A 57,671-nucleotide genomic window follows, 5' to 3' on the forward strand; every position below is an offset into this window, starting at 1 on the left:
GACTTAATGGTTGAATTGCCTTAACAACAATTTAAACCTTTAACCATCTAACAATCTCGCTTAAAGCACTTATGCGGTTTGCTATTCTTATTTCCTTCTATTCAAAGAACTTTCTTAAACCAATCGTATCCTATATCCCTATAAAATCCCAACTCGCTTAATCTGTCATTACCGGCTGTAATGATGTGTGTGTGTATTGCTCGCTATTAGCAATTACTTGCCTGTTGCTTGCTTGCACTTAAATCAGATAACCTGATTTTTTAACCTCCGAAACCAACCTTTTGTTGGCTTTTATCAGCTACTCTTTAGCTTCTTTCCGTTTGGGAGTGCAAAGGTAAGAACTATTTTCTTCTTTACAAAAAAATATTAAAGATTATTTTAAGTTTTTTCTCTGGAAATGCCTTAGTGAATATTTACTAAGCAAACAGCTTTCAACCCTGCTTCTTCCTTGCTACACTTTACTCCAAAAGCCTGCTGCTTTTCTTTTTTTGCGAGTGCAAAGGTAAGATTTTATTCTTAAACTTTGCAAACCTGCAACCAAAATTATTTTATTTTTATTACCGGTAACTTCCGGTTAAAAACACCAAGGAGATAAACTTGCGTCTGCTTCTTTTGGCTCAACATTATTACTCCTTTCTCCAACACTCTTCCATCTTGAACCGGCTGTCCGTTTTGGAGGTGCAAAAATAGAAAATACTTTTCATTTTGCAATACTTAGAAAGAAATAGTTTAAAATTTTTAATAAAAGTAAGCTTTTAGTAGCTATCTAATTAATTTTCTTATGCTCTTAATTACTTAACAACGCTAAAATCACTCTATTTTATAACTAGTTATAAGCTTTTAATAAATAATCTCTTTTATTTATTAAATATTGCTTTATGCTCCCTTCTGTTGGAAATGCTACAATAGTTAGGCTATATAAAAAGAATAACCCTGGATTTTTATCCAGGGTTATTTTACATTTAATTTTGTACAATATTATAAGTACTATTCAGAAGCTTCATCGCCAGATTTACCAGCATTGGCCTCATTGCTCATCATTCTATCTTTAAGAGCAGAAAGAGCATCTAAATCGCCAAGGGTAGAACGTTCAGAATCTTTAGCTTTCTTCGGATCAACTGGTTTGCCAGATTTTGGAGCCTCTCCCGGTTTCTTCTTCGTGAACTTATCAGCTTTGGCAGCTTCTTCTTTCGGATCAGAATAAACGTTGGTATGAGACAAAACAATCTTGCGATCATCTTTCGAGAACTCCATTACTTTAAAGTCTAAGCTTTCGCCCGCTTCTGCATTAGCGCCATCTTCTTTTACCAGGTTTTTCGGATAAGCGAAACCTTCAATACCATACGGTAACTCCAGAACAGCACCTTTATCTGATTTCTCCAGGATAGTAGCTTTGTGAATAGAACCTACACTAAATAAAGTTGCAAAAGTATCCCATGGATTTTCTTCCAGTTGCTTATGCCCTAAAGCTAAGCGACGATTAGGAGCATCCAGTTCCAGAACAACTACATCCAGGTTCTCACCTACTTTTACAAACTCCGAAGGATGTTTAATCTTCTTAGTCCAAGAAAGGTCAGATACGTGTACTAAACCATCAACACCTTCTTCCAGCTCGATGAACAAGCCAAAGTTAGTTAAGTTACGCACCACACCAGAGTGACGAGTTCCTACAGCATATTTGGTTAAAACATCTTGCTTAGTCCAAGGATCTTCGGTCAGTTGCTTAATGCCTAAAGACATTTTGCGCTCATCGCGATCCAGGGTCAATACAACTGCTTCAATTTCGTCGCCTTGTTTAATGAAATCTTGTGGGTTACGCAAGTGCTGCGACCAAGACATTTCAGAAACGTGAATTAAACCTTCAACACCTGGTAAAATTTCTAAGAAAGCACCATAATCGGCAACATTCACAATTTTACCTTTAACGCGAGAACCAACTGTGATTTCAGCAGAAAGTGCATCCCAAGGATGAGGCGTTAATTGCTTCATACCTAAAGAAATACGCTTCTTGTCCTCATCAAAGTCAAGAACTACTACGTTAACTTTCTGGTCTAATTGTAATACTTCCTGCGGATGGTTGATACGTCCCCAAGAAATATCGGTAATGTGTAACAAGCCATCTACACCACCCAGGTCAATAAATACCCCAAAGTTGGTCATGTTCTTGATAACACCTTCCAGAACCTGGCCTTTCTCGAGGTTATTCAAAATAGCAAAACGCTGTTGCTCCAGATCTTTCTCGATCAGTACTTTGTGCGAAACAACTACGTTATCGAAAGCAGCGTTAATCTTAACTACTTTCACTTCCATTTTCTTACCTACAAACACATCGAAGTCCCGGATTGGCTTCACATCAATTTGCGAACCTGGTAAGAAAGCTTCTACCCCATTCAGATCGATGATTAAACCACCTTTAGTCCGACGTCTAACCATACCTTCCAGTATTGTATCGTTTTCTAAGGCTTTATAAATATTATCCCAGGCTTTAACAATTTTCGCTTTCTTACGAGATAAAATTAATTGGCCATTTGGATCTTCCTGGTCTTCAATGAAAACTTCTACTTCATCACCGATTTTCAGGTCGGGCTGATCGCGGAATTCAGAAATAGGCACCAACCCATCTGATTTGAAGCCGATGTTCAGGATAACATCGCGATCGGTAATACCTACAACTGTTCCTTTGATTACTTCTTCTTCCTGAACAGTGTTTAATGTATCACCATACATTTTTTCTAATTCGGCACGCTCAGACTTAGAGTAATTGCCACCGAATTTCTGAGATTCAAATTCATCCCAGTTAAAATCATCATTTGCACTCATGCGTTATTTTGCTCTGGTAAAGAAACCGGAAGTCGAGCTTACCGCCGGCCGGTTTGGTTATACATACCTTTGCGCAAGCAAAGCCCATTCATTTTGAATGAACGGCAAAGATAGCTGATTATCAGGAATAATCCAAGAATTTAGTTAAGCAGCAATTGCAACGAAGTAGTTTTAAGCTAATAGCACAACTTGTAAACTATAAGCCAAATAAATATTTGCTTCTGGAGAAAGGAAAATACATTTAAATAATTGATTGATAATTTAATTACCAGTCGTTATTCTTCGCGGAGTTTATCTTTCACCCGCAAATAAACTTCCCAATTCTGATCGAAATTGCCGGCATGGGCTGCCAGAAAAGCGGTGAGAGAAGGTTTCCGGGGCTTCTGTTTCAGGGTTAAACCGGCTTCTTCGGGGGTACGATCGCCTTTTTTGGTATTACAGCGCATACAAGCCGTAGCCAGGTTGGTCCAGCTAGAATTGCCGCCTCTGGATTTAGGCACTAAATGATCGAGGGTTAAATTTTTAGTGGACCCACAATACAAACATTGGTATTGGTCGCGCTTCATTACGTTGTGCCGGCTTAAAGAAATACCTTTGTACGGCACGTGCACATAACGCTGCAAGCGAATAATTGAAGGGGCCGGATATATTTTGCTGATGGTGCGCAAAATGGCTGATTCAGATTTATGCACCAATTCGGCCTTTTCCAAATACAATAAAACAAATGCTTTTTGTATACTACAAAGAGCCAGTGCCGTGAAATCCTGATTTAAAATAAGTACCTTCTGATCCATAACCACTTAAACTCTTCCAACTTACAAAAAGAATCTAAAACGAACAAGCAAGGAAGGCTGGTGAATAAAAATAAATTTATAGGCCTTAACGCTATCAGCCAAGTAGATAGGTGGCATCTACCCTAAGGATAACTTTAGCGCGAGTTTACAGCAGAATAAATATTATTATTCAGTAAAAAGCTTTTTATTAATTATAAGTTAGGAAAGATGCGTTTGATGATGCGCAATTGGTGGGTATACCGCTTCCGGTCGGCATTAAAAATGCCCTGGTGGTCCAGTGTATCAATACGCACTTCGCCGTGCGCATGAATAATCTGGTTGCCGTCGAGCATTAAACCTACGTGCACAATGCGTCCTTCGGCATTATCGAAAAAAGCCAGGTCGCCGGGTTTAGTTTGAGAAGCAAAATGTACTTCCTGGCCATGCGCAGCTTGTTGCCAGGCATCGCGGGGCAACTGATAATGGCATAAGCTGTAAACCTGCTGCACAAAACCAGAGCAGTCTAAACCAAAAACAGTACGACCACCCCAAACGTACGGCGCTTTTAAAAATAAGCGGGCAATATTTTGAAGGAAATGTGCTTCTGGCGCAATATTTAAATCGGAAACCTGGCCAGCAAAAGAATATTCCTCCTCCCCTAACCTAACGCTATTACCAACAAAAAAAGGCAAGGTACTACCCAATAATAAAGGAATACGATTTTGGTTGTTGTAAATAAAATCTACCAGATTTAAAGTACGGGGGTGCTGTTGTACCTGCCACTCCGAAAAATAAGCTTCACTAACCGGAAAATGTTGCTTAAAATCAATCCAGCCTTCGTAGCCATCGGCGGCATTTTGCACCAAAAACCAATTCCCTTCCTGATTTAATATTGTATAACATTCACCAAAAAGAAGTTCGGTAATTAATTCACTTTTGTCGCTTGGCTCTTTTCTTACTGGCACATGGCTTAAAGCACAAATTCCGTAATCCACTTTTTTAAGTTATTAGGTATTAGCTGTTAATAATTAGCTATTCAACTTTATTTATCTAACGAAGTTCATAAATTGCTAAAAACGCTCGCGCTGCATCTCGCGTTTTACATCGCGTTCTTTAATATCTTCCCGCTTATCAAACAGTTTTTTGCCTTTGGCTAAAGCAATATCTACTTTGGCAAAGCCCCGGTCGTTAATAAATAGCCGCGTAGGAATAATGGTTACGCCCTGCTCTTCCGATTTTTTACGCAGTTGGTTCAATTCTTTTTTATTTAAAAGCAGTTTGCGGGTGCGGGTTGGTTCGTGGTTGTTATAAGTACCTTCAGTAAATTTGGCAATATGCACCTGGCTCAACCACAATTCACCGTTCTGAAAAGAACAGAAGCCATCGGTTAAGTTAACGTTGCCTTCGCGCACCGATTTTATCTCGGTACCGGTAAGCATAATACCCGCCGTATATTTATTTAAAAAGTGGTATTCGTAAGAAGCCCGGCGGTTCTGAATATTTACCGTCTTCTTTATTCTTTCTTTATTTGTTGCCATTTATGCCCGCTTTGGGTTCAAAAGTTTAGCTATTTTTTCTTTTTTTCAAAATTTTCTGTCGGGTTTCACAGTCGGCTATTAACCTGGCACAAACTTATGCCACTACCCCACACACCAATTCATTGGCATTTATTTCCTGTATAGTAGCTGTTAGGGTAAGGATCTTGCCGGGAAACGCCGGGTATTTATGCCTGATTAATAAGCCAGTACCCATGCTTTCTTCATCTTCCTCTTTCATTTCCAGCACCAATAACCGCGATGCCCATTCCAGAACTTGCGCCAAGGCAAACGTAGAACATACGGCATGAACTAGTTCCCCATTAAACCTGGCTAAATCTGCTTCTGTTACGAGTTTCTGAAAAATCCTGGTGGCACCTACCTGAAGATTATACTTCATAAACGCTAAGATTAATATTTTAGCCAATACAGGATGAATAATAAATATTAACTAAATATCACTCCTATAAATAAACAGCAATATTTACCAGCATAATTATTTACGGCCTAAAGTTGCTGTTGAATCTATTACAAAGATATTTTTAAACGTGGGTCCGGGCTGGCGTACTGATTGGTAAATTCGCCAGCCAAATATTTAAAATGAGCCGTCATGGCAATCATGGCAGCGTTATCGGTGCAATACTGGAAAGCCGGAATATAGGTTTGCCACTGGTATTTTTTTGCGTAATCCTGAACTGTTTGCCGCAAACCCGAATTAGCTGATACCCCGCCGGCAATAGCTATCTCCTTAATATTAGTTTCTTTGGCGGCCGAAACCAGTTTTTTCATTAAAGTCTGAATCAAAGCTTGCTGAATACTGGCGCAAATATCGGGTAAATGCTCCTGAATAAAATTTGGATTGGCTTGCGTGTTGTTTTTAATAAAATTTAAAATAGAAGTTTTAATGCCGCTGAACGAAAAATCGTAATTAGGCATATTCACTATTGGGAAAGTATAGGCATTGGGGTTACCGGTTTGCGCCAGTCTATCCAGCATGGGTCCGCCGGGGTAAGGCAAACCCAGCAACTTAGCCGATTTATCGAAAGCTTCTCCTACAGCATCATCGGTGGTCTGGCCCAAAACCTGCATCTCTAAATAATTTTTTACCAAAACAATTTGGGTGTGGCCGCCACTTACGGTTAAGCACAAAAAAGGGAAATTGGGCTTTGGTTCATCAATAAAATGCGCCAGAATATGCGCCTGCATGTGGTTTACCTCAATTACTGGAATATTTAAACCCAGCGCAAACGATTTGGCAAAAGAACAACCCACCAGCAAGGCACCTAACAAACCCGGACCGCGGGTAAAGGCCACCGCGTTTAATTCACTTTTTGTTATATTTGCCGTAAGCAAAGCCTGAGATACAACGGGAATAATATTTTGTTCGTGGGCCCGCGAGGCAAGCTCGGGCACTACCCCGCCGTATTTTTCGTGAACCGCCTGCGTTGCCACAATATTGGCTAGTATTTTGCCGTCTTTAATTACAGCGGCCGAAGTATCGTCGCAGGAAGATTCAATTGCTAAAATAGTAGGACTCATATTTACTTGGAAAACCAGAATAACAGGCTGCAGGCAGTAGGAAAATTTTTTCTGAAATTTATTTTCGGACTAATCCTGTTTTTACTGCTGTTAGCCGGTATTATTTTAATTGCTATTCGTATTCCGGCTGTGCAAACCGCCGCCGTACACAAAGCTTCCGGCATATTATCGGAAAAGCTGCAGCACGAGGTAAGCATCGACCGGGTAGATATAGCGTTTTTTAACCGGGTAATTTTAGACAAAGTTAAGGTACTCGATTATAAGAACGAAGTATTATTTTACGTGGGCCGATTGCACGCGGACATCAGCTTCTTCGATATTTTCCACCCGAATCAGTTACATATCTCGGATTTAACCCTGGAAAAACCGCAGGCGAATCTGGTACGCTACAAAAACACCGATTCTTTTAACCTGAGTTCTTTTTTAAAAGCCCTCCAGAATTTAACCGTTAAAAAAGACACCACTACTACCAAAAAGCCTTTCGATTTTAAGATAGATGCCATTACGATCAAAAACGGCCGCTTTACTTACTACGATCAAAACAAAACCTTTGCCCCCGACAGCAATGCCGTTGATTACAAATATTTAATAGCCGATAGCATTTCGGGGCGCTTTTCCGAAATTGAACTTGGCGATACCCTGCGAGTTAAAATAGATAAATTGCAGACTACCGAAACCCGCAGTAAAACCCGGTTACACGAGTTAAGCACCCGCATGGTCTTTGCGCCTACTTTCTGGGAGTTTAATGATGTATTATTAAGTCTGGGCCAAAGCAACCTCCGGGAATATATCCGGTTTGATTACAAGCGCTTTGGCAATTTTACCCAATTCAACGACAGCGTAACGGTAACGGCCAATTTAAAAAAGGCCAAAGTATATACCAAAGACATAGCCCGGTTTGCGCCACAATTTAAAGACTTAAACGATAGCATATTAATTATCGGCGAACTGGCCGGAAAGCTTAAAAGGTTTAGGGCGAATAAATTAGATGTTTTTTATGGCCGGAACACGCATATTGTGGGTAACCTGAGTGCAAGCGGTTTGCCTAACATCCGGGAAGCTTTTATTGAAATGCAACTTAAGCCTTCGGTGGTAAATGCCCGGGACTTGCAAAAATATATACCTAAAAAATCTTTTGCGATAGCCCAAAGACTCGGCACCGTAAAATTAACCGGTAATTTCCTGGGCTTTTACAACGACTTTGTAGCCAACGGTTCTTTCCAGACGGCTTTAGGAAATGTGGTATCGGATATTAACTTAAAAATTAATCCTAAAACCCAGAATTCTTCTTACAGCGGCTATTTGCGTACTGCTAATTTTAACGTAGGCAAGCTAATCGGCAACAGTAAAATAATTTCAAATATTTCTTTAGATGGCCGGGTAAAAGGGGTTGGTTTTGATATAAATACAGCCCGGGTGCAGCTTGATGCCAATATTAATGCCGTTAACTTATACGGCTATAATTACCGAAATATTAAAACCAACGCCACGCTAAGCCGCCAACAATTCTCCGGGGATTTTACCATCCGCGACCCCAATATTAATTTAACCGCTACCGGCGATGTAAACCTGAACCAGCAAAGTCCGTCCTTTGATCTAGTAGCCGATATTCAGCACCTGGACTTTAAAGCTTTAAAACTAACCAACGAAAACATAAGTCTGCAAACCAAAGCTACTGTAGATTTTAGCGGCTTACAGCTAGATAACATAACCGGGCGGGCTTACTTTGCCAATACCATCTTAAAGCTTAATAATTATGTGGTGCCTACCGATTCGGTGGTATTTATTTCGGCTTTAGAAAACAACCAGCGCAGCCTGCAAATATTATCGGATGTGGCCAATGTAAATGCTACCGGCACCTGGGATTATACCGTTTTGCTGCGCGATTTGCGCACCTTGGTACACGAATATCGCCTTAACTTCGAAAGCAACCCGCCGGTTACAGCGGCTTATTACCGTAATAAAAAGCGTACTACCCTGCCTGAGTACGACATTAATTACAAGCTAAACCTGAAAGATTTTAACGGCATTATTAAAGCTTTTGTACCTAATCTGGGCATTTCTGATAATTCAATTATAGAGGGAAGTTTTCGCCAGGGTTCTAATGCCATATTTGGCGTTTATGCCCACACCGATACGTTGTACTACGGTAAAAACCAGTTCTTGCTGAACGACCTGGAACTGAATACCTCGAAGCTGCCCTACTCGCCCGATGTACTGGCAAACGTAATTGTCAATTCCCAAAAGCAAATATTAAAACCGGGCGGCAACACCGAAAACCTTTATTTAGAAGGCGTTTGGAGCGAAAGAGCTATTCAGTTTACCACCAATATTGCTCAGGTAAACTCCACCAATCAGGCCAATATTAGCGGTAACTTAACCTTCTTAAATAATAAATTACAAATTGTTTTTAATACCTCTAACGTAAATGTGTTGGGCAAAGCCTGGCATATTACCCCCAATAACACCATCGAAATATCGGGTTTAGGTAAAGAAATTAATTTTGAGGATGTGGTAATTTCTCATGAGAACCAGCGCATTAGCGTGGCGGGTATGCTTTCCCAGAATCCGGAAAAATCTTTAGAAGTTAAGATTGATAACTTTAGGCTGGAGAACCTGAACCCTTTATTTACCAGTAAGTTTAAAGGCATCTTAAATGCCCAGCTTTCGGCGCGCGATGTATACCGGCAAGCCATTATTACGAGCCAGTTAACCGCTGACTCGGTTTACATGAATGAATATTTTGTGGGCCGGGTGGCCGGCACCTCTAACTGGGATAATCCGGAAAAACGGTTGGCCGTGGATTTAGGCATTACCCGCGACAATTTAAAAGTGCTGAACGTAACCGGCTACTATAACCCCAGCGACGAAAATAACCAGATAGATTTATTGGCTATAATGGACGATGCGCCGGTAAAATTGGTAGAACCGTTATTAAATACCTTATTTTCGAACCTTTCGGGTACCATGGATGGCCGTTTACAAATGACTGGTCAACTAACCGCGCCTAACCTGTCGGGCTCTGCTTTGGTTTCAAACGGCCGATTTACCTTTAATTACCTGAACACCACTTATACTTTCTCAGACCGGATTTACTTTACCCAAAACGATATTACTTTTCGGGATGTAAAACTCTACGACCCGCTAAACAATGTGGGTACGGTAAGTGGCAGTATTATTCACCAGGGTTTTAAAAATATGATCCTGGATTTACGCGGCGAATTCCGGCGCTTTATGGTGTTAAATACCACCCGCGAACAAAACCAATTATATTATGGCACCGCTATTGCTACCGGTTCGGCTACGGTTTTAGGCGCGCCCTCTAACCTGCAAATGAATATTGATGCTCGCAGCGAAGCCGGCACCCGCCTTTCTATTCCGCTCGATAACAGCAGCACTGTTACCCGGCAAAATTTTATCCGGTTCGTAAATCGCAATATTCCGGATTCGACACTAGCTGTTCCTATCTCGGTTTCCAACCAGGCAGATTTATCGGGCATTAACATGAATTTTAATTTGCAGATTACCCCCGATGCTTACATGGAAATTATTCTGGACCAGACTTCCGGCGATATGGTAAGGGGCTCAGGCAATGGCCGAATTAGGATGAATATTGATACCCGCGGCGAATTTACCATGGACGGACAAGTAGAAATTACCCGCGGCGCTTACAACTTTACGCTTTATAATATTATAAACAAAGAATTTACCATCAGGCCCGGCGGCACCATTACCTGGAACGGCGACCCGTATGCCGGTATCATGAATATTACGGCCACCTATACCCAAAACGTAACCATACCCCAAAGCTTGGCTAACAACGACGAAACATTATCTAATGTGCGCATTCCGGTAACCGCTGTTATGAACCTAGCTGGCAATTTATTAACCCCGGAAATAAGACTGGATTTAGAGTTTCAGAATGCCCCTAACGATGTAGAAACCCAGCTGGCCCGCGTACTCGCCGACCTACGAAACGACCAGGACGAACTGAACCGGCAGGTTTTTAGCTTACTAATATTAAAACGGTTATCCGATAGAAATAATTTTGGCAGCACCGCTCTGGAAGCCGGCATTACGGGTAGCTTAAGTGAGCTGGTAACCAACCAATTAGGCAACTTTTTATCGCAGGTAGATTCTAACCTGGAAGTAGATATTGGCATTAATTCTTCTGACCCGAACGCCAGCGCCTTAGACCAGGTAGCTTTACGTAATTTACAAGTGCGGTTAAGTTACAGCTTGCTCGAAGGCCGGTTGCGGGTAACCCGCGAAGGTGGCTTAAACAATAGTAATTACAACAACGAAACTTCCTCTGATTTTTACGGTACTACCAATACCCTGGCCGGCGATTGGCGGGTAGAATATTATTTGGGTCAAAACGGAAAGTTGCGCCTCCGCTTAGAATATATTACCTCGCAACGTCGTTTTGCCAGTACCACCAATACCGCCACCACCAACGTAAGCGTGCTGCACACCGAACAATTTAACCGGTTTAGCGAATTATTTGCCCGCAAACGGGTGCGCAGGCGCTATTTACAACAAGAGCGGGAAAGGGTTATTCTGGACTCCGATGTGCGTTACGACGATATTAAATAATAGCAAAGAATTACAAAGCGGTTTTGGTTGTGGTATTTATTCTTAATTTTGCACCACCGCGGAAAGTATGGCAAGAGATCACTTAAAACCCACACGTAAAAAAAAGTTAGGCAGTTACCCGTATGCGATGGTAATATTCAGCATAACCCTGGCTTTGTTTGTAATTGGGTTATTTGGCATTCTGCTTATTCATGCGGGCAAGCTCTCTAATATTGTAAAGCAAAGCATTGAGGTGCAGGTTTACCTGGAGCGCAACTTAACCGAAACCCAATTGGTGGCCGTTCAGAACCGCTTGGCCAAGAAAGAATTTATTGCTTACGAAGGTAATAAAGCCCAAATCCGGTTTTTTTCGAAAGAAGAAGGCGCCAAAGAATTTATTAAAGAAACCGGCGAAGACTTCCTGAACTTTCTGGGTGAAAACCCATTACGCGATGCGTATATTTTAAATATTGGCGCCGATTATGCCAATTCTGCTAACCTTAAAAAAATTAAAACCGAGTTAGAAAATATTCCGGGCGTGTACGAAGTACAATACGTCGAAAGCCTCATTGATTCCATCAACAGCAATATTCAGAAACTAAGCATTATTTTACTCAGCTTTGCGGCCATTCTGGTGCTGGCGGTAATTATTCTAATAAATAATACCTTAAAATTAGCTTTGTTTTCGCAACGGTTTTTAATCCGGAGCATGCAATTGGTGGGTGCTACGCCATCTTTTATTCAGCGGCCTTTCCTGAACCGGGCTACCTGGCAAGGTTTGGTTAGTGGCTTACTGGCCTCTGTTATGCTGCTAGGTTTGTTGCAATATGCCTATTACCAGATTAACGAATTGTACGTACTCCGCGACGAAATGCAGATTGGTATTTTGCTGTTGTTTCTGGTTATATTGGGCAGCATTCTGGGTTTTATCAGCTCGTACCGGGCCATCAAAAAATACCTGGGCATGTCACTCGATGAACTGTACTAAATTAAGGTTGTTTGGAGTTCAATTGTTCGGGACTAGAAAATGAATTTAATATTTTAAATAATTCTTACCGAAATATTTATAAGACTTTTGTATTCGAACATCTAATAAGCTAATATCGAATATCTATTAAAAATAATGGAAGATAAAAACAATTTTGCTTTCGGTAGAAAGAACTATTTATTAATGTTTCTGGGTCTGGCTTTTTTGGCTGTTGGTTTTTTTACCATGTCTTTAGATTCAGAGCCGTACGGTTTGGGCTTTCTTGGGCTTACGTTGGGTCCTATTCTGGTATTTATTGGCTTTATCATCGAGTTTTTTGCCATTATGGTAAAAGATCGCAAAGACGTTTAAATGACCTGGTGGCATGCTTTTGTGTTGGCCGTAGTAGAGGGCTTAACCGAATTTTTACCTGTTTCCTCTACCGGACATATGATTATTGCTTCCAGCCTGATGGGAATAAGCAAGTTTGAGTTTACGAAAATGTTTACCGTAAATATTCAATTTGGCGCTATTCTGTCGGTTTTGGTTCTTTATTGGAAGCGTTTTTTTCAATCCATTAACTTTTACAAAAAACTGCTTATTGCGTGTTTGCCGGCCTTATTAATTGGCTTTGTCTTAAGCAGCGTTATCGACCAGTTACTCGAAAGCGTTTTAACCGTTGCCATTTCGCTGGTAGTGGGCGGTGTTATTTTGCTTTTTATTGATGATTGGTTTAAAAACGATCCTACGCACACTACGCCTTCTACAAAACAAGCATTTATAATTGGCTTAGCCCAATGTATAGCCATGATTCCGGGTGTTTCGCGCTCAGCTGCTTCTATGATTGGCGGTTTAGCGCAGGGCATTTCGCGCAAAGCTTCGGCCGAATTTTCTTTCTTTCTGGCCATTCCTACCATGCTGGCCGCGGCTACTTATAAATTTATTACCGATTTTCTGCACCTGGATATTAAAGACGACCTGTTGCTGTTTAACCAGCCCAGAATAGAAGCTGCTTTAAACCGGCTCACAATCGAAGATTTAAAAATATTGTTATTTGGGAATGCCGTTGCTTTTGTGGTAGCCATGCTGGCTATTAAATTTTTTATTGGTTTTTTAACCAAATACGGGTTTAAAGTTTTTGGCTATTACCGGATTATTGTGGGCGTTTTAATATTGGTGCTGCTGGCAATGGGCGTGAAACTGGAGGTTGTTTAATGAATATTGATTACGAAAACGGGCAAATACTGCTGGTAAATAAACCCCTTACCTGGACTTCTTTTGATGTGGTGAAGAAGGTGCGGAATATGCTGCGGATAAAGAAAATTGGTCACGCCGGCACTTTAGACCCGCTGGCCGAAGGTTTACTAATTCTCTGCACCGGTAAATTCACCAAGAAAATAGAAGAAATTCAGGCGCAGGAAAAAGAATATACCGGTCATTTTACCTTAGGCCAAACCACGCCCTCCTTCGACCTGGAAACCGAAGTAGACCAAACGCGCGATACAAGCCACATTACCAAAGAAGAAATATTAGCAGCTGCCCGCAGTTTTGAAGGAATAATTGAGCAAACACCGCCTATTTATTCGGCGGTAAAAGTAAACGGCGAGCGGGCTTATACGCTGGCGCGCCGGGGCGATAACGCTGAAATAAAATCAAAACAAATTGAGATAAAATCTTTTGAAATAATAGGCGTTGAACTGCCGTTGGTTTCGTTTCGGGTAATTTGTTCTAAAGGCACGTACATTCGCAGCCTGGCCCGCGACTTTGGCGAAAAATTGGGTTGCGGCGCGCATTTGTCTAAACTGGTCCGGACCCGGATTGGCCCATATGAACTAAGCGAGGCGCTTACCATCGACGATATTTTTCAGCTTCGGAAAAAGCAATTAGAAGATGAAAGTCATTCGTGATTTAGCCGATTTTCCGGTGCTGCCGCACGCGGTGGTTACCAGCGGTACTTTTGATGGCGTGCACCTGGGCCACCAGAAAATAATTGAACGCCTCCTGGAAATAACCCGCGCCACCAACGGTCAAAGCGTGGTAGTTACGTACTGGCCGCATCCCCGGCTGGTACTGCAGGCACAGGACCAATCTTCGCTGCAGTTGCTTTCTACCATTGATGAGCGAATAGAACAACTGGCTACTTTCCCCATCGATTATTTATTAATTATTCCTTTTACCCAAGAATTTGCCGGCTTAACCTCCGAAGCCTATATCCGAAAAATATTGCTGGCTACCATCCAGACCAAAGTATTTGTAATTGGCTACGACCACCGTTTCGGGAAAGGCCGCGAAGGCAGCTTTGCTTATTTGCAGCAACACGCGCCTGCTTTCGGCTTTCAGGTAGAAGAAATTCCGGCCCGCGATATTGATCATGTCGCCGTTAGTTCCACTAAAATCCGGAAGGCCTTGGAAAGCGGCAATATTGCTACTGCCAACGCGTATTTGGAGCGGCCTTACAGTTTATCGGGTACAGTGGTGCGGGGGCGCCAATTAGGCCGTACCATTGGCTACCCCACCGCCAATATTGTAGTTAGTGATCTGCACAAACTTATTCCGGGTCAGGGTATTTACGCCGTACAGGTTAAAGTAAATAATCAGGTTTATGGCGGTATGCTGAGTATTGGCACCAACCCAACCGTAGGCGGCACCGAACAAACCATTGAAGTGAATATTTTCAGTTTTAACCAGGATATTTACGAACAGGAAATTACCATTTATTTTATTGCGTATATTCGGGAAGAAAGAAATTTACCGGGTCTGGAAGCGCTAAAAGAACAATTGCATCAGGATCAGGATTCAGCGTTAGCCTTGCTTAACCAAACCAAATAAGTTATATTACTTTTTTAATCTTCTTAAGCATGATTAATAAAGTAGTTCCCTCCGCCCAGGCGGCCTTGCACGATATTTTTGATGGCGCCACTTTAATGTTAGGTGGTTTTGGCTTATGTGGTATTCCGGAAAATGCCATTGCCGAATTAATCCGGTTAGAAGTTAAAAACCTCACCTGCATTTCCAACAACGCTGGCGTAGACGATTTTGGCTTGGGCTTACTCCTGCAAAAACGGCAAGTTAAAAAAATGATTGCCTCTTATGTTGGCGAAAATGCCGAGTTTGAGCGCCAATTATTATCTGGTGAACTGGAAGTAGATTTAATTCCGCAGGGTACTTTGGCCGAGCGTATCCGGGCCGGTGGCGCCGGTATTCCCGCTTTTTTTACGTCAGCCGGTTACGGTACCGAAGTAGGCGAAGGCAAAGAAGCCCGGGAATTTAACGGCAAAATGTATTTATTGGAATCCTGGCTAAAAGCCGATTTTGCCTTGGTAAAAGCCTGGAAAGGCGACACGGCCGGTAACCTAGTTTACAAAGGCACTGCCCGCAACTTTAATCCCCTGATGGCCACGGCCGGAAAAATTACCATTGCCGAAGTAGAAGAACTCCTGCCCGCCGGTGCCCTCGACCCCAACCAAATCCATACCCCTGGCATATTTGTCCAACGCATCTTCCAAGGCCAGCACTACGAAAAACGCATCGAACAACGTACGGTCAGCTCCGCTTAATGTGTTAATTTTTTAATGTGCTGATGTGCTAATTGGGTTATATGTTGAGATTTCAACAAAAAGGAAAATATATTTATAATAAATGGTTCTTTAAAGCTAAATATCTGATTTTATATGTTACAAATTGGGGTTTAAGGAACTCACTTGTGTCATTCAGGACTATTTGGCTACTTGCAAAATAGTCCTGAATGACAAGTGTGGGTTACTTGAACGCTACCTTAATAATTTACTTTAACATTAAACAGGTTTTTTTGATAATCAGCTCATTTAGAAATTAGCACACTAGCACATTTTCTAATTACCACATTAAAAAATTAGCACTTTAAAAAACATGGCTCTTGATAAACACGGCATTGCAAGGCGCATAGCGCAGGAACTGCAGGACGGTTACTATGTAAACCTGGGAATTGGCATTCCGACCTTGGTAGCTAATTATATTCCGGCGGGCATGAACGTGGTGTTGCAATCGGAAAATGGCTTGCTGGGCATGGGTCCTTTTCCAACCGACGATGCCGTAGACGCAGATTTAATAAATGCCGGTAAGCAAACGGTAACAACTTTACCCGGTTCTTCTTTGTTCAACTCCGCCGAAAGTTTTGCCATGATACGAGGCGAGCATATTGATTTAACCATTCTGGGAGCCATGGAAGTATCGGAGAAGGGAGATATTGCTAACTGGAAAATACCCGGCAAAATGGTGAAAGGCATGGGTGGTGCCATGGATTTGGTAGCTTCGGCGCGCAATATTATTGTGGCCATGCAACATACATCTAAAGACGGACAAAGCAAATTATTACCCGAATGCACCTTGCCTATTACGGGCCTGCGTTGCGTAAAAAAAATTATAACCGATTTAGCGGTACTGGAAATTACGCCCCAAGGATTTAAACTTCTGGAAAGAGCTCCTGGTGTTTCAGTAGCAGAAATACAAAAAGCGACGGCCGGCCAATTAATAATTGAAGGAGCTATTCCGGAGATTACAGTTTAAATATTAACCTTATTAAAAAGCTTTTCCGTTAAAAGCCAAACGCTATTCTGGCCCTAAGAACTTTATTTGCCTAATCTGCTGTTACGGTATAATCAAAATCCTAATTTTGTAAAAAATTCCATCCCTCTAAAATGGCTGATAAGATAAAAGATACTGAACATAAATTAACCCTCCGCCAACTCCGCCTCGCTGATTTTAAAGCTGTTAAATCTATCATGGATACAGTTTACTCAAATTTGGGCGGTTCCTGGACAAAGAAAGAATTTGAAAATCTACTCAACGCTTTTCCGGAAGGACAAATTTGTATTACCGATAAAGGCAAAGTAGTAGCCGGTGCATTAAGTATTATTGTAAAATATTCCGACTACGGCGATAAACATACCTACGACGAAATTGTGGGGAAAGGCGAATTTAACACCCACAACCCAGATGGCGATACGCTTTACGGCGTAGACGTATTTGTGCACCCCGATTACCGCAACCTGCGTTTGGGCCGGCGTTTGTACGATGCCCGGAAAGAAATCTGCGAAAACCTGAACCTACGCGCCATTATTGCCGGCGGCCGCATTCCGGGTTACCAGGAAAACGCCGAAAAAATGTCGCCGAAGAAATACATTGAATTGGTGCGGAATAAGGAAATTTACGATCCTATTCTAACCTTTCAGTTGAGTAACGATTTCCACGTTCGTAAAATATTAAAAGGCTATATGCCCAGCGACCAGGAATCGAAAGCTTACGCGACGCTGCTGGAATGGATAAATGTATATTACGAACCCAGCGAAGATATTATTGGCGTTCAGAAAAAAGTAGTGCGCATAGGCATTGTGCAGTGGCAAATGCGTAGCCTCACCTCTATCGAGGATTTACTGCAACAAATCGAATTCTACGTAGATACGGTTAGTAGTTACAAAGCCGATATTATTATGTTTCCGGAGTTCTTTAATGCGCCGTTAATGGCCTTATCGAACGATCCTTCGCCATCTGCTGCCATCCGTACCCTGGCCGATTATACTGATGAAGTACGCGAGAAAGTCATTCACATGGCACTCTCCTATAACATTAATATTATTGCCGGCAGCATGCCCGAATACAATAATAAGCAGTTGCACAATGTGAGCTATCTCTGCCGGCGCGATGGTACCTGGGACAAGCAATACAAACTGCACGTTACGCCCGACGAAGCGCATTATTGGGGTTTACGCGGTGGCAATAAATTACAGGTTTTCGATACCGACATTGGGAAAATTGGTATTCTGATTTGCTATGACGTGGAATTCCCAGAACTGGCCCGGATGCTGTCGGATATGGACATGAAAGTATTGTTTGTGCCCTACTGGACCGATACCAAAAATGCTTACCTCCGGGTACGGCGCTGCGCCCAGGCTCGCGCCATTGAAAACGAATGTTACGTAGCCATTACCGGCAGCGTAGGTAACTTACCGCGCGTCGAAAACATGGATATTCAGTACTCGCAATCAGCGGTGTTTTCGCCATCGGATTTTGCTTTCCCGCACGATGCCGTGGTAGCTGAAGCTACGCCCAACACCGAAATGACCTTAATTGCCGATTTGGACCTGGACTTACTTAAAGATTTGAATACCGGCGGCAGCGTCCGGAACCTGCGCGACCGCCGGAAAGACCTTTACAGCCTAAGCTGGTTGCTGAAAAAGGAAATTACCGATACTGTTTTTTAATTCTTAATTCCGAAACAACATTTAAGATAAAAGCACCGGGCAGAACCTGGTGCTTTTTTATTGCACTACTGATTTATATAAACAAGTATAATACATTTATAATCAATACAATATTCAACTTTACTGTTTAAAGTAATCTCTTTTATGCTTTTTTTTGAACTGCTCTATTATATTTTTACACCTTAACAAAAATCTAAAAACTAAAGACTTATACTTAACTTTATGGCCAATTTAGGCTAACCATGAGTAAAGATAAACCCGCTATTCCGAAAGGAACCCGTGATTTTAATCCGCAGGTGGTGGTAAAACGAAATTATATTTTTTCGACCATCCGGAAGACCTTTGAAAAATTTGGCTACCAGCCGCTGGAAACACCCGCTATGGAAAATTTATCGGTATTAACCGGTAAATACGGCGAAGAAGGCGACCAGCTTATTTTTAAAATATTAAACTCCGGCGATTACTTAGCTAAAACCGCTGTTACTGATTTTGAGCAAGGCAGCAAAAGTATGCTGCGTAAAATTTCAGAAAAAGCACTTCGCTACGATTTAACGGTGCCGTTTGCCCGCTTTGTGGTGATGAACCGGAACGAAATTACTTTTCCGTTTAAGCGTTATCAAATTCAGCCGGTTTGGCGCGCCGACCGTCCGCAACGCGGCCGTTACCGTGAGTTTTACCAGTGCGATGCCGATGTGGTAGGTACCAAATCGTTGCTCTGCGAAGCCGAAATTGTGCTGATGATTGATGAAGTACTGAGTAACTTAGGCATTACCGATTTTTCTATAAAAATAAACCACCGGGGCATTCTGGCCGGCATTGCCGAAGCAATCGGGCAAAAAGGCCGGGAAGTTGAAATTTGCGTAGCCATAGATAAGCTCGACAAAATTGGCCAGGAAGGCGTAAATAAAGAATTATCTGAACGGGGTGTTAGTGATGATTCAATTGCCGCGCTGCAACCTATTCTTAACCTTAAAGGTGATAGTAACACCTTAATCAGCAGCTTAGATAATATTTTAGAAAATTCCGCTGAAGGTAAACGAGGCTTGGATGAGATAAAAGAGGTATTCAAATATTTATCTAGTTTCCAGGTAAAAAATGCTGCGCTCAATTTAGATATTGCATTAGCTAGAGGCCTCTCCTATTATACTGGTTGTATTTTTGAGGTTAAGGTAAATAACGCAACCATGGGCAGCATTAGCGGCGGTGGCCGTTACGACAACTTAACCGGCATGTTTGGCTTACCAGATGTATCGGGCGTAGGATTTTCGTTTGGTGTGGATCGGATTTACGATGTGATGGAAGAATTAAACTTGTTCCAGGCTTCCAACCAAACCATTACGCAATTATTAATCAGTAACTTCGATAAAGCATCGGAAGAATATTCGCTGCCGCTGTTGCAGCAGTTCCGGAATGCCGGTATTGCCACCGAATTATACCCCGAGGCAGCCAAACTTAAAAAACAAATGACCTACGCCGACCAGAAGAAAATTCCTTTTGTGTTGCTGGTAGGCTCCGAAGAAATGCAAACCGGCTTGCTGCAACTGAAAAATATGCAGACCGGCGAGCAAATGGCAGTTGTTGCCGAAGGTGTAATTGCCAAACTCCTGGAGATTTAAATATGGCCTACAATCTGACTGCCGAACCCCTTGCATTGGAGGACCTGGAGAATATTTATCGCGAAAAATCTTTAATACAGATTTCGCCGGACCTTCTGGAAAAACTAAACAATATCAACACCCCAATAAATAAAACCAACAGCGCTACTGCCGAAGCATTTTTAGCGGCGCATGGTCTAAGCTTCGGACCGGCCGTACCGGAGGAAGTAATCAGGCTGGCTTTGGTGCTGCAATTAAGTACGCTCCTGTTGCCGGCAAATCTTCCGGTGCAATCCGAAACCATACAAAGGCTCTTAGCTTTTTACAACCGCGAAGTGTGGCCGGTAGTGCACGAACAAGGTTTACCGGCTAGTCAGTTAACGCAATTAGGTTTGCCGTTGCTGGGTTTGGGCAAAGTTAGTTTCCAGGGTTACGAGCTGAACGCCGCCGATGTAATGGATATTTTTAGCTGGCAACCGCTTTCGTTGTCTGCCTCCGAAATAAGCAACTTCACCAGCCAAAACACTTTTACTTACGCTTACCTGCTGAACAATTTATTTCGCCTGGCGCCCGTATTAAACTGGCTGGAATATTTAATTGGGGTATTCGACGGAATATCTTCGGACCAACCCGCCTCTTTACCCGCCGATTCGAAAATATTAGATGATAATTTCGAAAATACGCGCACAATAATTCAGCAGAACTACGCCCTCCCTCCTGATAAACAAGATTTACACCAGGTGCGTGATGCCGTTATAGATTTATTACAAAAGCTCATTACCGTAACCACGGCGCTTACCGATTTAACTGCCGAAACTTACGACAACCTGGTTGCTACCTCCGAACCACCAGCTACTTCTAGTTTTGCTTTGGCTTCGGATTTGGTACAATCGCTGCAAAAACAACTTAAACTTACCGGCATTAATCCTACGGATACCATTATTTTAACCAAGGACATGCGGATGCTGCACCAGGCATTATCTGAAGCCATCAACCTAACCGAGCAAATTATTGCCCTTGCTTTCTGGTCGGTAAGCCAAGTTGGTAAAGTTTTTAGTTTAACCCCCGGAAATTTAACTTTAAGCGCATATTACCATTCGGCTTTCTTCGTTCCTAAAGAGGCGGTATCAAACCAGCTACATAAAATAATCGATTTTACCCGGTTAACAACCCCAGCTCCTGTAACTTGAAAAAGTTAGCTTTTTTGGTATTTCTGCTCAGTTGGTCCCCTTTATTATGGGCGCAGGTTAGTTCCTGTCCCGATCAGTTTAAGGCATATAATGCAAGCGGCCAGGAAGTAACCCAGTTTTGCGTCGGTCAGCCCATCCGGTTTAAATCGTGTTTGCCCAATACCCAACCCGACAAAGAATATTACGATTTCGATAAAGGCAATGGGGTTTCTTTTTCTACGGATACCACTAAAATATTTACTTATAACCAACCCGGCACTTACACTGTAACTCAGTTAATTAACACCGGGCAAATTAGTCAGAAAGAAAGAACTTTTGTGGTGGTAAATACGCCGCCGCCGGTATTTACCGTAATCGCCTGTGCCCAAAACCAAGTGCGGGTTAAAATTACCGATACCAACTACAATAATTTTCTGGTTGATTTTGGCGATGGCACCAAGCAGAATCTGAACCGCGGCGCTTCTGCTACCCATCAATACAGCGCGGGTGCGCCGTTAAAAGTAATTGTAACGGCTTCTTATACCGGCGCTACCTGTTCCCGCCAGACCGAAACAACGGTGCAGCCCCTGCCCGCACCTACCGCCCCGGTGCTGGATAATATCCGGATTACTACCCCAGGCACCGCCGGCACATTGGTTTTAAGCATCAAAAACCTGCAACCCGCATATTACTACATTCTGGAACGGGTAGTTGGCGCCAGCACTACCTTAATTGATACCTTGAAAAATCCGGCCAACGCTACTCAAAGCTACAACATCAACAATATTAATACAGCCACTCCAGCTTGTTTCCGGTTACGCACCACGGATAAATGTGGCAGTAATTTAAACGTTACGCTGGCCAATATTTGTAGTCAGCCTTTAACCGCAACGCCAGGCAATAACCAGGTAGTATTAACGTGGCCTTTTTACCGCGAAGCCGGTAACCTGGAGAATTATTTATTATACCGGAACGGCACGCTGTTGCAAACCCTACCCGCCAATATTACTACTTACACCGATAACAATGTGGTTTGCGGCACAAATTACTGCTACCAACTTACGGCAGCCTTAAAAAATAATTATAGTTCGGTTTCCAACGAAGCTTGTGCGGCCGTAACCACCACCAATGCGTTGCAACCGGGCACCTTAAGCAGCACGTTTACCCCCAACAACCAGGTAGCATTAACCTTTAAACCCGGCAACAGCAATCAACCTAAAATTATTACTTACCAAAAAAGCCAGCAAAATTCGCCGTTTACCACCTTCGCTACTTCGGATAAAACTATTTTAACCGATGCAAATGCCGGCACCAATAGTGGCCAGCTTTGTTACCAGGCTTTTTTTGAAGATAACTGCGGCAAAACTTCTGCGGCCAGCAATACCACCTGCCCCGCTATTTTAGCAGCAACCTTAAACCCTAACGGTACCTTAAACCTGAACTGGACCAATTATTTGGGTATGCCCGGTGCGCCGCAGTACGTGTTGGAACGGGTAGCTGCCAACGGCACGGTACTAAGCAGCACACCCGTTACCGGCAATACTTTCAGCCAGAAGATAAATACCGCCGAGCAACAGCAATATTTCCGGATAAAAGCAACCATTGGCAACCAAGCCGAAATATCCTTCTCGAATACTGTGCTTGTGCAGCTGGAAAGTAAATTTTCATTGCCAACCGCTTTTTCGCCGAACGGCGATAACTTAAACGACCGTTTTGAAGTGAAAGGCCAAGTTTACGGTAACTTCCGGCTGCAAATATTAAACCGCTGGGGTCAGATTATTTTCGATAGCTCGAATCAGCAAAATGGCTGGGACGGCAAAATTAAAGGACAAGATGCACCCGTAGGCGTTTACGTTTATTCTTTATCGGCTACCGATAGCACGGGCAAAAATATTACCCAAACCGGTACCCTTACGTTAGTACGGTAAGCAAGCGCCTGTTTTTATTTTTGGTGAATAAGATGCCTTGCTTAATTTTGTATTTTATAATTTAAAGAAGAGCTTTATGTTTGATATGTTTAGCATGATGGGCAAGCTGAAAGAAGTGCAGTCCAAGATGAAGGAAGCCCAGGATAACTTGCAGTTTATAACGGTTACCGCCGAATCGGGCGCCGGCTTGGTAAAAGCCAAAGTAAATGGCCAGCGCAAGCTCATCAGCCTGGAAATAGATGATTCCCTTCTAAATAAAGATGATAAAGAAATGATTTCGGATTTGGTGGTGGCTGCTGTAAACAAAGCTATGGACGAAGCCGGCGAAAAAGCCAAAGACGAAATGAAACGCCAAACTGAAGGTTTGCTGCCAAATATTCCGGGGTTAGACTTAAATAATCTTGGTTTCTGATTCGGCCTCGCGTGTTGCTATTGTTATTTTAAACTGGAACGGCCAGAAATTTCTCCAGCAGTTTCTACCGGTAGTTATTGCGCATTCGCCGGGTTGCCAGGTGGTAGTAGCCGATAATGCCTCTTCCGATAATTCTATTTTATTTTTGCAGAAAGAATTTCCGGAGGTACGGTTAATATTAAATTCGGAAAACCTAGGCTTTTGCGAAGGCTATAACCGGGCTATGCGGCAAGTAAAAGCCCAATATTATGTGCTGCTAAATTCAGATGTTGAGGTAACGCCCAACTGGCTGCAGCCCATAATTACCTTAATGGATGCAGATACCAATATTGCCGCCTGTCAGCCCAAAATAAAATCGTACGCTAAACGCCAATATTTTGAATATGCCGGAGCCGCCGGTGGCTTAATAGATTACCTGGGTTACCCTTTTTGCCGGGGCCGCATTTTCGAAAGCATTGAAGAAGACCACGGCCAGTACAACGATACCAGGCCAATATTTTGGGCAACCGGGGCTTGTTTGTTTATAAGAGCGGAAGCTTACTGGCAAGCCCAGGGTCTGGAACCGGCTTTTTTTGCCCACATGGAAGAAATAGATTTGTGCTGGCGGCTACAATTAATGGGCTACAAAATAATGTATTGCGGCCATAGCGAAATATTCCACGTAGGCGGCGGTACCTTACCCAAAAACAGTCCGCGCAAAACATATTTAAATTTCCGGAACGGGTTGGCTTTGTTGTACAAAAATATTGGGCCGGATAATTTGTACAAAATATTACTTACCCGAATTGTGCTGGACTGGGTAGCTGCTATTAAGTTTTTTCTGACGGGATATCGCCAGGATGCAGCAGCCGTTTTCCGGGCGCACTGGCACTTGTGGCAAAACCGCAAATATTGGCAAAAAAGACGCGCGCAAACTTCCCACGAGCATAAGATTTGCCCGGAACTGATATACCCCAGAAGTTTGGTTGGCGAATATTTTATTAATAACCGAAGAGTTTATCCGCAGTTAAACATCCCAAACCGTGCTGCGTTGCCGGCGTAGGCATTTGCGAATATTCATCCAGAAAGCCAGCATTAAATAAATAATTACCGGCGAACCAAATGTTAGAAAAGACAGGTAAATAAAAGAAAAACGGATACTGCTGGTAGCAAAACCTAGTTTTTCACCGATTTTTGTGCAGACGCCAAAAGCTTGGGACTCCAGGAAGTATTGTAAACGTTCCATACGGTGTAAAAATAATAGTTAATAAAATACAAATGCCAATTAAAAACCGGTATAACTTTAAAATGCCAATTGGTAATTTAATTAATTAAACCAGAACCTGTGCCCCGTATACGATATTTTTTTAAACTGGATATGAAATTACGCTTAGTATATTTTTCTTCTTTGTCGCTTATTTGCAGTGTTTTATTATCGGGTTGTACGCTTTCGCGCCTGGTTAAATTAAGCAAAAAACAACAGGTAACCGTTATTCCGCACCAACTGGAGGTAAGCGGCGATAATATTTTGTTTGAGGTGAAAGCCCAGGTGCCGCTAAAAATGGTGCAGAAAAAAGCTGTTTACGGCCTGGAACTTACTTATAAATACGGCGAGGCGCAGGAAGATGCGGTTGGCCGAATTGCTTTTACGCCCGGCGAATTTGTATACGAAAACGATCGGCCAACGATTACGCGGCAGTTTTCCATCCCGTATACTCCCGAGAAAAACCCCGGCCAGTTACTGATGCAAGGCGTAGCTTCAAATAAAAAGCGGCACGAAAAGCGGACTTCTAAGCAGGAATTAGCCAAAGGCCTGATTACAACTTCTAAATTGGTGGCCCGCAACAACGAAGTAACTTATGAGTTAGATAACTTCGAACCCGAAAAAGAAAGCTTCAACACCTTAACTTTCTACTTCGATAAAGGCCAAACGGCGCTTCGGGATTTTTTAGGAACGAACGTAAGCGTGCTGAACGATTTTATTGAAGCAAATTATAAAACAGAATCCATAGAAATAATTGCGGGCACCTCACCCGAAAAAGAAGAATTGCAAAAGCCCCGATTGGCGGCGCAACGGGTGCAGGTATTACAAAGATTCTACAAGCATAAACTGGATGTAAGCGATTATGTAAATAATACCAAAGCCATTACGTTTAAACCTACTCCGCTCCGGCAAAGCTGGGATTCTTTTATTAAAAAGGTAAAATCTTCGGCCCTCCCGAAAGAAGAAGTAGATAAAATATTGGCCATTGTAAACGGCGAAGGTAGTTTTTTGGAGAAAGAAGAAAAACTGCAACAACTGGAATCGTACGAATACCTGGAACTTTATGTGTACCCTGTTCTGCGGTTTGCCGAAGTAAAAATTGCCTACAGCCCAGTTCTAAAAAAGAATTACGAAATATACCTGCTCTCTAAAAAAATAGTAGAAAAAGCAGCCGATAAAAGTGTACTTACCGACCAAGAACTTCGGTATGCCGCTACCCTCACCCCTTTACTAGCCGAGAAACAAAAAATATACGAAGCGGCTATCCGCACCACCGACCATTGGCAAGCCTACCATAATTTAGGAGTAGTATATTTATTAATGGCGAAGCAGGAGCACCGGCCGCAACTTAAAAATGAGTTGTTAAAAAAATCGGCGCAAAACTTAATATATGCAAGCCACCGCAATCCGGCTGCCCGTACTTTTTACCACGCGGCTTCTGCGCATCATTTGCGAGGTAATGCCTTGGAAGCGTTACAGGCCTACGATTATGCCATTAAATTAGGCGGCAATAAAGAAATCCTGGAAAAAGTTTTTGCTGATAAAGCTGCGCTGGAAATAGAAATCGGGCAAATAGACGATGCCCTCACTAGCCTTCGTTTTGCCGGCACCACCTACCAAAACTACATTAACAAAGGACTCTGCTACATGCTGAAAGAAAATTACGACGATTCGCCGAAGTTTTACGAAGAAGCTTTAAAGTTAAAGCCCAACGATGCCCTGGCTTATTATAGTTTGGCCATTATTGCTGCCCGGGTTAAAGACGAGAACTTAATGGCGGCTCACCTGAAACGGGCCGTACAAGCCGATAAATCTTTTGTGCAACGCGCCATTAATGATCTGGAGTTTCGCCCTTACCTAAAAAAAGATTATTTTCAGGCAGCATTAAAAAGATAAGTTTTATAAACAAGCTTAAGAAAAAGTATTACTTAAACTTTCAGCGGAATTTCTAAGGAAAAAGGCTATTTATTTACATTTTTCATTTTAACTTTGAACACAAATGAAAAATGAGCTAGCCTATTAAGCTGCAAATATTTATTCGTTAACACATAAACATGCGAACTATACAATTTAGAGAAGCCCTGCGCGAAGCCATGTCGGAAGAAATGCGTCGGGATCAGCGGGTATTCCTGATGGGTGAAGAAGTGGCCGAATATAATGGTGCCTACAAAGTAAGCCAGGGTATGCTGGATGAATTTGGTGCCGAACGGATAATTGATACGCCCATTGCCGAGTTAGGCTTTGCGGGTATTGGGGTTGGTGCCGCCATGAACGGCCTGCGCCCTATTATCGAGTTCATGACTTTTAACTTCTCGCTGGTAGCAATTGACCAGGTTATCAACTCTGCGGCAAAAATAATGTCCATGTCTGGTGGCCAGTACATGGCACCCATGGTATTCCGGGGTCCAACTGGTAGCGCCGGTATGTTATCGTCGCAGCACTCGCAAAACTTCGAGAATTGGTATGCGAATTGCCCTGGTTTAAAAGTGATAGTTCCCAGCAATCCGTACGATGCAAAAGGTTTATTAAAATCAGCTATTCGCGATGAAGATCCGGTTATTTTTATGGAATCGGAGCAAATGTACGGCGATAAAGGCGAAGTGCCGGAAGAAGAATATACGATTCCGATTGGCGTGGCCGATGTAAAACGCCCCGGTAAAGATGTTACCATTGTTTCTTTTGGTAAAATCATGAAAGTGGTGCTGGCTGCCGCCGAACAACTCGAAAAAGAAAATATTTCGTGCGAAGTAATCGACTTGCGCACCGTTCGTCCGATTGACTACAAAACCGTTTTGGAATCGGTAAAGAAAACCAATCGCCTGGTGGTAGTAGAAGAAGCCTGGCCTTTAGCCTCTATTTCTTCTGAGATTGCCTTTAACGTACAGCATAATGCCTTCGATTACCTGGATGCGCCGGTAAAACGCGTTACCTGCCGCGATGTACCTTTGCCTTACGCACCTACCTTAATTGAAGCTTCGTTGCCTAATGTAGAGAGAACGGTAAATGCTGTAAAAGCAGTAATGTATAAAAAGTAGAATATTATTATCTGATTATTTTCTCTTATAACATAAAAGGCTTCTGAAATTCAGAAGCCTTTTATGTTATCGGCTGTTGTAGATTTTTAGATTACTAACCGGCGTTTTCCTCCCCCTGAAAAATATTATAAATAGTCAGGAAAATGATTTTAATATCCAGTAAAAAGGACCAGTTTTCGAGGTAGAAAATATCAATTTTTACCCTACCTTTCATTTTCCGGCTGTCAGTGGTATCGCCGCGGTAACCCATTACCTGCGATAAACCAGTTATGCCCGGTTTTATAAAATGCCGGACCATAAATTTATCAATCATCTGCGAATATTCTTCGGTGTGTTTCACCATGTGCGGGCGCGGCCCCACCACCGACATATTACCAATTAAGACATTAAAAAACTGGGGCAGCTCGTCTAAACTGGTTTTTCTCAGAAAGGCCCCGATGCGGGTAATACGGGAATCATTCTTTGTAGCTTGCCGGGTATCCGACTCGTTATTTACGTACATGCTCCGCAGTTTCCAGCACCAGAAACTATCGTTATTGATGCCAGACCGTTGCTGTTTAAAGAAAACCGGCCCCTTAGAATCGAGCTTAATTAAAATGGCAAGCAATGGAATAAGCCACGACAGCAGGCCCACAATAATGATTAAGGAAAAAACAATATCGAAACTTCTTTTAACTATTTTATTAAAAACATCATCCAGAGGAATAGTACGCAAAATAATTACCGGTAGCAAATCATAAAAATCTACTTTAAACTTTTTGTAATCGAAACCACTGGTATCTGGCAAAAATTTTAACCGGATTAAATTATTATCAGCAAAATCAATTAATTGAATTACCTGCTCGCGGCTTAACTCATAAGGTGAGCAATATATTTCGTCTACATTGTTTTCATAGACAAACGAGCGAATATCAGCTATTTTGCCAATTACTTTGTCGCCATGCTCCGCATTATCATCAAAATAGCCCAGGAAGCGATAACCGTGTTCCGGGTGGGTCTGAAAAAAGGACTGCAAGTTTAGGCTGGAACGGCTATAACCTGCAATAATAACTTGCCGGTAGTTATAACCCTTCCGGCGATATAGTTTTAGTAAATGAATTAGCCCCACCCGCCAGGCTACCATAAAAAATGCCAGCAGAATATAAGAAGTAGTTAATAATGACCGGGAAAAGAAATAAGATTCTGTAATATTCAGGGTAGCCTCAATAAGCAAAATATACAGAATAATTTGCTTTAATACACTAGAGGTAATGTTAGTAATGCGGGTAACCCGGTGTATGTTATATACATTTAAGATGGAGGAAGTAGCTAACCAAGCTAGGTTAGAAAAAAGCAATAGGCTAAGATACCGGGAATCTATAAAATTCGAAAAAGACCTGAATTGCAAATAATAGCCCAGAATCGCTGAAATATTTATAAAAAATAAATCGCCAAGAGAATAAATTAATTTAATGTACCTCGAATACTGTCCTGACATTAACGTCTAAAAAATTATGCGCAAAACTAAGTAATTTTCGGGTAGTAAATAAATATTTGGCTTACTCCTGCCTGAATTGGGTATATTTAGAATCTACGAAATTTTTAAACTTTTCCATAAATACCAGGCGGCTAAAACGGACAGCATTTTGACGGATAACCAGCGGGCTTAGTTTCAATTTTTCAAACTCCGAAACGGCGGCTATAATGCTTGCTGTTTTTTGTTTCTGAAAAAAAACGCCTGTTTCCAAATTAATAACAGTTTCTTTTACGCCACCCCGGTTATAGGCAATTACGGGTGTGCCGCAGGCTTGGGCCTCTACGGGTATGATGCCAAAATCTTCTTCAGCGGCAAATACAAAGGCTTTGGCTCGCTGCATATAACTTTTTAACACCTCAAAGGGCTGATACCCCAGCAACTCAATATTAGCAGAGGCCTTCGCCTTAATTTTATTAAAATCTGGTCCATCGCCAATTACTACCAGTTTTTTATCCGGCATCTGTGCGAAAGCCTCTACAATTAAATCAATTTTTTTGTAAGGCACCATCCGGGAGGCGGTTACATAGAACTCTTCCTTTTGCTTGCATAGCTCAAATTTGTCTACATCAACCGGCGGATAAATAACGGTGGCTTCGCGACGGTATAATTTTTTAATGCGCTTGGCGATGTATTCTGAGTTTGCAATAAAATAATCTACCCGGTTAACCGAAGCAATATCCCAGTTGCGTAAGTAATGCAAAATAGTTTTGGCCACCATGCCTTTTATTCCCCGCTGCAGATTGGCTTCTTCCAGATACTGATGATATAAATCCCAAGCGTATCTGACCGGCGAATGGCAATAACAAATATGCAGTTGATTGGCATTGGTTATTACACCTTTAGCCACCGCGTAAGACGATGAAATAATTACTTCGTGCTGCCTTAAATCAAATTGCTCGATGGCATACGGGAATAAAGCCAGGTAATTGCGGTATTTATTTTTGGCAAAAGGTAATTTCTGAATAAAAGAACTAGTAATGGGTTTACCTTCGAAGTAAGAATTCCGAAGATTTTCCGGATGCTGAATTAAAGTATAAATCGGCCCGCCGTATAATTGATGAATCGCTTCTAATACTTTTTCGGCTCCTCCTATTAAAGGGAGCCAATCGTGCACCAGCGCAAATTGGTTTAATTTGTCCATTAAGTCTTCTTTCGAAAGCAAAGATAAACAAGCTTAACGCAATAAAACAGATTACTTAAAACCTCTTTTAGAAAAACCTTGCAGAGATAATAATTAAGTATTACTTAAGGCTACTTGAGAATCTGGCAGGTGTGATTTTAGGTACGTTTTCAAAAATGGGTAATATCGAGGAGAAAAAGCAAAATAATATAATGCCGTGTTGCCGGCTCAATAGCGATTCGGTTATACAACACAAACCAAATAATATTACAAAAGCCAGCAAGAGAATATTTTGGGTAGACAGAGCTTCGGCGATGAGCGTAAAAAAAATTAATAACAATGCTATAAAGCCAATTGCCCCTAAGCCAATAGCAGTTTGTAAATATTGATTGTGCGCATTGTAAGTATGCGTTAGGCCCTCTTCAAAACCAATTTTCTGATAAGCCGCACGCAAGTTGTCTTTTATATCGCCGGTACCAACCCCAAACAAGATGTTTTCTTTTACAATAGAATTCCCGGCTTGCCAGATGTAGCTGCGGGTAGAAACGCCACTCCGGTTTTCTATTTTTTTCTTTAAATAAGGGAAGTTAGAATAAAAAGCGAATAAGATTAGTAAAAGAGTAGCGCCAATGCCGATTAAATAGCGGGTGTACCCCCTCCTAATCAGATAAATACTTACCCAAATACCCAAGGTAAATAAGGTGGCAAAAATGGCAGTCCGGGAAGACAATACGGCTAAAAATAATAAGAAATAAACCAATAAGGCCAACCACCCAAATTTTTGATGCCAGGAATACGACCGGAAATTATTTAATAACTGACGGCAAATAAATAGTAAGGCTACTCCAATATAAAGGCTAAAATAAGGTGCATGGACATTAACCGCTTCGGGCATGATGAAGGCAAAGTAAGCCCAATCATAACCTAGCACATCTTTAAAATCAAGTAACCCGCCGTTAAAAATTTTATAATACGTTTTTAAAAAACTTACCACCGACAGAATAAGAATATTAAAGATAAAGGCATTCAAAATAAGTTTCTGGCGGCTTGGAGTCCAGCGAAAAGCGGCCATACTAACTGGTAAAAGAAGAAAAGGTAATTTTAAAACAACATCTTTTGTTGCCGCTGCCAGATTGCTGCTGTTTAAAACAGATAAAACATGCAGTAAAAAGAAGAATACAAAAGCCAGTATTCTTTTATTTCTAAAACAAAAACTAAAATGCTGTCTTAAAGGCGTTTTGAATAAAAATATTACTACAACCAATCCTAAAAAAACAGAATTGATATTGCTTTTATAAGGCATGCTGATTACCAGCAGCAGCACTGCTCCCAAATGGATTGCCCGCCAGGTTGCTACCCTTGTTAATCTGGTTAGCATAGAATTTAATCTTTAGAAATAAAGTTAATTTTCGTAAACGCTTTCCAGTTTGGCAATCATAGCTTCTATCCTGAATTTTTTTTGAAAAATACGGTAGGCAGCCTCCGACATAGCCGCATAAGTATCTTTATCTGCTACTAATAATTTTAAGTACGCAACTGCTTCTTCCGGCGAATTAAGATTAAATAAAAAACCATTATTATTGGGCTCTACTATTTCGTTATTTCCTACCACATCCGAAGCTACAATCGGAATGCCTACACTGGCAGCTTCAATTAATGCATAGGGTAACCCCTCCCACCGGGAGGTAGATAAATATATATCGGTCAAACTTAAATAGCCGGCTATGTTATCACAAAAGCCGGTAAAGTAAATGTTTTGCAGCTTTTCCCGCTGGGCTAGCGCAGCCAATTTTGGCTTATCGCTGCCATCGCCAATCCATAAAAAAGCTACATCGGGTTGATTTTTAAAAACTTTAGCTATTTCGTAAGCTAATTCCATATTCTTTTGAAAATCAAACCGCGAAATGGTAGTAATTACTGTTTTATTAGCCAGTTTTGGTAATATGGGAATTGCTTTATTTTCTAGCGGAGCTATGGCATTGTAAATGACTACGGAGTGATTAGGTTTAAAAAGCTTGAAATCTATACATTGTTTTTTCTCCCCTTCCGATACATTGATAAAGGTTTTGGTAAGTGGCGCCAGGGCTTTTTCGTACAAAAAATATAACTGCTTCTGTAGCTGGCCATATTCCCCAATATGAAAACCATGCAACGTATGAATTACTTTGAGCGAAGGCAGCATTATTTTTAAAAGCCGCGCATAAACTCCCGCCCCTTTGCCGTGCGAATGAACCACCCCGATTTGATTTTGCCGGCAATAAGCAGCTAGGCTGGTCAATTTCGAAGTATTAAATTTCCGGTGTGGTAATTGAAATACACTTTTTACTTTCGGATTGTTCTGCCAAAGTTCAAAATAAGGTTTATCCGGAGGACAGGCCACGTAAAGTTCAAAATTATTTGAAATATTATTGATTAATAAATCAACGTGTTTAGGTCCGCCTCCGAAATCAGCCCTTACTGTAATAAGTAAAATTTTCTTCCTGTACATACCACTTGTTTAGAAACAGGTAAAACAAAGAAAACTGAGCCAGCAATAAATCCGACATCAAAGATCCACCTGTGTTATTACTAATAAAAATGCCGATTGTAAAGTATAAAAACAGCTCGTGTAAAGCCGAAAACTTTTTTAGTTTAAGTAACCGGTTAAACAACTGAAAAAAGAAAGCCAGCAACAACAGCAGGCTAAACAAACCTCCGTAGGCTAGCATCAAAAAAAACAAACTTTCGGGTACAGAGGCATAATGCTTATACAAATCGTAATAATTATTGGTAGAAGCAATTGCATCCACAAAATTAAGCTGATTGTAGCCGTACCCGACCAGTAAAGAGAAAGGATATAAACTATAAGATAAAAGAATGAGCATCCAGACCCGAAACCGAAGATTAATATTCTGCTCCCCGCCCGATTCCTGATAAGATTGAATGGTGTGTTTAATTTTACTAATCAGGCCAAAATCAATGTCTTTTATTAATACATAGTTAATGAATAATACTAATATGACTAAGAGGTAGAGATAATGTTTTTTTAAACGGAAAGAGATAATATCCTTTATAAAAAAGAATAAATTAACAATTAGGAAGATAAGTAATGACTCCCGCGAGGTAAGTAATACCAAGTTAATAACAACTAACCCTATTAAAATGTAATTTAATTTTGTAACCTCTTCCCGTTTTTTCAGCAGCAGGTATAAATTTACCAGATAAACCAATACCAAATAAGATCCATAGATACCGTGATTGCCAGCCGAACGGGAAAATGAAAAATTGAAAATACTAAAATTAAGATTAGACAAGCCCGAAGGAACATAGTTCACATCCCAGGTAGTCAGGTGCAAATAGGCACTGGTACCACCGCCAAAGGTAAGCCAGTTATAAACGTATAATAAAAGGGTGACTAATAGAGCCGACAGCGCGACTTTATTAAAGGTTTTTAGATATCCCCTAAAATCATAGCCGGCTAAAAACAGAATACAGGTTAGGTACACAAAGTATTTAAAAGCCTTAAAAAGGCCGGCTATGTCTATGTATTTAAAAAAAGATAAGACTGTAGAGAGCAGAATAAAGAAAAGAGCAAATAAAAAATAAATATAGGGTTTAAGAAACTGAGGGAGATAAGTAATTTTCCGGCCAAAGAAAATTATAAAGAAAATTAAAATTAGCAGCGGTTCTTGCGGATAAAGAAAAACACCCGGTAATACTTCTATTTTAAAAGTAACAGGCAAGGTTATAAGCAACAGAAAAACTAATCTTTTTAAAGAAAGCAGCATTATAAAAATTTAAGAATTTTGTTTAAGTGCTTCCGTAAATAAACCTTCGTACTTCTGAATAATATAAGCGAGCGAATACTTTTGTTCTGCTAACTGCACCAATGCGGCAGGTGCGGGCTTTGGTAAAAGAGCCACCTCCCTTATTTTTTGGGTCAAGGCAAGAATATTATCATCTTGTATTAACCAGCCGTTGCGGTTCTCATCAATTATCTCAGAAATTCCGCCGGGGCTATTCATGGCAATTACTGGCGTACCGCAGGCATTTGCTTCTATTACCACATTTGGAAAGCCTTCGTAGTGAGAAGTTATAATTAACGCGTGCGCATGAAACATATAATTATATGGATTTTTAATAAATCTGGCCAGGCAAACCTTGTTTTCTAATCCGCGCTCTGCAATACGTTTAACTAAAAGGTCATAATCATCCCCCTCGCCTATTATAGTTAGTTTAATATTCTGCTCCGGTACGGCCGCAAAGGCATCAATCAGCCGGTTGTAACCTTTCTCGACTGATAACCGGCCCACGGCCACAAAATTTACAAACCCCGGTTCATAAGGCGACTGTTGCACATTTATGTGGCTGTTGATCAGCTTAAAATCTATGGGGTTATTTATTACAAAGGTTTTAGACAGCGGAATGTTGTAATTTTCTATTAAATCCTGCTGCATGTACCTCGATTGGCAAACAATTTTATAGAAAGATTTATAAACCGTTTTAAATAGCAGATTAAATATAATCGGGAACCGCTCATTTTTATTATGCAAACTTACCATGCTCGATTCACGGGCAATGAACCGGGTTTTCGCAGGCATTAAAAACCGCAGGGTAGCAATTATCAGATTTAGATGGCCTAACGTAGAAAATACAATATCTGGCTTGTGTTGCCAGATAAGTTTAACCAATTTAACTGGTATATACCGGGTCTGAGACGAATTTAAAACTATAATAGGCACTTGCTCCGGAATGGCACTTAAAAAAACGCCTTCCTTCTTAACCAGCACCAGGGTTATACTAAATAAATCCGGGTTCAGGTTTCTGATCAGATGCGTAATAACTCTTTCGGAACCTCCCCCGTGCAAAGAAGGTATAATAAAAAAAATAGATGGTTTTGGCTGCATTAATTAAAAAATAACCGCTAATTCTTTACTTCCGTTTAGCTAAATTATTGGCTATCTTTTTCTTTAATGTTTTAAAATCTTTTATTTTTCTAAGCTTATACAGGGTTCGGTCGAAGGCGCCTTTATACAATTTAAACTTATACTGTAATTTCTGGTCCGAAGCTAAAGAATTAACTTTCAGGTTCAATAAAGAATTTAAACCATCTTTATACTTACCCTGGGCAGCACCATTCAGGGGTAAGCCCTTTTCCTTTTTAATTAAATAATGCCAAATTTCCAGGTGTTTTAAAGCATAATCTCTCCAGTTCCAGGAGGCGATAGAATTAAGCAGGGCCTGGCGTTCAGCGGCTATTTTATTAAATATACTTATTAATTCATCTATCGTAACAAAGGCATGGGTAATACCGCAGTCGGCATCCAAGTGGTAGCCCTGAGGTGTAACGATTGTTTTTACACCGGCCGCTAAAGCATCCATAAACCCCATAGAGCCCTCATCCATACCCAGGTATAAATAATAATCAAGGACGGGAATTAAGTCCAGGTAAATTTTATAATTAAACTCCGGGTAATAGGTTACGGAAAAACCCTTGGCTTTAATTTTATCGAGGATTGGCTCCCAACCAAAGCCCATGATCACGAATTCAAAATTAGCTGGCGAAATATATTCCGACAACTCCAATAGCATGGTTTCTCTTTTGCAACCGTCGGGCTGAACTTTACTTGTTATGCCAATTTTAATTTTGCGGGGCTGCATTACCTCATCGTGAGCCGGATTAATAAAAGCTAATTTTTCGCGCGGTATACCACTATTAGCCAGTTCTATCATGGTGCCTTCCGACATACAAATGCCAACCTGTGCAGTTTGGAGTTGCCTTTTCACCAGGTTAAGTTTCCGGATATCATCTATATGGGTAATCATCAGGGTTTCTACTGGGCTGGTCCTTCCTTCATATTCCAGGTAGATAATATGATGGTTGATGTCAGCCGATGGGTCCGGCACCTTAGCAATATCAGCCTCAATTTGTAAACTTACCAGTTGTTCATGCAGTCTTCTGGCAAATTTTCCCAGAATCCAAGCATCAACGTCCTCATAACAAACAATCCGAACTCTCATACAGGCAAGCCTTTCTTTATTTTTTATTTTTCCGGGCCACAATACTGATGTTCCAGTCGGCATCAGTAATATTTTCCTGTAGTTTCAGGAACGGGCATTTATGTTCTATTGTAAATCCACACTGCGTCAGCAGGTTTTCTATCTCGGGTAAGTAATAATAATGCAGGTGGTGGGTTTCGGTAAACTCCAGGGATTTCAGATTATTTTCGAACAGGAAACACGTAAACTTCACCCAAACATCTTGATTTAAGGTATTAATCTTGGTTTCGGATATCCGCATTATTTCCTGATCACCATTGCTTTTTCTTAAAACTTTAACCGGCGAATATTCTTTCACTACCGTATTGCCGTTCCAGAAATCGAATATAAAAACGCCATCATCGGCCAATAAATTATAAATATTGGTAAAGGCTTTTACCTGATCGCGGTAATTGGTCAAGTAATCAACCGCCGAAAACATAGAAATAACACAATCATAATTTCCTTCTATTTTATCGGCCTCCTGAAAAGAATGGTTATAAAAAGAAATTTCAAAATTGTTAAGTAAGGCTTTCTCTCGGGCTACTTCTATCATTTGGGTTGAAATATCGCTGCCCGTAACTTGGTAACCTTGCTGATAAAGTTCGAAAATATGTTTGCCGGTACCGCAAGCCAAATCTAAAACCTGGGTATGTTCGCGGTTCTTATTTACAAATTGGTTAATTATTTCTTCAATGTACGCGGCCTCGCCTTTATAATCTTTATGCTGGTAAAGCATATCGTAAAACGAAGCGTATTTCTCGAATTGCGTAATTTCCATAAATTATTATGCTGCGTAAACCGACAAGGTTTCTTTTACAATAACACAAACTTTTTCTAAATCTTCGGTTTTCAGCCCCATGCCGCTGGGTACGTATAAACCCCGACGAGCCAATTTTGAGGCTACCGGGTAGCTTTCTTCTTTAAACAAGTCCATTTTATGAAAAACAGGCTGCTCGTGAATAGGCCAGAAGAACGGCCTCGTTTGTACACCCTTGGCCAAAAGCTGTTTAGCCCAGTCAAAAGCATCAAACGGAACGGCATCATCGAGTAACAAACCAAATACCCAATAAACGTGCTTAGCGTAGGGCTCGACTTTTTGCAGTTGAATACCCGGTGTATCCTGCAAACGGCTGGTGTAATTTGCGCCTTGCTCCTGCTTTATGGCAATTAGTTTTTCTATGTTTTCCATTTGAGCAACGCCCAAAGCTGCCTGCAGATTCGTTAACCGGAAATTATAACCCAGTTCTTCGTGTAAGAACCGCTGCTGCGGCTGGAAACAAAGATTACGGTAAGATCGGGCCCGTTCGGCAATAACGTCATCATTGGTAACAACCATACCTCCTTCACCGGTGGTAACTATCTTATTCGCGTAAAAGCTAAAAGTAGCAATATGCCCCATGCTCCCGCACTTTTGACCGTTATACTCCGCACCATGGGCTTCGGCTGCATCTTCAATAATATATAAACCGTACTTTTGGCTTAACGCTAGTATTGGCTGCATATCGCAAGACTGCCCAAATATATGCACCGGCATAATGGCCTTAGTTCTGGGAGTTATTTTACTTTCTACCTGGTTTACATCTAAGTTCCAGGTCTCCGAATCTACATCTACCAGCACCGGTACCGCCCCCCGCCGGATAATACCCATTGGGCAAGAAATAATGGTATGCGCCGGCAAAATCACCTCGTCACCGGGTTGCAAATCTAAAGCCGCAATGGCCAATTCTATCGCCACGGTGCCATTACTAACAGCTATCGCGTGCTTTACGCCCAAATAGGCGGCGAACATTTCTTCAAACTTTTTTACGAAAGGCCCATCCGACGACACCCAATTCGTATCGATACACTGGTTTAAATAAGCTTTTTCGTTACCAAGAAATAAAGGTTCGTTTACTAATATCATACGCCTTCGAAAATGGTTTTATCGGCGGCGTGGCCGCTGTAAGGTCCTTGTTTAACTTCTAGCATTTCCGAGTCTTCCATCATTTCAAAACCATGACCGCCCGAGGCCAATAAGATGGTATCGCCCTGTAGCAGAATACGGCTGGTTACAAAATGCAGGTCTTTATCGTACAAGTTTACCTTCACTCTTCCTTTCCGGATAAACAAAACCTCCTGGGTTAATAACACCTCCCGCTTTACCACATTGTGGTAGTGGGGCTTAATAGATTCGTTTTTATTGTATTTGATAATCCCTAACTGCTGGGAATAAGAATTAGGCGTAAAAAATTCGGTGGTTTGCGGCGAATAATTAGCCCTAACAATATGGCAGAGCGTAGTGTTATGCACCTGGTCGGTAATAACTTCTACCGGTAATTTTATCTCTTCCACTTCCGGATTCAATTCTTTTAAGTCAGTATTCATAAGGCGATGTTAGCTTGTTTCGTCTTCTAGGAGGTATTAGCTTAAATAAAATAACTTTTAATTTCTTTAATTATTTTAGTCAGGTAGGTTAAATTTTAAGCCAGGCACAAATCTAGTGATTTTCTATTTTTTTATTAAAATTCCTCCTAAAGAAACATGAATGAAGCTTATATGGGTATTAAGCTAGTATACACTAAGCACTCGGGGAATTGCTAATAAAAATAAGCGCTTACTCTAAATCTTTATTGACGATAATCGTGTTCTCTCCTTTTATGTTATATTCGTACCTATTAAAGGTATTATTTATTGCTGTAAAAAATGGTTTTGCGCAATCATCCTCCATCCAGTCATGTAGTTCAATAATTATCATCTTTACCTTCGGAAGCCAACGCTCATAATTATGCATAAATACCTTCTTCTCACTTGTTTCGATATCTAGTTTCAAAATATCAATCCTATCAATCGCGTATTTATTCATTATAGCATCAATGGAGAGAGCCGCAATATTGCCTTCATCATTATCTTCTTCCACAACCATACCCCATTTACCAATCTCATACTTATCATAAACTTTCAGAGTAGTTGCCTTGTGCCAGATGCCACAATTTTCACAATGGATATCACTATAGCTACCAACGTTCTTTTGCAATATTTTAAAATTATCCTTATCAGGTTCAATGCTAATGATTTTTACATCCGGAAATCTATTCTTCATAAGAATGGTAAATAACCCTATATTAGCCCCACCGTCAACAATTATTTTAGGATTATCCGGAAAAGTCAGGTCATATTCCTTCTCAACAAAAATTTGATAAAAGGCTTTAGGATCTGATGTGCCAGGCCTTAAGGTTATTGAACTTTTAATAAATGGAATTTTAATATCGTTAAATTTATTCAGAATAAAATTAAAGAATAAACGAGTTCCGTGAATTATTCCAAACAACTGAATAAAACGGTAGAAACGTATTAATTCATGTTTCATAGTAAAAATATTCTAAGCAATTTTCTGTTTAAATTATTATTCAAGGTATCAAATCAGAAGAAATCTTTATCAAGCAAGGATAGATATTTAAAGTGGCTCAATATCCAAAACCTTTTAAATTAGCGGTTATCAAAAAACTTTAATATAAATAAATTTAAGGTTACCAGTTCCTTAAATTTAATAAGAACCAACATTAAATATAGTAAAAAACAATAGCTGGAAATTAATAAAAAGTTGAGCAAATAAATATTAAGACCAACTATATGTGGTAGTAATAGGTAGTCAATTATTGTAATAGATGCTATTGAAAAAATTAATACAATTGCTGGTCCTTTTAATATATATACAAAATCAATTCCCTTGAGTAGTTTGTTACCTAAGTAAAGAATAATTAAAATGCTCATGAAGGTAGTTAAACTTGAGGCCGCTGCAAGACCGTAAAAAGAAAAATCCTTTACTAGCAACAGAGATATTAAAAAGTAGACTAAACTAACAAATACTTCTGTTAAGGATACAACCACAGTTTTGCCGGTTAAATAAAATATTTTACTTACAACACTTGCTAAGCTGGTGCAAATAAAAGAAAGAGCCAGTAAAGAAAACACCCTACTAACAATAATAGTAGATTCGTGAAGAAAATTACCTCTTTCAAAAATCATTTGAATTACAACTTCTCCTTCAAAAACAAACAATATAGCAATAGGAACTGTGATTATCAAAATTAATCTAATGCCATTTGAATAATATTTTCTAGTCAAATCTAAATCATTCTCCGCCCACTTCTTAGCTAATAAAGGAAAAATAATTGTACCTATACTGCTTATGGCAACCGAACAAAGAATATTTTGAATTTGTGTTGCATAACCCAGATAAGAAATACTTCCCTGGGGCAAGGTAGAAGCTACAAACCTTTCAAACAGGCTATTAGATCTTGTTATTAATCCAGATAATAGCAATGGTAAACTTATAATCACAACTCTATGAAAATCTTTATCATAAAAATTTATATGAAAGGTATAATTTTTTGTTAATACTGGCATAAATAACAGAAGAGATAAAAAGTTACCAACCAAAGTTCCGATAGCTAAACTTAAAATACCATAATAAGGAAACAAAATAATCAAGAAGACTAAACTTACAATGGAAGTAACAATTGGCGAAATTGCAGGCAAAACAAAATTATTTTGCGACTGGGAAACAGATGATAAAATATTTATTAAGCTTTGAAAGATTACTACAGGTAAAAGAAATTTAAAAATTTGAGTGGCCAAGTCAAGTTCTTCTCCATTTAAACCGGCTGCAGTAAAACTTAAAATTTCTTTAGCGTAAATAATTCCGCCTATAGTTACAACCGTAACGATGATAAAAATGATATTAATATTATTAGAAACAAAAACTTTACTCTTCTTATAACCGTCTTTTTGTTTTTGAATAAATGCAGGTAGGAATACTACTCCATATGCTCCAAGTAATACGGCACTTAAATAGGCAGGAAATGCCATTGCAACAAAATAAGCATCTCTCTCAATAGTAGTCCCGAACAAGCTTGCAATAACCAACTGAGAAATAAAATTAAAAAGCATTCCCAATAAAGTTATAAAACTTAATATTAAATTAGATTTTAAAAGGTTTAAAGCGTTCAAGAGTAACTTATTAGATGATATTTTAAACTGGTTTATTGATTTAGAACCAAAAGTATATTATTTTTCGTGAATAATATAAATATATCGGCTTAGCCAATCCTATTATTTTTTCTAGCTAGCAACTTGCAATCATTATTTTTCAAACTATTATATTTGTTTCTATAAAATACAATTCCTGCAAAAATATTATCTATTCTGCACACATTAAAGCTTTAACAATTAAATTTATTTGTAACTAAGTAATGGAATTTAGTAAGCCCTTAATAACAATTATAACGCCGACCTACAATAGAGCTCATATTATTGAAAGAGCCATTGATAGTGTACTAAAACAAACATTTGAAGATTACGAGTATTTAATAATTGACGATGGCTCTAAGGACAATACTTTAGAATTGGTTAGAAATTACACAGATAGGGATCCAAGAATAAAGTTTCATTCACATGAATATAATCAAGGTCAAAATGCGGCTCTAAATACAGGTCTGTTTAAAGCAAAAGGGAAATATATTGCCTTTTTAGATTCAGATGATGAATGGCTTCCTAATTATTTAGAGAAACAATTAAATGAGTTTTTATTGGATCCAGAAGTAGGATGTTCGTACTGTTGGGCCGGGTATTTGGATAATGGGGTGCTCAAAACCAGCAGAAAATATTCTATCAAAGGATATTTATACAAAGAAGCATTAGAACAAGGCTACATTTGCAATCCAACGAGCCTGATGGTAAGAAAAGAAAGCTTAGATGTTCTAGGTGGTTTTAATTTAGAGTTTATCACTTGTCAGGATGATGATGTTTGTCTTAGATTAGCAAAGATAAACAAATTTGCTTTGATTAAGGAAGCATTGGTCATTATTCATAATGATGCAGGCAACCAGACAATAACAAATAGGCATGTTTATGCTAATGATTGGCTAAAATTATTTAATAAATATGAAAAAGAAATTTTAGAATATTGTGGTCCTAAAACCCTTTCCAAACACTATACCAAAGCCTCTTTACTATTCTTGAAAATATATAATAAAGAAACTTCTAGGGAAATAATAAATAAAGCTTTACGTTATCAAAAGAACCCGAAAGCATTGTCAGTATGGGCCTCTACTTTTTTACCCACTCCAATTTTAAAAACAGTTTTAAATCTTAAAAAAATTGTTCAATAAAGCATTTAGCTTTTTATTAACCATTATATAATTTTAGTATTTATATTTTTATAATTCTATTAAGTTTTCATTATAGTCTGATAGGTTTTTGGCTTGAAGAGCAATTATTTTACCTAAACAATATGTGGCATATATAAACTGTAGGATGATAGAGACTCTATATCTGAGTCATAGTTAACATATTAGTTTATAATAATAATGTTTATATAGTAGCTCAATATAATAGACCATTATGGTGATAGATTTATTTGACTTATGAAACTTAAAAGCTATTTTTGTCAGAACTTACTAAGTTAAGCGAATAATATATTTCATTTTAGTATCTATGGAATTAGAAAAGAAAAGAAGACCTTCAGAAGAAAACGACACCATTGATTTAAAAGAGCTTTTCAATTCTTTTTTCAGACTTATCCGGAATTTTTTCTACCTGATTCTTAAATTTTTCTTCTTATTTTTTGAAACTGCGGCTAAAAACTTAAAACTAATTGTCGCGCTTACTTTATTAGGCGGTGTGCTTGGTGCCGCTTACTTTTATATTATTCGTCCTTATTACGAATCGCGAATGACGCTTGGTTCGGTTTATTATAAAGGCGAGTTCATTAATAATTCTATTCAGAACCTGGACGCTCTAGCTGGCGAAGGTAATTATACAGCTTTATCGCGTATTCTGAATATTCCGGTCAAAAAATCATCCCAGTTAAAAAGTCTTAAAATAGAACCGGTTGTTTCGCCTAATAAACAATTGCTGATTGATTTATACAAAGAAACGGAGGGCAATAAACACCGGCTGGATTCTATTTTGTTAAATACCGAAGACAGCACCTTTCATATTAAGGTACAAGTTTATGACACAACTGCCTTAAATGGACTAGACAGCTCGCTGGTAAACTTTCTGAAGCAAAACAAGTACGTTAAAAAACGGATTGAAATTGAAAGAGCAAATTTGCGCAGCCGGAGAGCTAAGTTAATAAAAGAATCGGGCAGCCTGGATACCCTAAAGCGCAATATAGCATTGAGTTACCGCAACCAGGCAGGCGGGCGAACAGGCACTAATAATGTAATATTAGACGACAAAGGTACCAATCCCGTGGAGATTTACCGTGAAGATTTAAGGTTGTACGAGCAATTAATGGACATAGAGAAATTATTATACATTAATGCCGAAATTGAAATTATTGAACCCTTTACTGCTTTGGGCAAACCTATAAGCGGCACCCTGCTAAAAAATACTATTCTGGGATTACTGCTAGGCTTGGCAGTAGCTTTTTCAGTAATTCTAATTAAAATAGTTACCAGAGGTTTAATCTATTTGCGGTCCCAGTTTGAAGCCGAACGCAACTAAAAAAGAATACATTGGGTGGCTTTTAGCATTTTTTAAAATTTATAAGAGGTTTCGCTTCTTCAACTAACTAATAATACCCCGGCTAATAGCATACCGGACCAAGGCGGCTGTGTTTCTGGCCTGGGTTTTTTCAATAATGCGCTGGCGATGCGAGTCGATGGTTCTTTTGCTCGTAAATAATTTATCGGCTATTTCGGCGTTGGTAAAGCCTTCGGTAATGAGCTTAAGCACCTCCAGTTCTCTTTTGGAAAGTTCTACCAGTTCGGGAATGGCGGTGTTTGTATTAAGCTCAGGCAGGGATGGTTTATTTTTTTTAAGTAAGTTAAGGGTAATTTCTGCCGAAATATAATTTTTGCCGCTGGCTATCATTTGCACGGCATGTATTAACTCGTTTTTATGTATATTTTTTAAGATATAGCCCTGCGCGCCCAGCTCCATCATTTTATTTAAATAATTTTCACTTTCGAACATGGTTAAAGCCAGCACTTTAACCGAGCTGAAATGTTGCAGAATATGTTGGGTGGCATCAAAACCATCCATCTCCGGCATTTTTATATCCATTAATATTACATCAACGGCAGTAGATTCCAGCAACTTTATTAGTTGTACTCCATTTTCAGCCTCTCCGGCTATGGTTATGGTAGGCTCGTCTTGCAAAAGGGCACGTAATCCGCAGCGGATTAACCGGTGATCATCAACTAAAACTACTTTAATCATGGGGTAAAAAACTTGGCTGAGGTAATCAGGACTGCAATTATAAAAGATAATTTTTTAATTCAGTAGCCTGTAACCAGCTCAAAATACTAAATCTTAAAATAATTTTAACTAAAAACGTAGGCTTACAGTTCAAAAGCAAAGTATATCAACCAGATGCGTATTAATATTTTATTTTTTTAGGTATATAATCTTACAAAAAATTAAATTCTGGTTATTATTTTTAAGTGTAGAATAAATGCCGCTAATTATTTTTTAAAGTCCGATTTATATTTGGCACCATGAAAATATATACCCAAAAAACAGGAGAAAGCTACCTTGTAAAATTATGTGGGGAACTGGATGCCAGCAATGCCGAAGCCGTGGAAAAAATACTGGATGAGCTTATACAATTAAACCCGGCCCAGATTCAGGTTGATTGTAAAGAGCTAGAATATATATCGTCGCGGGGCTTGGGAGTATTTATTTCGCGTTTTCAGGAAATACAGCATAAGCAAATAAAGTTCTTTTGTTTAATCTGCGCGAACAAGTGCTGTACGTTTTCCGGGTGCTTGGTCTGGAAGATCTAATGGACCTAAGATCGGAGAAAACGGCTGTCTCTTAAAGCGTTTTCCAGTAAGTTCATTTTTTCTTGGTTCTATCAGATTTTTAGATTTTTAGATTTCTTTAATTTTACACTAGTTAAAAATGCATGTAACACTTCATAAAAATTAATCATACCTTTGCGAATCAATAATTTATAACAGTTATAATTAAAACAAAACTTCTTAATCCTGCAAAGTTAACTTAGCTAAATACTGGTCGTTTTCGCCTTGGGCCAATAATTCGCAGGTATAACCGGTTTGTTCGCAATATTCCTGCAACACCGGAAATTCAATAAAGAGCCACTTAAAGGGCTGCCCTTTTTTATTTTTATATTCCATCTGGTAAGTTACTACCCCATGGTATTCGGCATTTAAATCCAGGTTCAAAGCGCCTTCTTCGTCGTAATACATATAGGTAATATCAGAAGAGTCGAGAATTACCTGTCCGCCGGGAGCTAAATTATTTTTCAGGCGTTCTAAAAAATAAACTAAGCCATCCGGCGAATTTACCAAACCAATGCCATTCATTAACATCAGAATGGTATCGAACTGCTCAGCGCCCAAACTAAAAACATCGGCCTGCACTACATTATTTACGCCCCTTTTCCGCATTACGGCGCAGGCGCCTTTCGAAATATCAAAAGCGGTAACATTAAAACCATTATTTTGTAACTCTAAACTGTGGCTGCCGGCTCCAGCCCCCAAATCGGCGATTTTGCCCCGGCAATGGCGCAAAGCTATTTTTTCCAGTTCGGGCATTTGGGCGGCGCTGCGAAAAAAGTAGGCGGCGATTAACTCTTCGGGGTCAGCAATATCGGAGTAAACCTGTATGGTTGCCGCTTGTTCTCCGGCTAAATAATCCTGCAAAGCATGGCCAATAATATCTGCTCCGGGTTTCATGGCTACGTATTCTTTATCCTTTAAACTTAAATTTTCGTTAATTCGGGGCAAAACGCCTGAACTTTTATTAAGCGGCGCAAATTACTACATTACCAGCTTAATTGTTTTTAATTTTATATAGCTGCTTTAGCTTTACGCTAAACAGGCCCTGGTTCTTATGAAAATTATTACCAAAATATATTTAAGCATTGGGTTTATTTTACTGGTTTTTGGGTTTGTTACGTTTGCTTATTTTAAGCAGTCCCAGAAAGTAGCAAAGAGCATTGAGCAGGTGCTGCTTTCTTCCGAAATTATACAAACCAACAGCAATTTGCAGCACGCGGTTGTTAACGCGCAGAATGGTTTAAGGGGTTTTTTGTTGTCTGGGAAAGAAAATTTTCTGGAACCTTATTACGCCGGTATGGCTTCGTACTTGATTGAACTTAGCCTTTTAAAAAATTTAAACCGCGACAAACCAGATAATATTAACTACCTGAACCAGGTTGATCTGGAATTTAACCGCTGGAACGACTCGGTTGCAGCTCCTATAATACAGGCCAAACGCGAAGTAAATACCAGCGAAAAAGCCCGTCAGCATTATAATCACTTATTTTACCAATCTTATAGCCAGGAAGAAGGTAAAATTAAAATAGATACTATTCAATATTTCACCGGTTTAATTCAGAAAGCCGAAACCACCAATAAAAATGCCCAGGTAGCTATACTGAAAATATCGCAGGACCGAACTGATCTGTTGGGCATTGCCTTAACCATTTTGGCCCTTATAATTGGTGTAGCTACGGCTTTGTTGCTGGGTAAAACCATTAAAAGAAGAATTTCCAGTATGCAGAACCTGGCCAGCAATTTGGCCCGCGAGAATTTTGATATTACGTTAACCGATGATTACCACGATGAATTAAGTAGTTTATCGGCAGATATGAACGTAATGGCTAAAAAGTTGCAGCAGAGTTTTGCCAGCCTGAATAAAATGAACCAGGAACTCGACCAGTTTGCTTACGTGGTTTCGCACGATTTAAAAGCGCCGCTGCGGGCTATTAACAACCTGGCCGAATGGATAAACGAAGATATTGGCGAAACAACCCCCGACATCCGCAAAAATTTATCTTTAATGCGCGGGCGGGTGCATCGCCTCGAAAACTTGATTAATGGCATTTTGGCCTACGCACGCATTGGCCGGACAAAAATTGAGCAAACTACTTTTGAATTTGGCGATTTATTGCAGGAAATTGCCGAATCGCTAGTGCTGCCCCCCGGATTTAATTTTATATTCCCGACGGAGTCGCTTTTAATAACTACCGAAAAAATATTGTTGCAGCAGGTAATGGTAAATTTAATCAGCAATGCTATAAAATATAACAACAAGTCCAATGGGCAAGTAACCGTAACCGCACAGGAGCACGGCGCTGTTTATTTAATTAGCGTAGCCGATAACGGTCCGGGCATTCCGCAGGAGTACCACGAAAAAATATTCGGCGTTTTTCAAACAATAGAAGCCCGCGATACCATTGAAAGCACCGGTATAGGCTTGGCAATCGTTAAAAAAATAATAGAAGAAAAACATGGCGCCATTCGGGTAGATTCGGAACCAAACCAAGGCACTACTTTTTCTTTTACCTGGCCAATAATGTTGCCCGTAACCGTAGCCCACTCCCAAACCGCGCTTATCCATGAATGAAGATAGATTCGTACAATGCCAAAAACAGTTGGCGCAGGTTAAAAAAGAATTCGAAGAATTTGTATACCTGGTATCGCACGATTTAAATGCCCCCATTCGTGCTATTTCTAATTTATTGGGGTGGATTTCCGAAGATTTAGGACCCAATATTCCAGACGATGTTCAGCAAAACATAAAATTACTGCAGGATCGCGCCCAACGTTTAGAAAAAATGCTGAGCGCTATTCTGGCACTTTCGCGGGTTTCGCGTACTAACCTGGAAACCGGTTATATAGAACTTCCCGCTTTTTTAGAAAACATCAGCGAAAAATATCGGAACAACAATAGCTTTATAACCATACAAGCCGAGCCGATAGGTTTTACTACTTACTACCAAAAGTTAAGCGCCGTAATAAACGAGCTGCTTACCAATGCGCTGAAACACTCCGATAAAGAGTTAACAACCATACAGCTAACCGCTACTAGGGTTAATAATTTTTTGCAGCTATTAATTACCGATAATGGCTCTGGCTTTGCGCCAGAAATTCAGGAGAGAATATTTTCGTTATTTTATACTGCCCGTAGCAAAGAAGAAACTGAAAATATTGGGGCCGGACTTACGGTTGCCAGGAGTATTACTAATTTTGCAGGCGGTAACTTAACTATAAACCAGGCAAAAGCAGGCGAAGGCAGCAGTTTTATCTTGCTTTGGCCGTTACATATATTAGAAACAACATAACTTTACCTCATGACCGAAGAAAATTTAATAAATATTTTACTTGTAGAAGACGACGAAGTAGATATTATGAATGTGCAGCGCGCCTTTCGTAAGAACAATATTAATAATCCGTTGTTTATAGCGCGTAATGGCTTAGAAGCTTTAGAAATGTTGCAAGCCGATAAAATTCCGAAGCCGCATGTGATTATTTTAGATATTAACATGCCTAAAATGAACGGCCTCGAATTTTTGCAGGAAGTACGCTCCGACGAAAAACTGAAGCGAATCAGCGTTTTTGTAATGACTACCTCTAACGAAGACAGCGACAAAATTAATGCCTATAACCTGAATGTAGCCGGTTATATTCTAAAACCTTTATCTTTCGAGAAATTTATTCAGTCTATGTCAACGCTTAACAGCTACTGGAAACTCTGCGAAAGACCATCTATGTAAAATTTAAAAATAGTTAATAGCATAAGCTACCAGGTAAGTGAGCTTCTTTGTTTACGCTGTTACTATTTTAAATAAATTGGTTGGCAGCAAAGCATAACAGCAAAATATTTATATTTGTAGTTCAATTAAAGTTACAGCAACTTAATTCAAAACAGATTAAATTTTAAGATTGATAAGGTTTTTCGTTAAAAGTTGTTTATCTTAACAATACAACTTTCTAAACTTTATTCAATTTATTTACTTCATCTGAATTTTTCGTATTCTCTCAAATGCCGGCAAGTGAAATTAAACTACTTATTATTGACGATGACCTGGTAGACCGCCTGACCATTCAGCGATCTTTAGCCAAGGCTAATATTAATTGCCTGATTGATATGGCCGGCAAAGGCAACCAGGGTTTGTCTTTACTTAAGGAAAAAACTTACGACTGCATTTTTATAGATTACCTCCTGCCCGATACCAATGGCGTAAACTTACTCCGCGAAATACGCGCGAAGGAAATAGATACGCCGGTTATTATTGTAACCTCACACGGCGATGAGCGGGTAGCCGTAGATGCTATTAAAAGCGGCGCCTCGGAATATATTTCTAAAAATATGTTAACGCCCGAGGGCATCTCGTATAGTTTACGCACGGCCATTAAATTAGCCGACATTGAACGCGAAAGAAAAGCCGCCGAAGCAGCCTTGCTCCAAAGCAAAAACCGCCTGAAAGAAGCGCAACGACTAGCAAAGCTAGGGCACTGGGAATATAATCTGAAAACAAATAAAGTTATCTGGTCCGAAGAAATATTTAATATTTTTGAATTACCGGAACAAACAGAACCAGACTACGACGATTACCTAAAGATTGTGCATCCCAGCGATCAGGAACTTCGAAAATTGGTATTTACCAAGTCTTTAGAAACCAAAACACCATACCAGCTCGATTTTAGGATAATTACGCCCAGTGGTGTTACAAAATATATTGCTTCTTATGGTACGCCGGTTATAAACGAGCACGGCGAAACTACCGGCATGGTGGGTACGGTGCAAGATATATCGGACCGGATAAGTACCCAAAAAGCTTTACAAGAAAGCGAAGAGCGCTACCGCATGCTCATCGAAACCATGAACGAGGGCGTGGTTCACGTTGATAATGAACAAAATATATTATTTGCTAATCAGCGCTTTTGCGAATTAATGGGCTACGCCAAAGAAGAAGTTGTGGGCAGTTCTATATATATTTTTACGCCGGATGAGCAAAACAAAAAAATTATTGATGAAAAAAATACCCTGCGTAAACAGAATATTTCGGATCAGTACGAAATTCAGTTTGCGCGCAAAGACGGGCAAATTATTCATTTTCTGGTAGGTGTAAATCCTTTATTAAACCCCGATGGTCAGGTAATTGGCTCTTTGGGCACTTTTACCGATATAACCCAGCGCAAAAAAATTGAAGAAGCATTATCGTCCCGCGAAAAACTGTTAAGCACCTTATTCGAAAATGCCCAAAGTTTTATTTGTACGCATCGCCTGGACGGCAGTATTTTATCGATTAATAAAGCTGGTGCCAATATTTTAGGTGTATTTCCAACTGACCTGCTCGGCCGCAGCCTCGCCGAATTTATGGAAGGGCAGCAGGTAAAGCAATTTAATACCTACCTCCAGCATATACAGGAAAACAAACATGCCAGCGGTTTATTTCCGTTTTATAACCGGCAAAACAACAGTCGACATTATTTGCTTTTCCGGAATGTTTTGTACCAGGAAACCGACAAAGAAGAATATATTATTGTAACGGCCCAGGATATTACCGATAGAATTCATTTTGAGAAAGAATTAACCAAAGCCAAACTGGTAGCCGAAAAATCGGTAAAGGTAAAAGAGCTGTTTCTGGCCAATATGAGCCACGAAATCCGGACGCCCATGAACGGCATTATTGGCCTGACCGGCGTGTTACTCAAAATGGTACACGACGAAGAACAAAAAAGCTTCTTGCAGGCCATTCAGGCATCGGCCGATAAACTGCTGGTGATTATAAACGATATTCTGGATTTCTCTAAAATAGACGCGGGTAAGATTGATTTTGAAGAAACCGATTTTAATCCCAAAGAATTATTACGCGAAAGTGTCCAGCTTTTTGAGGCCAGTGCGCAGCAAAAAAACAATAAAATTAACGTTAATATTCTGGCCAATGTACCCGCTAATGTAAAAGGCGATCCGGGTAAGTTAACCCAGGTTATTAATAATTTACTAAGTAATGCCGTAAAATTTACCGAAGGCGGTCAAATTAACCTTTCGGCCGAATTATACGAAGAAAATGAACATACTACCTGGCTCCAGTTTACGGTGCAGGATAGCGGCATTGGTATACCCGAAGACAAACTAATTTCAATTTTCGAAAGTTTTACCCAGGCCAGCAACGATACCAGCCGCAAATACGGCGGCACGGGTTTGGGCTTAACTATTTCTAAGCAATTTGTAGAGTTACAGGGCGGTTCAATTGAAGTGCAGAGTAACCTTGGCCAGGGCAGTACATTTCGGTTTAAATTGCCTTTTAAAAAAACCGAGGCCAGAACGGCGCAACCGCCACAAACCAAACCCGAAGCACCTGCTTACCTGAGCGCCGAATTAGGCGCACTCCGTTTGTTGCTGGCCGAAGACAACGAGATAAACCAAATATTAGTTAAAAAAGTAGTCGGCGACTGGGGCTTTGCGTTAGATGTTGCCGAAAATGGTTTACAAGCCTTAGAATTGTTTAATCAGAACGCCTACGATTTAATTCTGATGGACATGCAAATGCCCGAGATGGATGGATTTGAGGCCATAGATTATATCCGAAAAAGTAAGACCGCCGCCTGCAAAGTGCCTATAATAGCTTTAACGGCGCACGCTTCGCAAAACGAAATTCAAAAATGCTTACAGGCCGGTGCCGATGCTTACGTGTTAAAACCGTTTAAATCTGATAATCTGTTGCAGGAAATTGCCGCCCTGTTGCACCGTAATCCAGATTTTAAGCCAAAGTTCCCTGCCCTAACACCAGAAGCAAGTAGCCAGCAATATATTAACCTGGATTTCTTAAAAGAAATGGCTAACGGCGATAATAATTTTGTTCAGGATATTTGTAGCATGTTTATTCAGCAGACACCTGGTAATTTAGAGCAACTTTTAAACCTGGCCAAAGAAGAAAAATGGCCCGACGCAAAAGCGTTGGCGCACAAAATGAAATCGTCGGTAGTATTAATTGGCAATAAAGAGCTGGAAACCATTTGCCAGGATATTCAGAAGTACGCGTTATTGCCTACCCAAAGGCATTTAATTCTGCCCATGATTTTGCGGGCCAAAGTTATATTCGAAAAAGCCGCCGCCGAATTAAAACTAGAATTAAAAACGCCATAAATTATTCTTGTAAAGGAAGAATAAATAAAGTTGATAACCTTTATTCATTAAGCCTGTTCTGAATAAATATTCTCATTATTAGTATTACACGTGGTATGGAAAACAAAGAAGCCTTTATGCGCGCGGCTATTCAGCTTTCTGTTGATAAAATGAAAGAAGGTTTAGGCGGCCCTTTTGGGGCAGTAGTCGTGCAAAACGGCGTTATTATTGCCCGGGGTTTTAACAACGTACTTTCTTCTAACGACCCAACCGCGCACGCCGAAGTAGATGCTATCCGGAAAGCGTGTGCCGTTTTAGGCACCTACCAGCTCACCGATTGTGATTTATATACCAGTTGCGAGCCGTGCCCCATGTGTTTGGGCGCTATTTACTGGGCCCGGCCCCGCCAGGTATATTTTGCCAACACCAAGCAAGATGCTGCCACAGCCGGCTTCGACGACCAATTTATTTACGACGAAATAGCCATCCCGCTCACCCAACGCTCTATTCCTATGCAGCAAATGCTTCGCCAAGAAGCCCAGGTTGCTTTTCAGGAGTGGCAAAAGAAAATGGACCGGCGCGAATATTAAATTTTTATTTGGCCTTTAGGCGAAGGAGAATTTATTTCTTTAGCTGGTTCTGTATTGAGCGCAGCGGTAACTTTTACCTAAAATATTGGCTAATTTGCAACTAGCAGGAAGTTGGAAACCAGCAATTATATTAATGCTCCTTAACGATATTCCATGTATAGCTTGATTTTCTGTTTATCTTTTGAAAGATTCCATCTTTCAATGACTTAGTGCTAACTAATATTTAGAAGCCTAAGTTTGCTCCCGGCCGCTAGGCCCCGTTTGGCCACTCGGGCTGTCTAAGCTTGTTTCCCTCCTATCGTCGGAATGCTAAAGCACCACAACCTTAGAAGGCCCTCATCGCCCAAACTGCTGTAGTCTGCTTCGTAGCTACGGCCTTTCTAAGCCTTAATCATCATTAAAAATCAATTAGCAAGCCAGCTCAACAAAGCAAATCCGCAACAATACGGTTCGGCCGAGTTCCTTCCCTAATTTAGGGAAGGTGCCCGAAGGGCGGAAGGGTTAATTTACTCCAGAAGAAAAGCCGCACTTGCAAAAGCGAAAAGACCGAAAAGTACCGCAGCATACCAAAGCAGCCTGAAAAGACTACAAAGAACCTATACTTAAAAATAATACCTGTTCAGCCTTCCTCTGGAATAATGATTATAGGAATCGGTATAATAAGATTTCGTCTGACTGACCGAGTTGGGTGAGGATTACTTAGAAAATATTAATCAAGTAGTTAAGTTATAATTTCAATTCGATAAGGCTATAATAAAAAGCTTTACTCTAATCCAATTACTAAAAATAAAAAAGGGCAGTTACCAGAATCTGATAACTGCCCTTTTATAATAATTGAAATTAATAAATCAATTACCGGCCAAACGATTTCATTTTAGATAAAGCGCCTCCTTTACCAGTAAGCTTATTCATATTTTTCATCATTTTGCGCATGTCGTTAAACTGCTTCATAAGGTTATTTACCTGCTGAATAGTGGTACCGCTGCCTTTGGCAATCCGGTTACGGCGGCTACCGCTAATAATATCGGGGTTCGCCCGCTCTTCTTTGGTCATCGATTTTATAATGGCTTCAATTGGCTTAAAGGCATTTTCATCTATTTCCACATCTTTCATGGCTTTACCAACGCCTGGTATCATGCTTACCAAGTCTTTAATATCGCCCATTTTCTTTATTTGCTCTAGCTGCGATAAAAAGTCGTCGAAGTTGAACTGGTTTTTGCGGATTTTCTGGTTAATGCGGCGCGCTTCTTCTTCGTCGAAACTCTGCTGAGCCCGCTCTACCAACGAAATTACGTCACCCATACCCAAAATACGCTGGGCCATCCGGTCAGGATAGAACAGGTCGAGGGCTTCCATTTTTTCACCGGTGCTAATAAACTTAATGGGTTTTTCTACAACGGCTCTGATAGAAAGCGCGGCGCCACCCCGGCTATCGCCATCGAGTTTAGTGAGTACTACCCCGTCGAAATTAATACGCTCGTTAAAGGTTTTAGCTGTATTTACCGCATCCTGCCCGGTCATGGAGTCAACCACAAACAAAGTTTCGGTGGGTTTGATGGCGTTTTTAATTTCAGCAATCTCGCGCATCATGGCCTCATCTACCGCTAAACGGCCGGCGGTATCAATAATTACTACTTTTTTATTATTGCGTTTGGCAAATTCAATAGCATTTTGCGCAATCTGTACCGGGTTTTTATTATCCGTTTCGCTGTAAACCTCTACGCCAACTTGTTCCGCTAAAACTTTTACCTGGTCAATTGCCGCCGGACGGTAAACGTCGCAAGCTGCTATTAAAACATTGCGATTTTGTTTTTTTAGGAAATTAGCCAGCTTACCGGTAAAGGTGGTTTTACCCGAACCTTGTAAACCTGCAATTAAAATAACGGCGGGGTCACCTTTTAAAACAATATCTTGTTTCTCGCCACCCATTAATTGGGTAAGCTCTTCGTGCACAATTTTAACCATTAACTGGCCCGGCGAAACAGCGATTAGCACATCGCGGCCCATGGCTTCGTCCTTAATCTTGTCCGTAACCGTTTTGGCCACTTTGTAGTTTACGTCGGCATCTACCAGGGCGCGCCGCACCTCTTTTATGGTTTGGGCTACGTTAATTTCGGTGATACTGCCCTGACCCTTCAGGGTTTTAAACGCTCTGTCTAATTTATTACTTAAATTATCAAACATATATTTTCAATGGCTAAAGAGATACAAAAATACGCAAATTTTAGGAAACCCAGGATTATTTTATTAAAAGCTACGTATATTCACCACCTGTTTATTCAATATTTTATTAACAAATTAATTATTCTGGCTTGGCTGCTGTTCCCGATAACGAAAAACTACAAGTTCTGTTTATTACGTATTACTGGCCCCCTTCGGGTGGCGCCGGCGTGCAGCGTTGCCTAAAATTTGTAAAGCACCTGCCGGCTTATAATATTATTCCTACAGTAGTAACGGTATCGGAAAAAGAAGCTTCTTACCCGGTGCTCGACCAAAGCCTGGCCGCTGATATTCCGGAAGGAATCCGGGTGATTCGCACTTCTACGAACGAGCCATTTGAATATTATAAAAAGATAACCGGTAAAAAAGAAATACCGTACGGCGGTTTTGCCAATGAGCAAAAAGGCAGCGTGGTGCAAAAGTTTTTCAAATTTTTGCGTGGCAATTTATTTATACCGGATGCCCGGGTGGGCTGGAATAAATTTGCCATAAAAGCCTGCGCAGAATTATTAACCAAAGAAAAATTTGCGGCTATTATTACCACCAGCCCGCCCCACTCTACCCAACTCATTGGCCTGGAACTTCAGCAGAAATTTAAAGTAAAATGGATTGCCGATTTGCGCGACCCCTGGACCGATATTTATTATTACAAAGATTTACAACATACAGCCATAGCCCGGAAAATCGACGAAAATTACGAACGTTCGGTTATTCAGAAAGCAAATGCTTTGCTGGTTACCAGCACCGATACCAAACGGTTGTTCCTGGCAAAAGCACCGGAAATTGAAAGCACTAAAATTAGTGTAATTCCTAACGGCTACGACGAAGAAGATTTTACTGAGCCTTCGGCACCGCCCCAGGATGCTTTTGTTATAACGTATACCGGCACCATTACCGATATTTACAACATAGAAGCATTTCTGAAAGCCCTCGCGAAACTTACGACCGTGCACCCGGATATTCCTTTTCAGTTGCGCTTTGTTGGTAAAATATCCAGTGAAGTAAAGGAACAAATAGAAGATGCCGGCTTGCAGCACCTTACCCATTTAATATCGTTTGTTCCGCACTCCGAATCGGTTAAATATTTACTTTCCTCTACTATTTTGCTAATGGGAATTCCGGATGTAGAAAATAATTACTGCATTTTACCCGGCAAACTGTTTGAATACTTAGCTGCCAACAAACCCATTATATGCATTGGCCCCATCCACAGCGATGCCGACCATATCATAGATGAATGCGGCGCCGGACGGGTTTTTCATTACGCCGCTTTCGATTTAATATTCGATCACCTGGACCAGTTAAGCCACGCCTGGAAAATTAACCACAACCTGGATTTGCCCTTTGTTAATTACAAGCGCTACTCGCGGCTTAACCTCACCGGAGACTTAGCTAAAATTATTCGCGATTAAACTTCAGGTAAGCCTGGTTTAGTATTTTCTAGTAATGTTTGCAGCAATATTTTTAAAGCTGCCGGATTTATACTAAAATCTTGGCTGGCGTTGCTGTTACTTCCCAGCAAATAATGGTAATTAAAACCCAAAGCTTTGCAAACCATAAAATAATGCGATCGTACCTGGTTGGCGGGGTGTAGTTCAATAAGCTGGGCCTGCTTACTAAATAAAATATTGGTTAACCCGGCCCCGTGCGCCCCTACTATTATTTCGGCATTATAGAAAAGTTGCACCTGTTGAGCGTACGTTAACGCTTCGGCGTAAACAATTTTAAAATTATGGGCTTTTAATATTTCTAAAACAGCTTCTTCCTGCAGCAATCTTCTTTTAGATGCTTTCGCCCGGCTAATATAAATCCGGCCTTTTACCGGCTCGTCTTTTACGCCATTGCCTTGCCAGATGCCATTCCGCATAAAATCCGAAATAGCCGGCGGTAAAAAGCCGCTGTAATGATTGCTGATGAACGTTGGCAAAATAAAAGTTGGTACTTGCCACTTCTGATTTTTAGAGATGATCTGAAGCGACAACAATGAGTTATGCAGTAATAAAAAATTTAATGTTTCCAGTTGAAAAGCCGGCATGTTGGCCGGAATAATTAAGGTAGTTGGTTCTTTTAGGTTTTGTAAAATTGCATACAAACGGGGCAAACAATCTAAAAACCAATGGTAGTTACTCGTTTCGGCCCAGGGCAAATGCATGAGCGAAGTAAACTGGCCGCTTTTATTTTGCGGCAGCATATAAGCCGGGCTCCGGAACGCCGGCGATTTGGTTAAGCGTAGCTGATCGAAAACTGATTCTTTTATTACTTTATTTTGCCAGATTAAAGCCCCGGAGTTACCCAGAAAAATTACGTCTTTAAGGGTAATAACCGCAATTTCCTTTTGCCGGTAACCGCGCGCATAATCTACTTCGTAACCAAACGAAGCGGCACAAATATTCAGAAATTCTTTTTCCGGCTGGCTGAATTCCACCCAATAGCCCGGCTGCATTACCTTTTTTTGCGGGTGCTGGTACACCGAGGTAAACGAATAATAATAATTAAGCCAG

Annotated in this window: 48 protein-coding genes (1 of these 48 running past the window's edge); 25 read left to right on the forward strand and 23 right to left on the reverse strand. The window is 40.4% G+C overall.

The window, feature by feature from the left end; all coding sequences use genetic code 11:
* Nucleotides 1-987 precede the first annotated feature (987 nt).
* The 6 genes from rpsA to tsaD all read right to left on the reverse strand — a co-directional run bounded on the left by rpsA (nucleotide 988) and on the right by tsaD (nucleotide 6,667).
* The gene (gene rpsA / locus F0145_RS13625; protein WP_150088974.1) at nucleotides 988-2,820 is read right to left on the reverse strand and encodes a 30S ribosomal protein S1; all 1,833 of its coding nucleotides are present in this window, start codon (nucleotides 2,818-2,820) and stop codon (nucleotides 988-990) included.
* Nucleotides 2,821-3,095: 275 nt separating this feature from the next.
* Nucleotides 3,096-3,614 (reverse strand): HNH endonuclease, encoded by a 519-nt coding sequence (locus F0145_RS13630; protein ID WP_150088975.1) that lies wholly within the window; start codon nucleotides 3,612-3,614, stop codon nucleotides 3,096-3,098.
* A 191-nt stretch (nucleotides 3,615-3,805) separates the two neighbouring features.
* Nucleotides 3,806-4,588, reverse strand: a complete 783-nt coding sequence (locus F0145_RS13635) for a C40 family peptidase (RefSeq protein WP_223816048.1) — start codon at nucleotides 4,586-4,588, stop codon at nucleotides 3,806-3,808.
* Nucleotides 4,589-4,663: 75 nt separating this feature from the next.
* The gene (gene smpB / locus F0145_RS13640) at nucleotides 4,664-5,131 is read right to left on the reverse strand and encodes an SsrA-binding protein SmpB (RefSeq protein WP_150088976.1); all 468 of its coding nucleotides are present in this window, start codon (nucleotides 5,129-5,131) and stop codon (nucleotides 4,664-4,666) included.
* Between the two features lie 94 nt (nucleotides 5,132-5,225).
* Nucleotides 5,226-5,528: a thioesterase family protein gene (locus tag F0145_RS13645; RefSeq protein WP_223816049.1), complete on the reverse strand. Its 303-nt coding sequence runs from the start codon at nucleotides 5,526-5,528 to the stop codon at nucleotides 5,226-5,228.
* Between the two features lie 128 nt (nucleotides 5,529-5,656).
* Nucleotides 5,657-6,667, reverse strand: coding sequence for a tRNA (adenosine(37)-N6)-threonylcarbamoyltransferase complex transferase subunit TsaD (gene tsaD, locus F0145_RS13650; RefSeq protein WP_150088977.1), 1,011 nt, complete (start codon nucleotides 6,665-6,667; stop codon nucleotides 5,657-5,659).
* A 6-nt stretch (nucleotides 6,668-6,673) separates the two neighbouring features.
* On the opposite strand from tsaD, the gene F0145_RS13655 reads away from it, so the two are divergent.
* The 14 genes from F0145_RS13655 (at nucleotide 6,674) to F0145_RS13720 (ending at nucleotide 24,594) form a co-directional block, all read left to right on the forward strand.
* Nucleotides 6,674-11,263 (forward strand): translocation/assembly module TamB domain-containing protein, encoded by a 4,590-nt coding sequence (locus tag F0145_RS13655; protein ID WP_150088978.1) that lies wholly within the window; start codon nucleotides 6,674-6,676, stop codon nucleotides 11,261-11,263.
* A gap of 67 nt (nucleotides 11,264-11,330) precedes the next feature.
* Nucleotides 11,331-12,230 carry a cell division protein FtsX gene (locus F0145_RS13660; RefSeq protein WP_150088979.1) on the forward strand — a complete coding sequence of 300 codons (900 nt, stop codon included), beginning with the start codon at nucleotides 11,331-11,333 and terminating at the stop codon, nucleotides 12,228-12,230.
* A 135-nt stretch (nucleotides 12,231-12,365) separates the two neighbouring features.
* Complete coding sequence (locus F0145_RS13665) at nucleotides 12,366-12,581, forward strand: DUF3098 domain-containing protein (protein WP_150088980.1); 216 nt, start codon at nucleotides 12,366-12,368, stop codon at nucleotides 12,579-12,581.
* The gene (locus F0145_RS13670) at nucleotides 12,582-13,424 is read left to right on the forward strand and encodes an undecaprenyl-diphosphate phosphatase (protein WP_150088981.1); all 843 of its coding nucleotides are present in this window, start codon (nucleotides 12,582-12,584) and stop codon (nucleotides 13,422-13,424) included.
* The gene (truB, locus tag F0145_RS13675; RefSeq protein WP_150088982.1) at nucleotides 13,424-14,116 is read left to right on the forward strand and encodes a tRNA pseudouridine(55) synthase TruB; all 693 of its coding nucleotides are present in this window, start codon (nucleotides 13,424-13,426) and stop codon (nucleotides 14,114-14,116) included. The genes F0145_RS13670 and truB overlap by 1 nt, the downstream gene beginning before the upstream one ends.
* The gene (locus F0145_RS13680; RefSeq protein WP_150088983.1) at nucleotides 14,100-15,038 is read left to right on the forward strand and encodes a bifunctional riboflavin kinase/FAD synthetase; all 939 of its coding nucleotides are present in this window, start codon (nucleotides 14,100-14,102) and stop codon (nucleotides 15,036-15,038) included. Before truB ends, F0145_RS13680 begins: the two co-directional genes overlap by 17 nt.
* Nucleotides 15,039-15,067: 29 nt before the next feature.
* Nucleotides 15,068-15,766: a CoA transferase subunit A gene (locus F0145_RS13685; protein ID WP_150088984.1), complete on the forward strand. Its 699-nt coding sequence runs from the start codon at nucleotides 15,068-15,070 to the stop codon at nucleotides 15,764-15,766.
* A 331-nt stretch (nucleotides 15,767-16,097) separates the two neighbouring features.
* Nucleotides 16,098-16,754 (forward strand): 3-oxoacid CoA-transferase subunit B, encoded by a 657-nt coding sequence (locus tag F0145_RS13690; RefSeq protein WP_150088985.1) that lies wholly within the window; start codon nucleotides 16,098-16,100, stop codon nucleotides 16,752-16,754.
* Between the two features lie 131 nt (nucleotides 16,755-16,885).
* A complete protein-coding gene (locus F0145_RS13695) occupies nucleotides 16,886-18,448 on the forward strand; it encodes a bifunctional GNAT family N-acetyltransferase/carbon-nitrogen hydrolase family protein (RefSeq protein WP_150088986.1) in 1,563 nt (520 codons plus the stop codon).
* Between the two features lie 242 nt (nucleotides 18,449-18,690).
* Nucleotides 18,691-20,064, forward strand: a complete 1,374-nt coding sequence (hisS, locus tag F0145_RS13700) for a histidine--tRNA ligase (RefSeq protein ID WP_150088987.1) — start codon at nucleotides 18,691-18,693, stop codon at nucleotides 20,062-20,064.
* Nucleotides 20,065-20,066: 2 nt separating this feature from the next.
* Nucleotides 20,067-21,233, forward strand: coding sequence for an aromatic amino acid lyase (locus tag F0145_RS13705; protein ID WP_150088988.1), 1,167 nt, complete (start codon nucleotides 20,067-20,069; stop codon nucleotides 21,231-21,233).
* Nucleotides 21,230-23,140: a T9SS type B sorting domain-containing protein gene (locus tag F0145_RS13710; RefSeq protein WP_150088989.1), complete on the forward strand. Its 1,911-nt coding sequence runs from the start codon at nucleotides 21,230-21,232 to the stop codon at nucleotides 23,138-23,140. Before F0145_RS13705 ends, F0145_RS13710 begins: the two co-directional genes overlap by 4 nt.
* Before the next feature lie 76 nt (nucleotides 23,141-23,216).
* Entirely contained in the window at nucleotides 23,217-23,552 is a 336-nt protein-coding gene (locus F0145_RS13715) for a YbaB/EbfC family nucleoid-associated protein (protein WP_150088990.1), read from the forward strand.
* Nucleotides 23,542-24,594, forward strand: a complete 1,053-nt coding sequence (locus F0145_RS13720; protein ID WP_223816051.1) for a glycosyltransferase family 2 protein — start codon at nucleotides 23,542-23,544, stop codon at nucleotides 24,592-24,594. Before F0145_RS13715 ends, F0145_RS13720 begins: the two co-directional genes overlap by 11 nt.
* Here F0145_RS13720 and F0145_RS13725 read toward each other — a convergent pair.
* The gene (locus F0145_RS13725) at nucleotides 24,559-24,777 is read right to left on the reverse strand and encodes a PspC domain-containing protein (RefSeq protein WP_150088991.1); all 219 of its coding nucleotides are present in this window, start codon (nucleotides 24,775-24,777) and stop codon (nucleotides 24,559-24,561) included. The two genes, F0145_RS13720 and F0145_RS13725, sit on opposite strands and share 36 nt — an antisense overlap.
* 132 nt (nucleotides 24,778-24,909) lie before the next feature.
* On the opposite strand from F0145_RS13725, the gene F0145_RS13730 reads away from it, so the two are divergent.
* Nucleotides 24,910-26,691, forward strand: a complete 1,782-nt coding sequence (locus F0145_RS13730; protein ID WP_150088992.1) for a tetratricopeptide repeat protein — start codon at nucleotides 24,910-24,912, stop codon at nucleotides 26,689-26,691.
* Between the two features lie 158 nt (nucleotides 26,692-26,849).
* On the forward strand, nucleotides 26,850-27,830 hold the full coding sequence (locus F0145_RS13735) for a pyruvate dehydrogenase complex E1 component subunit beta (RefSeq protein WP_150088993.1): 981 nt from the start codon (nucleotides 26,850-26,852) through the stop codon (nucleotides 27,828-27,830).
* Between the two features lie 94 nt (nucleotides 27,831-27,924).
* On the opposite strand, the gene F0145_RS13740 is transcribed toward F0145_RS13735, so the two are convergent.
* The 12 genes from F0145_RS13740 to murJ form a co-directional block, all read right to left on the reverse strand.
* On the reverse strand, nucleotides 27,925-29,307 hold the full coding sequence (locus tag F0145_RS13740; protein WP_150088994.1) for an undecaprenyl-phosphate glucose phosphotransferase: 1,383 nt from the start codon (nucleotides 29,305-29,307) through the stop codon (nucleotides 27,925-27,927).
* Nucleotides 29,308-29,368: 61 nt separating this feature from the next.
* A complete protein-coding gene (locus F0145_RS13745; protein ID WP_223816053.1) occupies nucleotides 29,369-30,508 on the reverse strand; it encodes a glycosyltransferase family 4 protein in 1,140 nt (379 codons plus the stop codon).
* 79 nt (nucleotides 30,509-30,587) lie between these two features.
* On the reverse strand, nucleotides 30,588-31,538 hold the full coding sequence (locus F0145_RS13750; RefSeq protein ID WP_190277549.1) for an O-antigen ligase family protein: 951 nt from the start codon (nucleotides 31,536-31,538) through the stop codon (nucleotides 30,588-30,590).
* Nucleotides 31,539-31,868: 330 nt separating this feature from the next.
* Complete coding sequence (locus F0145_RS13755) at nucleotides 31,869-32,954, reverse strand: glycosyltransferase (protein ID WP_150088997.1); 1,086 nt, start codon at nucleotides 32,952-32,954, stop codon at nucleotides 31,869-31,871.
* Nucleotides 32,914-33,951 (reverse strand): O-antigen ligase family protein, encoded by a 1,038-nt coding sequence (locus F0145_RS13760; protein WP_190277550.1) that lies wholly within the window; start codon nucleotides 33,949-33,951, stop codon nucleotides 32,914-32,916. Before F0145_RS13760 ends, F0145_RS13755 begins: the two co-directional genes overlap by 41 nt.
* A gap of 291 nt (nucleotides 33,952-34,242) precedes the next feature.
* Nucleotides 34,243-35,352, reverse strand: a complete 1,110-nt coding sequence (locus F0145_RS13765; RefSeq protein ID WP_150088999.1) for a glycosyltransferase — start codon at nucleotides 35,350-35,352, stop codon at nucleotides 34,243-34,245.
* Between the two features lie 25 nt (nucleotides 35,353-35,377).
* Nucleotides 35,378-36,466 carry a hypothetical protein gene (locus F0145_RS13770; protein ID WP_150089000.1) on the reverse strand — a complete coding sequence of 363 codons (1,089 nt, stop codon included), beginning with the start codon at nucleotides 36,464-36,466 and terminating at the stop codon, nucleotides 35,378-35,380.
* A 16-nt stretch (nucleotides 36,467-36,482) separates the two neighbouring features.
* A complete protein-coding gene (locus tag F0145_RS13775) occupies nucleotides 36,483-37,265 on the reverse strand; it encodes a class I SAM-dependent DNA methyltransferase (protein ID WP_150089001.1) in 783 nt (260 codons plus the stop codon).
* Nucleotides 37,266-37,271: 6 nt separating this feature from the next.
* On the reverse strand, nucleotides 37,272-38,390 hold the full coding sequence (locus F0145_RS13780) for a DegT/DnrJ/EryC1/StrS family aminotransferase (RefSeq protein WP_150089002.1): 1,119 nt from the start codon (nucleotides 38,388-38,390) through the stop codon (nucleotides 37,272-37,274).
* The gene (locus tag F0145_RS13785) at nucleotides 38,387-38,851 is read right to left on the reverse strand and encodes a hypothetical protein (protein ID WP_223816055.1); all 465 of its coding nucleotides are present in this window, start codon (nucleotides 38,849-38,851) and stop codon (nucleotides 38,387-38,389) included. Before F0145_RS13785 ends, F0145_RS13780 begins: the two co-directional genes overlap by 4 nt.
* A gap of 229 nt (nucleotides 38,852-39,080) precedes the next feature.
* Nucleotides 39,081-39,833 carry an FkbM family methyltransferase gene (locus tag F0145_RS13790; protein ID WP_150089003.1) on the reverse strand — a complete coding sequence of 251 codons (753 nt, stop codon included), beginning with the start codon at nucleotides 39,831-39,833 and terminating at the stop codon, nucleotides 39,081-39,083.
* A 119-nt stretch (nucleotides 39,834-39,952) separates the two neighbouring features.
* On the reverse strand, nucleotides 39,953-41,476 hold the full coding sequence (murJ, locus tag F0145_RS13795; RefSeq protein ID WP_190277551.1) for a murein biosynthesis integral membrane protein MurJ: 1,524 nt from the start codon (nucleotides 41,474-41,476) through the stop codon (nucleotides 39,953-39,955).
* A gap of 242 nt (nucleotides 41,477-41,718) precedes the next feature.
* On the opposite strand from murJ, the gene F0145_RS13800 reads away from it, so the two are divergent.
* Together F0145_RS13800 and F0145_RS13805 are read left to right on the forward strand one after the other, a co-directional pair.
* Nucleotides 41,719-42,636, forward strand: coding sequence for a glycosyltransferase family 2 protein (locus tag F0145_RS13800; protein ID WP_150089005.1), 918 nt, complete (start codon nucleotides 41,719-41,721; stop codon nucleotides 42,634-42,636).
* Between the two features lie 325 nt (nucleotides 42,637-42,961).
* Entirely contained in the window at nucleotides 42,962-43,978 is a 1,017-nt protein-coding gene (locus F0145_RS13805) for a YveK family protein (protein WP_150089006.1), read from the forward strand.
* Between the two features lie 63 nt (nucleotides 43,979-44,041).
* Here the strand turns inward: F0145_RS13805 and F0145_RS13810 are convergent, their stop codons facing one another.
* The gene (locus F0145_RS13810) at nucleotides 44,042-44,695 is read right to left on the reverse strand and encodes a response regulator (protein ID WP_150089007.1); all 654 of its coding nucleotides are present in this window, start codon (nucleotides 44,693-44,695) and stop codon (nucleotides 44,042-44,044) included.
* Nucleotides 44,696-44,973: 278 nt separating this feature from the next.
* On the opposite strand from F0145_RS13810, the gene F0145_RS13815 reads away from it, so the two are divergent.
* Complete coding sequence (locus F0145_RS13815) at nucleotides 44,974-45,261, forward strand: STAS domain-containing protein (protein WP_150089008.1); 288 nt, start codon at nucleotides 44,974-44,976, stop codon at nucleotides 45,259-45,261.
* Nucleotides 45,262-45,459: 198 nt separating this feature from the next.
* Here F0145_RS13815 and F0145_RS13820 read toward each other — a convergent pair whose 3' ends face one another.
* Nucleotides 45,460-46,227 (reverse strand): class I SAM-dependent methyltransferase, encoded by a 768-nt coding sequence (locus F0145_RS13820; RefSeq protein ID WP_223816056.1) that lies wholly within the window; start codon nucleotides 46,225-46,227, stop codon nucleotides 45,460-45,462.
* 106 nt (nucleotides 46,228-46,333) lie between these two features.
* On the opposite strand from F0145_RS13820, the gene F0145_RS13825 reads away from it, so the two are divergent.
* The 5 genes from F0145_RS13825 to F0145_RS13845 all read left to right on the forward strand — a co-directional run bounded on the left by F0145_RS13825 (nucleotide 46,334) and on the right by F0145_RS13845 (nucleotide 52,950).
* Nucleotides 46,334-47,851 carry an ATP-binding protein gene (locus F0145_RS13825; RefSeq protein ID WP_150089009.1) on the forward strand — a complete coding sequence of 506 codons (1,518 nt, stop codon included), beginning with the start codon at nucleotides 46,334-46,336 and terminating at the stop codon, nucleotides 47,849-47,851.
* Entirely contained in the window at nucleotides 47,844-48,569 is a 726-nt protein-coding gene (locus F0145_RS13830; protein ID WP_150089010.1) for a sensor histidine kinase, read from the forward strand. Before F0145_RS13825 ends, F0145_RS13830 begins: the two co-directional genes overlap by 8 nt.
* A gap of 9 nt (nucleotides 48,570-48,578) precedes the next feature.
* Nucleotides 48,579-49,001 (forward strand): response regulator, encoded by a 423-nt coding sequence (locus F0145_RS13835; protein WP_150089011.1) that lies wholly within the window; start codon nucleotides 48,579-48,581, stop codon nucleotides 48,999-49,001.
* A gap of 269 nt (nucleotides 49,002-49,270) precedes the next feature.
* Nucleotides 49,271-52,381, forward strand: a complete 3,111-nt coding sequence (locus F0145_RS13840) for a response regulator (protein WP_150089012.1) — start codon at nucleotides 49,271-49,273, stop codon at nucleotides 52,379-52,381.
* Between the two features lie 95 nt (nucleotides 52,382-52,476).
* A complete protein-coding gene (locus F0145_RS13845; RefSeq protein WP_150089013.1) occupies nucleotides 52,477-52,950 on the forward strand; it encodes a nucleoside deaminase in 474 nt (157 codons plus the stop codon).
* 852 nt (nucleotides 52,951-53,802) lie between these two features.
* Here F0145_RS13845 and ffh read toward each other — a convergent pair.
* On the reverse strand, nucleotides 53,803-55,134 hold the full coding sequence (gene ffh / locus F0145_RS13850; RefSeq protein WP_150089014.1) for a signal recognition particle protein: 1,332 nt from the start codon (nucleotides 55,132-55,134) through the stop codon (nucleotides 53,803-53,805).
* Between the two features lie 128 nt (nucleotides 55,135-55,262).
* Between ffh and F0145_RS13855 the strand changes: the two genes are divergently transcribed.
* Nucleotides 55,263-56,582, forward strand: a complete 1,320-nt coding sequence (locus F0145_RS13855; RefSeq protein WP_223816057.1) for a glycosyltransferase family 4 protein — start codon at nucleotides 55,263-55,265, stop codon at nucleotides 56,580-56,582.
* On the opposite strand, the gene F0145_RS13860 is transcribed toward F0145_RS13855, so the two are convergent.
* Nucleotides 56,579-57,671, reverse strand: partial view of a glycosyltransferase family 61 protein gene (locus tag F0145_RS13860; protein WP_150089015.1) — the 3' portion only. Its footprint extends 35 nt past the window's final position; 1,093 of the gene's 1,128 nt are visible here — the last part of the coding sequence; its start codon lies off the right edge, out of view — the gene reads right to left on this strand; its stop codon occupies nucleotides 56,579-56,581. The genes F0145_RS13855 and F0145_RS13860 overlap by 4 nt on opposite strands.

This window comes from Adhaeribacter rhizoryzae (assembly GCF_008629685.1).
Classification (GTDB): domain Bacteria; phylum Bacteroidota; class Bacteroidia; order Cytophagales; family Hymenobacteraceae; genus Adhaeribacter; species Adhaeribacter rhizoryzae.

Coding starts and splice junctions, on each gene's coding strand:
- rpsA (WP_150088974.1), bottom strand. CDS start 2,820: ATGAGTGCAAATGATGATTTTAACTGGGATGAATTTGAATCTCAGAAA.
- F0145_RS13630 (WP_150088975.1), bottom strand. CDS start 3,614: ATGGATCAGAAGGTACTTATTTTAAATCAGGATTTCACGGCACTGGCT.
- smpB (WP_150088976.1), bottom strand. CDS start 5,131: ATGGCAACAAATAAAGAAAGAATAAAGAAGACGGTAAATATTCAGAAC.
- F0145_RS13645 (WP_223816049.1), bottom strand. CDS start 5,528: ATGAAGTATAATCTTCAGGTAGGTGCCACCAGGATTTTTCAGAAACTC.
- tsaD (WP_150088977.1), bottom strand. CDS start 6,667: ATGAGTCCTACTATTTTAGCAATTGAATCTTCCTGCGACGATACTTCG.
- F0145_RS13660 (WP_150088979.1), top strand. CDS start 11,331: ATGGCAAGAGATCACTTAAAACCCACACGTAAAAAAAAGTTAGGCAGT.
- F0145_RS13665 (WP_150088980.1), top strand. CDS start 12,366: ATGGAAGATAAAAACAATTTTGCTTTCGGTAGAAAGAACTATTTATTA.
- F0145_RS13670 (WP_150088981.1), top strand. CDS start 12,582: ATGACCTGGTGGCATGCTTTTGTGTTGGCCGTAGTAGAGGGCTTAACC.
- truB (WP_150088982.1), top strand. CDS start 13,424: ATGAATATTGATTACGAAAACGGGCAAATACTGCTGGTAAATAAACCC.
- F0145_RS13680 (WP_150088983.1), top strand. CDS start 14,100: ATGAAAGTCATTCGTGATTTAGCCGATTTTCCGGTGCTGCCGCACGCG.
- F0145_RS13685 (WP_150088984.1), top strand. CDS start 15,068: ATGATTAATAAAGTAGTTCCCTCCGCCCAGGCGGCCTTGCACGATATT.
- F0145_RS13690 (WP_150088985.1), top strand. CDS start 16,098: ATGGCTCTTGATAAACACGGCATTGCAAGGCGCATAGCGCAGGAACTG.
- F0145_RS13695 (WP_150088986.1), top strand. CDS start 16,886: ATGGCTGATAAGATAAAAGATACTGAACATAAATTAACCCTCCGCCAA.
- hisS (WP_150088987.1), top strand. CDS start 18,691: ATGAGTAAAGATAAACCCGCTATTCCGAAAGGAACCCGTGATTTTAAT.
- F0145_RS13705 (WP_150088988.1), top strand. CDS start 20,067: ATGGCCTACAATCTGACTGCCGAACCCCTTGCATTGGAGGACCTGGAG.
- F0145_RS13715 (WP_150088990.1), top strand. CDS start 23,217: ATGTTTGATATGTTTAGCATGATGGGCAAGCTGAAAGAAGTGCAGTCC.
- F0145_RS13725 (WP_150088991.1), bottom strand. CDS start 24,777: ATGGAACGTTTACAATACTTCCTGGAGTCCCAAGCTTTTGGCGTCTGC.
- F0145_RS13730 (WP_150088992.1), top strand. CDS start 24,910: ATGAAATTACGCTTAGTATATTTTTCTTCTTTGTCGCTTATTTGCAGT.
- F0145_RS13735 (WP_150088993.1), top strand. CDS start 26,850: ATGCGAACTATACAATTTAGAGAAGCCCTGCGCGAAGCCATGTCGGAA.
- F0145_RS13740 (WP_150088994.1), bottom strand. CDS start 29,307: ATGTCAGGACAGTATTCGAGGTACATTAAATTAATTTATTCTCTTGGC.
- F0145_RS13750 (WP_190277549.1), bottom strand. CDS start 31,538: ATGGCCGCTTTTCGCTGGACTCCAAGCCGCCAGAAACTTATTTTGAAT.
- F0145_RS13755 (WP_150088997.1), bottom strand. CDS start 32,954: ATGTACAGGAAGAAAATTTTACTTATTACAGTAAGGGCTGATTTCGGA.
- F0145_RS13765 (WP_150088999.1), bottom strand. CDS start 35,352: ATGCAGCCAAAACCATCTATTTTTTTTATTATACCTTCTTTGCACGGG.
- F0145_RS13770 (WP_150089000.1), bottom strand. CDS start 36,466: ATGAGAGTTCGGATTGTTTGTTATGAGGACGTTGATGCTTGGATTCTG.
- F0145_RS13775 (WP_150089001.1), bottom strand. CDS start 37,265: ATGGAAATTACGCAATTCGAGAAATACGCTTCGTTTTACGATATGCTT.
- F0145_RS13780 (WP_150089002.1), bottom strand. CDS start 38,390: ATGATATTAGTAAACGAACCTTTATTTCTTGGTAACGAAAAAGCTTAT.
- F0145_RS13785 (WP_223816055.1), bottom strand. CDS start 38,851: ATGAATACTGACTTAAAAGAATTGAATCCGGAAGTGGAAGAGATAAAA.
- F0145_RS13790 (WP_150089003.1), bottom strand. CDS start 39,833: ATGAAACATGAATTAATACGTTTCTACCGTTTTATTCAGTTGTTTGGA.
- F0145_RS13800 (WP_150089005.1), top strand. CDS start 41,719: ATGGAATTTAGTAAGCCCTTAATAACAATTATAACGCCGACCTACAAT.
- F0145_RS13805 (WP_150089006.1), top strand. CDS start 42,962: ATGGAATTAGAAAAGAAAAGAAGACCTTCAGAAGAAAACGACACCATT.
- F0145_RS13810 (WP_150089007.1), bottom strand. CDS start 44,695: ATGATTAAAGTAGTTTTAGTTGATGATCACCGGTTAATCCGCTGCGGA.
- F0145_RS13815 (WP_150089008.1), top strand. CDS start 44,974: ATGAAAATATATACCCAAAAAACAGGAGAAAGCTACCTTGTAAAATTA.
- F0145_RS13825 (WP_150089009.1), top strand. CDS start 46,334: ATGAAAATTATTACCAAAATATATTTAAGCATTGGGTTTATTTTACTG.
- F0145_RS13830 (WP_150089010.1), top strand. CDS start 47,844: ATGAATGAAGATAGATTCGTACAATGCCAAAAACAGTTGGCGCAGGTT.
- F0145_RS13835 (WP_150089011.1), top strand. CDS start 48,579: ATGACCGAAGAAAATTTAATAAATATTTTACTTGTAGAAGACGACGAA.
- F0145_RS13840 (WP_150089012.1), top strand. CDS start 49,271: ATGCCGGCAAGTGAAATTAAACTACTTATTATTGACGATGACCTGGTA.
- F0145_RS13845 (WP_150089013.1), top strand. CDS start 52,477: ATGGAAAACAAAGAAGCCTTTATGCGCGCGGCTATTCAGCTTTCTGTT.
- ffh (WP_150089014.1), bottom strand. CDS start 55,134: ATGTTTGATAATTTAAGTAATAAATTAGACAGAGCGTTTAAAACCCTG.